Annotated in this window: 51 protein-coding genes, 2 tRNA genes and 1 riboswitch (1 of these 54 cut by a window edge); of the genes, 29 read left to right on the top strand and 24 right to left on the bottom strand. The window is 64.6% G+C overall.

All coding sequences use genetic code 11. The annotated features are described in order from the left end of the window. The 5 genes from ACLIIZ_RS10190 to ACLIIZ_RS10170 all read left to right on the top strand — a co-directional run. Positions 1-346: the 3' end of a DUF3348 domain-containing protein gene (locus tag ACLIIZ_RS10190; protein ID WP_416691994.1), read on the top strand. 425 nt of this gene lie to the left of the window's left edge; only the last 346 of its 771 coding nucleotides appear in the window; the start codon falls outside the window, past its left edge; it ends in the stop codon at positions 344-346. Further along, entirely contained in the window at positions 343-2,820 is a 2,478-nt protein-coding gene (locus ACLIIZ_RS10185; RefSeq protein ID WP_416691993.1) for a DUF802 domain-containing protein, read from the top strand. The genes ACLIIZ_RS10190 and ACLIIZ_RS10185 overlap by 4 nt, the downstream gene beginning before the upstream one ends. 2 nt (positions 2,821-2,822) lie before the next feature. Next, the gene (locus tag ACLIIZ_RS10180) at positions 2,823-3,467 is read left to right on the top strand and encodes an OmpA family protein (RefSeq protein ID WP_416691992.1); all 645 of its coding nucleotides are present in this window, start codon (positions 2,823-2,825) and stop codon (positions 3,465-3,467) included. Continuing rightward, the gene (locus ACLIIZ_RS10175; RefSeq protein WP_416691991.1) at positions 3,460-4,143 is read left to right on the top strand and encodes a DUF2894 domain-containing protein; all 684 of its coding nucleotides are present in this window, start codon (positions 3,460-3,462) and stop codon (positions 4,141-4,143) included. The genes ACLIIZ_RS10180 and ACLIIZ_RS10175 overlap by 8 nt, the downstream gene beginning before the upstream one ends. Positions 4,144-4,317: 174 nt before the next feature. Then, positions 4,318-5,151, top strand: a complete 834-nt coding sequence (locus ACLIIZ_RS10170; protein ID WP_416691990.1) for a DUF3800 domain-containing protein — start codon at positions 4,318-4,320, stop codon at positions 5,149-5,151. Between the two features lie 69 nt (positions 5,152-5,220). Here the strand turns inward: ACLIIZ_RS10170 and ACLIIZ_RS10165 are convergent, their stop codons facing one another. From ACLIIZ_RS10165 to ACLIIZ_RS10140, 6 genes are all read right to left on the bottom strand, one after another. Beyond that, a complete protein-coding gene (locus ACLIIZ_RS10165) occupies positions 5,221-7,431 on the bottom strand; it encodes an OsmC domain/YcaO domain-containing protein (protein WP_416691989.1) in 2,211 nt (736 codons plus the stop codon). 77 nt (positions 7,432-7,508) lie between these two features. Further along, positions 7,509-8,153, bottom strand: coding sequence for a PAQR family membrane homeostasis protein TrhA (trhA, locus tag ACLIIZ_RS10160; protein WP_416691988.1), 645 nt, complete (start codon positions 8,151-8,153; stop codon positions 7,509-7,511). Positions 8,154-8,234: 81 nt separating this feature from the next. Next, the gene (locus ACLIIZ_RS10155) at positions 8,235-9,668 is read right to left on the bottom strand and encodes a Y-family DNA polymerase (RefSeq protein ID WP_416691987.1); all 1,434 of its coding nucleotides are present in this window, start codon (positions 9,666-9,668) and stop codon (positions 8,235-8,237) included. Further along, positions 9,601-10,314, bottom strand: coding sequence for a translesion DNA synthesis-associated protein ImuA (gene imuA / locus ACLIIZ_RS10150; RefSeq protein ID WP_416691986.1), 714 nt, complete (start codon positions 10,312-10,314; stop codon positions 9,601-9,603). Before imuA ends, ACLIIZ_RS10155 begins: the two co-directional genes overlap by 68 nt. Then, the gene (lexA, locus tag ACLIIZ_RS10145; protein WP_416691985.1) at positions 10,311-10,916 is read right to left on the bottom strand and encodes a transcriptional repressor LexA; all 606 of its coding nucleotides are present in this window, start codon (positions 10,914-10,916) and stop codon (positions 10,311-10,313) included. Before lexA ends, imuA begins: the two co-directional genes overlap by 4 nt. A gap of 71 nt (positions 10,917-10,987) precedes the next feature. After that, positions 10,988-12,304 carry a methyl-accepting chemotaxis protein gene (locus ACLIIZ_RS10140; protein WP_416691984.1) on the bottom strand — a complete coding sequence of 439 codons (1,317 nt, stop codon included), beginning with the start codon at positions 12,302-12,304 and terminating at the stop codon, positions 10,988-10,990. Positions 12,305-12,403: 99 nt separating this feature from the next. Between ACLIIZ_RS10140 and ACLIIZ_RS10135 the strand changes: the two genes are divergently transcribed. Further along, the gene (locus ACLIIZ_RS10135) at positions 12,404-12,709 is read left to right on the top strand and encodes a hypothetical protein (protein ID WP_416691983.1); all 306 of its coding nucleotides are present in this window, start codon (positions 12,404-12,406) and stop codon (positions 12,707-12,709) included. On the opposite strand, the gene dgt is transcribed toward ACLIIZ_RS10135, so the two are convergent. Both dgt and ACLIIZ_RS10125 read right to left on the bottom strand, forming a co-directional pair. After that, on the bottom strand, positions 12,710-14,059 hold the full coding sequence (dgt, locus tag ACLIIZ_RS10130) for a dGTP triphosphohydrolase (protein ID WP_416691982.1): 1,350 nt from the start codon (positions 14,057-14,059) through the stop codon (positions 12,710-12,712). Positions 14,060-14,092: 33 nt separating this feature from the next. After that, on the bottom strand, positions 14,093-14,497 hold the full coding sequence (locus ACLIIZ_RS10125; protein ID WP_416691981.1) for an acyl-CoA thioesterase: 405 nt from the start codon (positions 14,495-14,497) through the stop codon (positions 14,093-14,095). Positions 14,498-14,584: 87 nt separating this feature from the next. On the opposite strand from ACLIIZ_RS10125, the gene ACLIIZ_RS10120 reads away from it, so the two are divergent. The 3 genes from ACLIIZ_RS10120 to ACLIIZ_RS10110 all read left to right on the top strand — a co-directional run bounded on the left by ACLIIZ_RS10120 (position 14,585) and on the right by ACLIIZ_RS10110 (position 18,895). Continuing rightward, positions 14,585-16,228, top strand: a complete 1,644-nt coding sequence (locus tag ACLIIZ_RS10120; RefSeq protein ID WP_416691980.1) for an electron transfer flavoprotein-ubiquinone oxidoreductase — start codon at positions 14,585-14,587, stop codon at positions 16,226-16,228. Positions 16,229-16,319: 91 nt separating this feature from the next. Beyond that, the gene (gene fabI / locus ACLIIZ_RS10115; protein ID WP_416691979.1) at positions 16,320-17,117 is read left to right on the top strand and encodes an enoyl-ACP reductase FabI; all 798 of its coding nucleotides are present in this window, start codon (positions 16,320-16,322) and stop codon (positions 17,115-17,117) included. A gap of 89 nt (positions 17,118-17,206) precedes the next feature. Beyond that, positions 17,207-18,895, top strand: a complete 1,689-nt coding sequence (locus tag ACLIIZ_RS10110; RefSeq protein WP_416691978.1) for a SulP family inorganic anion transporter — start codon at positions 17,207-17,209, stop codon at positions 18,893-18,895. A gap of 54 nt (positions 18,896-18,949) precedes the next feature. On the opposite strand, the gene ACLIIZ_RS10105 is transcribed toward ACLIIZ_RS10110, so the two are convergent. The 3 genes from ACLIIZ_RS10105 to ACLIIZ_RS10095 all read right to left on the bottom strand — a co-directional run bounded on the left by ACLIIZ_RS10105 (position 18,950) and on the right by ACLIIZ_RS10095 (position 22,352). Further along, entirely contained in the window at positions 18,950-20,827 is a 1,878-nt protein-coding gene (locus ACLIIZ_RS10105; RefSeq protein WP_416691977.1) for a SurA N-terminal domain-containing protein, read from the bottom strand. Positions 20,828-20,904: 77 nt separating this feature from the next. Then, on the bottom strand, positions 20,905-21,873 hold the full coding sequence (locus ACLIIZ_RS10100; RefSeq protein WP_416692056.1) for an aminotransferase-like domain-containing protein: 969 nt from the start codon (positions 21,871-21,873) through the stop codon (positions 20,905-20,907). Continuing rightward, positions 21,774-22,352 (bottom strand): GntR family transcriptional regulator, encoded by a 579-nt coding sequence (locus ACLIIZ_RS10095; RefSeq protein WP_416691976.1) that lies wholly within the window; start codon positions 22,350-22,352, stop codon positions 21,774-21,776. The genes ACLIIZ_RS10100 and ACLIIZ_RS10095 overlap by 100 nt, the downstream gene beginning before the upstream one ends. Positions 22,353-22,497: 145 nt before the next feature. Between ACLIIZ_RS10095 and ACLIIZ_RS10090 the strand changes: the two genes are divergently transcribed. After that, the gene (locus ACLIIZ_RS10090) at positions 22,498-22,830 is read left to right on the top strand and encodes a DUF2917 domain-containing protein (RefSeq protein WP_416691975.1); all 333 of its coding nucleotides are present in this window, start codon (positions 22,498-22,500) and stop codon (positions 22,828-22,830) included. Positions 22,831-22,838: 8 nt separating this feature from the next. Here the strand turns inward: ACLIIZ_RS10090 and ACLIIZ_RS10085 are convergent, their stop codons facing one another. Together ACLIIZ_RS10085 and ACLIIZ_RS10080 are read right to left on the bottom strand one after the other, a co-directional pair. Continuing rightward, complete coding sequence (locus tag ACLIIZ_RS10085) at positions 22,839-23,447, bottom strand: YitT family protein (RefSeq protein ID WP_416691974.1); 609 nt, start codon at positions 23,445-23,447, stop codon at positions 22,839-22,841. A gap of 5 nt (positions 23,448-23,452) precedes the next feature. Beyond that, complete coding sequence (locus ACLIIZ_RS10080) at positions 23,453-24,781, bottom strand: malonyl-CoA decarboxylase (protein ID WP_416691973.1); 1,329 nt, start codon at positions 24,779-24,781, stop codon at positions 23,453-23,455. Positions 24,782-24,952: 171 nt separating this feature from the next. Between ACLIIZ_RS10080 and ACLIIZ_RS10075 the strand changes: the two genes are divergently transcribed. The 9 genes from ACLIIZ_RS10075 (at position 24,953) to ACLIIZ_RS10035 (ending at position 31,142) form a co-directional block, all read left to right on the top strand. Next, a complete protein-coding gene (locus tag ACLIIZ_RS10075) occupies positions 24,953-25,414 on the top strand; it encodes a PaaI family thioesterase (RefSeq protein WP_416691972.1) in 462 nt (153 codons plus the stop codon). Positions 25,415-25,502: 88 nt separating this feature from the next. Further along, positions 25,503-26,435, top strand: coding sequence for a DUF533 domain-containing protein (locus tag ACLIIZ_RS10070; RefSeq protein ID WP_416691971.1), 933 nt, complete (start codon positions 25,503-25,505; stop codon positions 26,433-26,435). 4 nt (positions 26,436-26,439) lie between these two features. Next, complete coding sequence (locus ACLIIZ_RS10065) at positions 26,440-27,513, top strand: MBL fold metallo-hydrolase (RefSeq protein ID WP_416691970.1); 1,074 nt, start codon at positions 26,440-26,442, stop codon at positions 27,511-27,513. A 45-nt stretch (positions 27,514-27,558) separates the two neighbouring features. Beyond that, positions 27,559-27,718: riboswitch (FMN riboswitch) on the top strand. Positions 27,719-27,800: 82 nt separating this feature from the next. Next, positions 27,801-28,433 carry a 3,4-dihydroxy-2-butanone-4-phosphate synthase gene (gene ribB, locus ACLIIZ_RS10060; protein WP_416691969.1) on the top strand — a complete coding sequence of 211 codons (633 nt, stop codon included), beginning with the start codon at positions 27,801-27,803 and terminating at the stop codon, positions 28,431-28,433. A 126-nt stretch (positions 28,434-28,559) separates the two neighbouring features. After that, positions 28,560-28,644 (top strand) — tRNA-Leu (locus tag ACLIIZ_RS10055). A gap of 45 nt (positions 28,645-28,689) precedes the next feature. After that, positions 28,690-28,774 (top strand) — tRNA-Leu (locus ACLIIZ_RS10050). A gap of 43 nt (positions 28,775-28,817) precedes the next feature. Then, on the top strand, positions 28,818-29,450 hold the full coding sequence (locus ACLIIZ_RS10045) for a LysE family transporter (protein ID WP_416691968.1): 633 nt from the start codon (positions 28,818-28,820) through the stop codon (positions 29,448-29,450). Positions 29,451-29,590: 140 nt separating this feature from the next. Then, positions 29,591-30,778, top strand: a complete 1,188-nt coding sequence (locus ACLIIZ_RS10040) for a tetratricopeptide repeat protein (RefSeq protein WP_416691967.1) — start codon at positions 29,591-29,593, stop codon at positions 30,776-30,778. Between the two features lie 145 nt (positions 30,779-30,923). Next, positions 30,924-31,142 carry a Nif11-like leader peptide family RiPP precursor gene (locus tag ACLIIZ_RS10035; RefSeq protein WP_416691966.1) on the top strand — a complete coding sequence of 73 codons (219 nt, stop codon included), beginning with the start codon at positions 30,924-30,926 and terminating at the stop codon, positions 31,140-31,142. A gap of 58 nt (positions 31,143-31,200) precedes the next feature. Here the strand turns inward: ACLIIZ_RS10035 and ACLIIZ_RS10030 are convergent, their stop codons facing one another. Both ACLIIZ_RS10030 and ACLIIZ_RS10025 read right to left on the bottom strand, forming a co-directional pair. Continuing rightward, a complete protein-coding gene (locus ACLIIZ_RS10030; protein ID WP_416691965.1) occupies positions 31,201-31,578 on the bottom strand; it encodes an OsmC family protein in 378 nt (125 codons plus the stop codon). Positions 31,579-31,694: 116 nt separating this feature from the next. Continuing rightward, the gene (locus tag ACLIIZ_RS10025) at positions 31,695-32,612 is read right to left on the bottom strand and encodes a LysR family transcriptional regulator (RefSeq protein ID WP_416691964.1); all 918 of its coding nucleotides are present in this window, start codon (positions 32,610-32,612) and stop codon (positions 31,695-31,697) included. A 111-nt stretch (positions 32,613-32,723) separates the two neighbouring features. On the opposite strand from ACLIIZ_RS10025, the gene ACLIIZ_RS10020 reads away from it, so the two are divergent. The 3 genes from ACLIIZ_RS10020 to ACLIIZ_RS10010 all read left to right on the top strand — a co-directional run bounded on the left by ACLIIZ_RS10020 (position 32,724) and on the right by ACLIIZ_RS10010 (position 34,639). Further along, entirely contained in the window at positions 32,724-33,482 is a 759-nt protein-coding gene (locus ACLIIZ_RS10020; protein ID WP_416691963.1) for an SDR family NAD(P)-dependent oxidoreductase, read from the top strand. A 172-nt stretch (positions 33,483-33,654) separates the two neighbouring features. Next, entirely contained in the window at positions 33,655-34,245 is a 591-nt protein-coding gene (locus tag ACLIIZ_RS10015; protein ID WP_416691962.1) for a nucleotidyltransferase domain-containing protein, read from the top strand. Next, positions 34,223-34,639 carry a hypothetical protein gene (locus ACLIIZ_RS10010; protein ID WP_416691961.1) on the top strand — a complete coding sequence of 139 codons (417 nt, stop codon included), beginning with the start codon at positions 34,223-34,225 and terminating at the stop codon, positions 34,637-34,639. The genes ACLIIZ_RS10015 and ACLIIZ_RS10010 overlap by 23 nt, the downstream gene beginning before the upstream one ends. Here ACLIIZ_RS10010 and ACLIIZ_RS10005 read toward each other — a convergent pair. The 3 genes from ACLIIZ_RS10005 to ACLIIZ_RS09995 all read right to left on the bottom strand — a co-directional run bounded on the left by ACLIIZ_RS10005 (position 34,620) and on the right by ACLIIZ_RS09995 (position 38,252). Further along, on the bottom strand, positions 34,620-34,919 hold the full coding sequence (locus ACLIIZ_RS10005; protein ID WP_416691960.1) for a hypothetical protein: 300 nt from the start codon (positions 34,917-34,919) through the stop codon (positions 34,620-34,622). The two genes, ACLIIZ_RS10010 and ACLIIZ_RS10005, sit on opposite strands and share 20 nt — an antisense overlap. A 148-nt stretch (positions 34,920-35,067) precedes the next feature. Then, on the bottom strand, positions 35,068-37,443 hold the full coding sequence (gene ppsA, locus ACLIIZ_RS10000; protein ID WP_416691959.1) for a phosphoenolpyruvate synthase: 2,376 nt from the start codon (positions 37,441-37,443) through the stop codon (positions 35,068-35,070). A 41-nt stretch (positions 37,444-37,484) separates the two neighbouring features. Then, positions 37,485-38,252: an FCD domain-containing protein gene (locus tag ACLIIZ_RS09995; RefSeq protein WP_416691958.1), complete on the bottom strand. Its 768-nt coding sequence runs from the start codon at positions 38,250-38,252 to the stop codon at positions 37,485-37,487. Positions 38,253-38,438: 186 nt separating this feature from the next. Between ACLIIZ_RS09995 and ACLIIZ_RS09990 the strand changes: the two genes are divergently transcribed. The 7 genes from ACLIIZ_RS09990 to ppsR all read left to right on the top strand — a co-directional run bounded on the left by ACLIIZ_RS09990 (position 38,439) and on the right by ppsR (position 49,856). Further along, complete coding sequence (locus ACLIIZ_RS09990; protein WP_416691957.1) at positions 38,439-39,227, top strand: (Fe-S)-binding protein; 789 nt, start codon at positions 38,439-38,441, stop codon at positions 39,225-39,227. Further along, positions 39,224-39,892, top strand: coding sequence for a LutC/YkgG family protein (locus ACLIIZ_RS09985; RefSeq protein WP_416691956.1), 669 nt, complete (start codon positions 39,224-39,226; stop codon positions 39,890-39,892). The genes ACLIIZ_RS09990 and ACLIIZ_RS09985 overlap by 4 nt, the downstream gene beginning before the upstream one ends. Further along, positions 39,889-41,319 (top strand): LutB/LldF family L-lactate oxidation iron-sulfur protein, encoded by a 1,431-nt coding sequence (locus ACLIIZ_RS09980; RefSeq protein ID WP_416691955.1) that lies wholly within the window; start codon positions 39,889-39,891, stop codon positions 41,317-41,319. Before ACLIIZ_RS09985 ends, ACLIIZ_RS09980 begins: the two co-directional genes overlap by 4 nt. Before the next feature lie 99 nt (positions 41,320-41,418). Further along, a complete protein-coding gene (locus ACLIIZ_RS09975) occupies positions 41,419-44,202 on the top strand; it encodes an FAD-binding and (Fe-S)-binding domain-containing protein (protein WP_416691954.1) in 2,784 nt (927 codons plus the stop codon). Between the two features lie 132 nt (positions 44,203-44,334). Further along, on the top strand, positions 44,335-46,155 hold the full coding sequence (locus ACLIIZ_RS09970; protein WP_416691953.1) for an L-lactate permease: 1,821 nt from the start codon (positions 44,335-44,337) through the stop codon (positions 46,153-46,155). Between the two features lie 105 nt (positions 46,156-46,260). Further along, on the top strand, positions 46,261-49,023 hold the full coding sequence (gene ppc / locus ACLIIZ_RS09965) for a phosphoenolpyruvate carboxylase (RefSeq protein WP_416691952.1): 2,763 nt from the start codon (positions 46,261-46,263) through the stop codon (positions 49,021-49,023). A 14-nt stretch (positions 49,024-49,037) separates the two neighbouring features. Then, a complete protein-coding gene (gene ppsR, locus ACLIIZ_RS09960; protein ID WP_416691951.1) occupies positions 49,038-49,856 on the top strand; it encodes a posphoenolpyruvate synthetase regulatory kinase/phosphorylase PpsR in 819 nt (272 codons plus the stop codon). A gap of 75 nt (positions 49,857-49,931) precedes the next feature. On the opposite strand, the gene galE is transcribed toward ppsR, so the two are convergent. The 6 genes from galE to ACLIIZ_RS09930 all read right to left on the bottom strand — a co-directional run bounded on the left by galE (position 49,932) and on the right by ACLIIZ_RS09930 (position 56,086). After that, a complete protein-coding gene (gene galE, locus ACLIIZ_RS09955) occupies positions 49,932-50,936 on the bottom strand; it encodes a UDP-glucose 4-epimerase GalE (RefSeq protein ID WP_416691950.1) in 1,005 nt (334 codons plus the stop codon). Between the two features lie 118 nt (positions 50,937-51,054). After that, positions 51,055-53,028 (bottom strand): polysaccharide biosynthesis protein, encoded by a 1,974-nt coding sequence (locus ACLIIZ_RS09950; RefSeq protein WP_416691949.1) that lies wholly within the window; start codon positions 53,026-53,028, stop codon positions 51,055-51,057. 167 nt (positions 53,029-53,195) lie between these two features. Then, positions 53,196-54,371, bottom strand: a complete 1,176-nt coding sequence (locus tag ACLIIZ_RS09945; RefSeq protein ID WP_416691948.1) for a DegT/DnrJ/EryC1/StrS family aminotransferase — start codon at positions 54,369-54,371, stop codon at positions 53,196-53,198. Between the two features lie 3 nt (positions 54,372-54,374). Continuing rightward, positions 54,375-55,031 (bottom strand): NeuD/PglB/VioB family sugar acetyltransferase, encoded by a 657-nt coding sequence (locus ACLIIZ_RS09940; RefSeq protein ID WP_416691947.1) that lies wholly within the window; start codon positions 55,029-55,031, stop codon positions 54,375-54,377. 17 nt (positions 55,032-55,048) lie between these two features. Beyond that, positions 55,049-55,852, bottom strand: coding sequence for a GNAT family N-acetyltransferase (locus ACLIIZ_RS09935; protein WP_416691946.1), 804 nt, complete (start codon positions 55,850-55,852; stop codon positions 55,049-55,051). A 15-nt stretch (positions 55,853-55,867) separates the two neighbouring features. Continuing rightward, positions 55,868-56,086, bottom strand: a complete 219-nt coding sequence (locus ACLIIZ_RS09930) for a sugar transferase (RefSeq protein WP_416692055.1) — start codon at positions 56,084-56,086, stop codon at positions 55,868-55,870. Between the last annotated feature and the right edge of the window lie 228 nt (positions 56,087-56,314).

Raw genomic sequence — 56,314 nt, 5'->3', positions numbered from 1 at the left:
GGCGCTGGCCGCTCGGTCGGCGGCCGGTCGGCAGCTGGCCGAACTCGACGCCACCTTCGACCAGTCGCTGGCTGCCCGCGAGCGCACGCTGTTCGGCAACATCCCGATCCTGCTCAGCAAGCGCTTCCAGCAGCGTTACGCCGACCACCGCGCCACGCTCGGCGAGGGCGGCATCGACGATCCCGCCGCCTGGGCACAGCCGGGCAGCTGGCTCGAAGCCTTCTGCCAGGATGCCCAGACCGTGCTGCTGGCCGAGCTGGAACTGCGCCTGAAGCCCGTCGCCGGGCTGATCGCCGCCCTGGCTGCCCGGCCGGGCAGCGCCAACCACGAAACGAATCCCCGATGAACCGCAATCTCAGTCTCTTCGCCTTCATCCTCGGCCTGCTCGCCGTCGTCTGGGTCGCCATCGGCTACCTCGACGGCCACGCGCTGGCCTTCTCCGTCTCCTGCATCATCGCCGTGGTCTATGTCGCCGGTGCCCTGGAAATGCGGCGCTTCCACGCCAACACGGCGGCGCTGGCGGCAGCGCTGCGCAACATCCCGGACGACATCGGCCACCTCGGCGAATGGCTGCAACAGGTGCCGGTCGCCTTGCAGAACACCGTGCGCCTGCGCATCGAAGGCGAACGCGTCGCCCTGCCCGGCCCCGGCGTCACGCCCTACCTGGTCGGCCTGCTGGTACTGCTCGGCATGCTCGGCACCTTCCTCGGCATGGTGGTCACGCTGAACGGCGCCGTGCTGGCGCTGGAAAGCACCACCGACCTGCACACCATCCGCGCCGCGCTGGCCGCGCCGGTCAAGGGCCTGGGCGTCGCCTTCGGCACCTCGGTCGCCGGCGTCGCCACCTCGGCCATGCTCGGCCTGATCTCGGCGCTGTGCCGACGCGAACGCCTGCAAGTCGGCCAGTTGCTCGACAGCCGGATCGCCGGCGTGCTGCGCGACTTTTCGCTGACCTACCAGCGCCAGGAAACCTTCAAGGCCTTGCAGGCGCAGGCCCAGGCGCTGCCCGAGCTGGTCGGCAAGCTCGATGCAATGATGAGCCGCATGGCCGAACACCACCGCCAGCTCGGCGAGCAACTGTTGGCCGGCCAGCAGCGCTTCCACGACGAAGCCAAGGGGCTGTACGGCAACCTGGCGCAATCCGTCGACCAGTCGCTCAAAGCCAGCCTCAAGGACAGCGCAACGGTCGCGGCGCAGACCATTCAGCCGGTCGTCACCGCCACCATGACGAGCATTGCAAACGAGACGCGCGCCCTGCACGACAAGCTGTTCGGCACCGTCGAAACGCAACTGGCCGGCATTACCGGGCAATTTGCGCAAGTCGTCGGCGGCGTCAGCGAGACCTGGACGCAGGCCCTGACCCATCACGAACAGGCCACCGAGAGCCAGCACCAGCAACTGCAAGCCGCGCTCACCGCCTACGCCGAGACCTTCGATCAGCGTGCCACGACGCTGCTCGCCTCGGTCGAAACCACCCAGGCCAAATTGCAGGCCGATGCCGCCCAACGACACGCCGCATTGGCCGAAACCACCACCGCCAGCCAGCAACAACTGGCTGCCACGCTGGCCACCCAATTCGACGGCGTCACCACCCGCCTCGACCAGGCCGTCAGTCAAGTGGCCGACACCTGGCAAGCCGCGCTGGGCCAGCACACCCGCACCAGCGATGCGCTGAGCGAGAAACTGGACACGACGCTGAGCGTCTTCGCCGACACCTTCGGCCAACGCTCGCAAGCCTTGCTCGACTCGGTGGCCGGTACGCACGCCGCGCTGAAGGGCGAACTGGCCACCAGTCATGCCGCCTTCGCCCAGACCACGCAGGCCCAGCAGGCCGCAATCAGCGAGCAGGTCGCCGGCCAGCTCGACGGCATCGCCCGGCGCTTCGACGGCGTCGTGCAAACGGTGTCCGAAACCTGGACCGGCGCGCTGGCCAAACACGAACAGGCGAGCGACCGCCTGACGCAGGCGCTGGAACAAACCCAGACCAGCCTCGCCGACAGCTTCGCCCAGCGCAGCGCCGCCCTGCTCGCCGATATGCGCGCCACGCAGGCTGACTGGCAGCGCGATTGGGCGAGCGGCGAACAGGCCCGTCAGGCCGGTTTTGCCGACGCCCTCGCCGCCATGGCCGGCAAGCTCGAAGCGCAATGGCAGCAACACGGCGACGCCACACTGGCGCAGCAGGAACAGATCACCCGCACGCTCGGCGACACCGCCCGCGAGCTGGTCGCCGCGCACCAGCGCCAGGCCGAAACGACCATCGCCGAGGTCACCCGCCTCATGCACACCGCCGCCGAGGCGCCCAAGGCCGCGGCCGAGGTCATCGGCCAACTGCGCCACGAACTGTCGGCGAGCATGGCCCGTGACAACAACCTGCTCGAAGAGCGCAGCCGCATCATGGAAACCCTGGGCGCCCTGCTCGACGCCATCAACCACGCCTCGACCGAGCAGCGCAGCGCCATCGACGCGCTCGTCGCGTCGTCGGCCGAACTGCTCGAACGCGCCGGCAGCCAGTTCGCCGCCAGAGTCGAGAGCGAAGCCGGCAAGCTGGTCGAGGTCGGCAGCGGCATCGCCGGTGGTGCGCTCGAAGTGGCCAGCCTGGGCGAGGCCTTCGGCGCTGCGGTCAAGCTGTTCGCCGAATCGAACGACAAGATGATGGCCGCCCTGCAACGCATCGAAAACGGCCTGGCCAAGTCGCTGACGCGCAGCGACGAGCAGCTCGCCTACTACGTCGCCCAGGCGCGCGAAATCATCGACCTCAGCATCCTGTCGCAGAAGAAGATGGTCGACGACCTGCAGCGCGTCGCAGCGAGCGAGGCATAACGATGGAAAACATCGACGCCAGCGTCGACCACGGCACCCCTGTCTGGGCCGTCTTCGGCGACCTGATGGCCGGGCTGCTCGGCGCCTTCGTGCTGATCCTGGTCGGCGTGCTCGGTGTGCAGCTCGAACTGGTCAGCAGCCTCGAAGCCGAAATCCAGAAACGCCAGCAGGAAGAACAACGCCGCGAAGCGCTGGAAAAGGCGCTGGCCGGCCCGCTCGCCTCCGGCCGCGTGACGCTCGACAACGGCAAGATCGGCATCAGCGGCAACGTGCTCTTCGCGCTGAATTCCGACCAATTGCAGCCGGAAGGCAAGCAACTGTTGAAGAGCCTGTCCCAGCCCATCGCCGCCTACCTCGGCGCTAGCGAACAGATGCTGATGGTCAGCGGCTTCACCGACGACATGCCGGTGCGCGGCAGCAACAGCCGCTTCGCCGACAACTGGGAACTCTCGGCCCAGCGCGCGCTGACCGTCACCCGCACGCTGATCGAGGACGGCGTGCCTTCGTCGTCCATCTTCGCCGCCGCCTTCGGATCGCAGCAGCCGGTCGCCGACAACGCCGACGCCGAAGGCCGCGCCCGCAACCGCCGCGTCGAAATGGCGCCGGTGCCCAAGTCGCGGACCAATGCCAAGGACGCCAATGGCTGACCGGGGAGAGCTCCAGCGCCGACTCGATGCCCTACGCGCCAGCGGCGCCGCCGAGCGCGATCCCGTCCGCTTCGCCTACCTCGACGCCCTGGCCCGCCGCGCCGCGACGCAACCGGCCAGCATCCGCCAGGTGCTCGCCGACAAATTCGGCGCTGGCGCCGACGAACTGCTCAGCCGCCCGACACCGACGCCAACGGCGAGCGCGGCGAGCGACCGCGCCAGCCCGCTCGCCACGCTGCTCGCCTACATCGCCCAACAGGCCCACGCTCAGCCAGAATCCAACCCACTGGCCAACGCGCCTGCACGCCCGCCAGACGACCAGCGACCCAGCGCAAAGGATTCGGTTGGCGCCAGCCGCCCGCCAGCACCGGAACTCAAATCCGTCGCCTACTTCCGCGACGAGTGGTCCAAGCTCAGCACCGAGCAGCAACTGACGCAGACCCTGGCCCAGGCCCCGGAAAACGCCGGCCCGATGAATTCCCAGCACCTCGTGCTGCGCAGCCTGCAGCTCATGCGCGACATCGCGCCGGATTATCTGCACGGTTTCATGTCCTACATCGACGCGCTGATCTGGCTGGAACACGCGGCCCCGGTCAAGCCAGCGCCGGCGCGTGCCGCCGCCAGCGAGGGAGCACCGGCAAAGCGGGCGGCCAGGAGCAGCCCGAAGCGTCGCTGATCGAACCCGGCCCGGAGCCGCGCGCGAGTTTCTTCCCGAGCGTTGTCAAATCGCAGCGCTCCCACAGGCTTGGCTGGCTTTAGAATTCTTTCTTGTGGTTGCAGTAGATCGCAGCTAAAATCCAGCACGAGTCAAGAGCGCTGTCGATTACGGTGCGTTGGACGATTGTTCCACTTGGCTTACCAAATTTTAGCGGGTCGCGATTTTGCGACCCGTTTTCGTTTGCGGGGGGGATTTGCGTTGCACCTCTTATACTTAGACGAGTCTGGTCACACACATGACCCAAGCACTGCCTTTTTCGTCTTAGCAGGTTTTGCCGTGTTTGAGCGATCAACGCACTGGTTGGAATCGAGGATCAACCCCATCGCAGCACGATTCAGTCCTCATGATCCTTCGGCCATCGAATTCCATGGATCGCCGATGTACTCAGCTAAAGACGACTGGTCGGGCATTGCCCCTGCCGATCGCGTTCAGGCATTGGTTGATGTTCTGTCATTGCTTGGAAATCCCCAGCTCAAACTTAGGGTCTTTGCATCCGTCATTGAAAAGTCTTTGGTGCCGCTTGATCAGATTCTTCACCAATCATTTGAAGCTGTTGCACACCAGTTTGATCAGTTCTTGGCGGACATGTGGGTTCGTCGCCGCGATGGGCAAAGAGGACTGGTTGTATGCGACAAAGCGTCTTACGAGCAGAAGTTCCAGGCGCTTTCGTCTTTGTTTAAGCATCAAGGCCATAAGCTCGGACGCCTTCGGAACTTCGCTGAGGTTCCACTATTTCTGGATTCGAAAGCGTCACGCCTGATCCAGATGGCTGATCTAATTGCCTATTGGATATTCCGTTACTACCAGTCAAAAGATGATCGTGGCTTTCGACTAATTGAGCCGTACATCCTCCGGCACGCAACTCAACGGGTTGGTCTTGTAACTTCGGTGAGTCCTGCAACTGAAGTTGCACTTGCGGCCATCCAACCGCATAAATATCCATTCCCAAGCCCATCACCGATGTAATTGGGCACTACGTTCTACAGCTTTTGGTCTGCTTAGGGACGATAGCCGCCTTTTGCGGATTCTCAAGCCTCAATCTCCCAAGCTCACCCCCGCCGCCTTCGCCCGTGCCGCGTGCGCCTTGCGGTAGCTGTCGAGCAGGCGCTGGTGGCGGTCGAGGCCTTCCAGCTGCACGCTGGTCGGCGTCAGGCCGTGGAAGCGGATGCTGCCGTCGACTGAGCCGATGACCGCGTCCATGCGTTCGTTGCCGAACATGCGGCGGAAGTTGGGCTCGTAGTCTTCCAGTTCCAGTTCGTCGTCGAGCAGCACTTCCAGCACCACATTGACCGCCTGGTAGAACAGGCCGCGTTCGGCGGTGTTTTCGTTGTACTGCAGGTAGGCTTCGACCTGTTCCTTGGCCGCCTCGAAATCCTGCAGCGCGAGGTTGATGAGGAGCTTGAGTTCGAGGATAGTCAGCTGACCCCACTCGGTGTTCTCGTCGAATTCGACGCCGATCAGCGTGATGATGTCGTTGTAGTCGTCGAGTTCGCTCTCTTCCAGGCGCTCCAGCAGGGCTTCCAGCGCCGCGTCGTCAAGGCGGTGCAGGTTCAGGATGTCTTCGCGGAAGGCCAGCGCCTTGTTGGTGTTGTCCCAGATCAGGTCGTCGACCGGGTAGATTTCCGAGTAGCCGGGCACCAGGATGCGGCAGGCGTTGGCACCCAACTGGTCGTAGACGGCGACGTAAACCTCCTTGCCCATTTCGGCGAGGATGCCGAACAGCGTGGCGGCTTCATCGGCATTGGAATTCTCGCCCTGACCGGAGAAATCCCATTCGACGAAGTCGTAATCGGCCCGGGCGCTGAAGAAGCGCCAGGAGACAACGCCGCTGGAGTCGATGAAATGCTCGACGAAGTTGTTCGGCTCGGTGACGGCGTTGCTTTCGAAGGTTGGCCGCGGCAGGTCGTTGAGGCCTTCGAAGCTGCGCCCCTGCAGCAGTTCGGTGAGGCTGCGTTCGAGCGCCACTTCCAGGCTGGGATGCGCACCGAAGGAGGCGAAGACGCCGCCGGTGCGCGGGTTCATGAGCGTCACGCACATCACCGGGAACTGGCCGCCGAGCGAGGCGTCCTTGACCAGCACCGGGAAGCCCTGCTTTTCCAGTTCCTCAATGCCGGCGACGATGCCCGGGTATTTGGCCAGCACCTCGGCTGGCACGTCGGGCAGCGCGATTTCGCCTTCGAGAATCTCGCGTTTCACCGCCCGCTCGAAGATTTCCGACAGGCACTGCACCTGCGCTTCGGCCAGCGTGTTGCCGGCGCTCATGCCGTTGCTGAGGAAGAGGTTGTCGATCAGGTTTGTCGGGAAATACACCGTCTCGCCGTCCGACTGGCGCACGTAGGGCAGCGCGCAGACGCCGCGTTCGGTGTTGCCGGAGTTGGTGTCGAACAGGTGCGAGGCGCGCAGTTCGCCGTCCGGGTTGTAGATTTCCAGCGTGTAGTCGTCGAGCAGGCCCTTGGGCAGCGCATCCTTCTTGCCGGGCTTGAACCAGCGCTCGTTCGGGTAATGCACGAAGGGCGCGTTGGCGAATTCCTCGCCCCAGTACTGGTCGTTGTAGAAATGGTTGCAGCTCAGGCGTTCGATGTATTCGCCGAGCGCCGAAGCGAGCGCGCTTTCCTTGGTCGCGCCCTTGCCGTTGGTGAAGCACATCGGCGAATGCGCGTCGCGGATGTGCAGCGACCAGACATTGGGCACCAGATTGCGCCAGGAGGCGATCTCGATCTTGATGCCCAGCCCGGCGAGCAGGCCGGACATGTTGGCGATGGTCTGTTCGAGCGGCAGGTCCTTGCCGGCGATAAAGGTCTGCGTATCGGCGTCGGCGCTGACGGTCAGCAGCGCCTGCGCGTCGGCGTCGAGATTCTCGACTTCCTCGATGATGAACTCGGGGCCGGTCTGCACCACCTTCTTTACCGTGCAGCGGTCGATGGAGCGCAGGATGCCCAGCCGGTCCTTCTCGGAAATGTCCGGCGGCAGCTCGACCTGTATCTTGAAGGTCTGCTTGTAGCGGTTTTCCGGATCGACGATGTTGTTCTGCGACAGGCGGATGTGCTCGGTCGGGATGTTGCGCGTGTCGCAGTAGAGCTTGACGAAGTAGGCCGCGCACAAGGCCGACGAAGCCAGGAAGTAGTCGAACGGCCCAGGCGCCGAGCCGTCGCCTTTATAGCGGATCGACTGGTCGGCGATGACCGTGAAGTCGTCGAACTTGGCTTCCTGACGAAGCTTGTCGAGAAAATTGACCTTGATTTCCATGCGGCTGTCCCAGCGTTCTAAACGAATCGGTCGCCATTATCCGGGTTTCCCGGCGGCCGGGTACGAGGTGAAGCCGCTCAGGCCGCGTAATGCAGCACCGCGAAGAAGTGGCAGCCGGTACCCGTTGCAACGAAAGCGTGCCATACGGCATGGGCGTAGCGGACGCGGGAATCGAGCATGAAGAAGACGACACCGGCGGTGTAGGCGACACCACCGGCGACGAGCAGGATGACGCCGGGCAGCGAGACGTGCTCGACCAGCGGCACCGCCGCGATCAGCACCAGCCAGCCCATGGCCAGATACAAGCCGGTGGACAGCCAGGGATGGGAGAGCCGGTTGAATGCCTTCAGGGCGATGCCGGCGGCGGCCATCGACCAGACCAGACCGAACAGCGTCCATCCCCAGGAACCGGCCAGGGCGCCGAGTGCGAACGGGGTGTAGCTGCCGGCAATGAAGCAGTAGATGGCGCCGTGATCCAGCTTCTGGAACAGGCGTTTCAGCTTGCCCGCCGGGAAGGCGTGGTAGAGCGTCGAGGTCAGGTAAAGGAGAACCATCGTCGCCGCAAACACACTGGCCCCGACGACATTGGCCACGCCGAAATGGCTGGCCGAGGCGATCAGGAAAGGGACGCCGACAATCGCCGCCAGCAGCGCCACGCCGTGGCTGACGCTGTTGGCGATTTCTTCACCCAGGCTTTGTGGTCGTTCAGTCATGAGGTTCATCGTAGCACCTCAGGCATTTTTTCTCCGTGACCATCGGTAGCGATTTGCCCGGATCGTGTTATCCGGCCACGCTGCGGCGCCTCAGGCAAACACCCCGTGCAGATACCAGCCCTGCGCGTCGCGGAAAATCCACGCCCATTGTCCCTCGCCGTTGCGGGCGACGAAGTAGTCGCGACGGATGTCGCCAGTCGCAGCGCTTTCGCCGCTGTCCCACCAGCCGCTTTCCAGGCGCTCGCCGCGCGTGACGAGTTGCAGCGGGCCGTGCCAGTGCGGGCCGTCGGCGCGTTCGGTCAGCGGCTGCGGCACCGGCAGCAGCCAGAGCGGGCGCGGGAGAGCCCAACTTGCAGTGGATGCTGTCCCGGCCGCCAGAATGCCCGCCGGATCGGCGTTGCGCGAGGCGCATTCCGGGCGGTGGTCGGCGTGCGCCGCCAGGCTGCGCACGGCGTCGTCGCCAAGACGGGCGCGCAGGCGTTCGAGGCAGGCGGCGGCGCCCTCGCCGCTCGTCGCCTGCTCGAACAGGCCGGCGCTGGCGCCAGGCCGGGCGACGACCTCGTCGGCGTCGAGGTGCAGCGCCTCGACCGGCGCCGCCAGTTGCAGGCGGCCGAGGTGTTCGCGCAGCAGGCGCATGAAACGGCCCTCATCGGCGCAGGGCTCGCCGAAGCGCAACGGCAGCGTGCTGCTTGAGCCGTCGTCGTGAGTCAGGCGCAGTGTGCACGCGCGCAGCAGCGACTGGCGCACCTGCAGCCAGCCGGCCAGCGCGGCGAACAGGCGCTGCGCGGCGAAGGCCAGGCCTTCGGCGAAATCGACGCGCGACGGCAGCTCCAGCCCGGCGGCGAAGCGTTCGGGAAAGACGAAAGCGTGCTGCGGATCGGGCAGTTCGCCGCGGGCGCGCAGCAGGTCGTCGACCGGGCCGTTGCCGATGCGCCGACGCAGGCCGGCAGGCGCGCTCAGTTCGCCGAGACGGCGCAGACCGAAGGCTTCCAGACGGGCGACGACCTCGTTTGGCCAGCCGGGCACGGCGCACGGCAAATCGGCCAGCGCCGCCTGCAGCGCGGCCAGGCTCTCGTAGCTGGCCGCCGCGTCGGCGCGCGCCAGCCAGCGGGCGCCGAGCGGCGTCGGCGCGACCGCCCAGGCGACGCTCCAGCCCTGCGCCCGGCAGCCGTCGAGCGCTGCCGCGACGATGGCGGCGATACCGCCGAACAAGCGCCGGCAGGCGCCGATTTCCAGCAGCAGCGCATCCGGTGAGGCCAGGCTGACGGTCGGCGTGAAGCGCCCGGCCCAGCAGGCGAGATCGGCGAGCGCCCTGGCTTCGCGCGCCGGGTCGCGCTCGCTGGCGCGCAGCCCGGGCAGCAGGCCGAGCGCGGTCGACAGCTTGTGCCCGGGCAAGATGCCTGCGGCAACGGCAAGCGGATCGGCAGCCAGCACCCGACCACGGGCCGTGACGACGCTAGGCGACTGCCGCGACGGCAGGGCTTCCAGCGTCAGCAGCGGAAAATGCAGGGCCAGCCACAACACGTGCTTTCCTTCCCGGTCGGGGAATCTCGATCTGCAACAGGCGCGACGCCGGGCGGCCGCGTCGCTTCAGAATGCGCAACGCCAACCGGTCGGCACTGGCGCTCAGCGTCAGGCGCAGCGGAGCCGGCGACGGCGTCGCGGCGTCCACGGTCGACCGCCACAGAACCGCCAGAACCGCCTGCCCCTCGGCCGCCACCTGCAGGCGGCGCAGCGCCCGGGCGTCGATGCCGGCGTCCGGCCAGGCAAGCAGAGCGGCGAAACCGCCGCATCTGAGCAATTGCTCGACGCACCAGGCCGCCTGCTTGCCGGGACGGATCACCAGCAGGCGCTCCGGCGCCACCCCGGCCGCCGCCCAGGCCGGCGCATGCGGCAGCCAGGGCGGCGCGACCAGAGCCAGCCGCCCACCTTCGTCCGACAAACGGGCCAGCGCCGGCAGCAGCAGGCTGATTTCGCCGATGCCGCCACGGTCGCTCAGGATTTCGGTGAGATTGCCGCGCGGCCAGCCGCCGCCCGGCAGTTCGGCGTCGAGTTCGGTGTAGCCGCTGGCCACGGTGCCCGCCGGCAGGCCGGGCAAGGCGTCGCCGCGCCAGATGTCGCCACGCGCCAGGACCGCCGCCAAATCCACCGGCGACGGTTGGGCGCTCATGACAGCTTGGCGACGGCTCCGCGGATCAGGCCGACGGCGACGCCCTCAATGGCGAATTCGACTTCGCCGGGATTGATCACGATCGGTTCGAAATCCGGGTTCTCGGCGATCAGGCGGATCTGGTTCTTGCCGCGCTCCAGGCGCTTGACGGTGACTTCCTCGTCGATGCGGGCGACGACGATCTCGCCGTCGCGCGCCTGGTTGGTCTTGTGCACCGCCAGCAGGTCGCCATCGAGGATGCCGGCGTCGATCATCGACAGGCCGCGCACCTTCAACAGGAAATCGGCACGCGGGTTGAACAGGCCGGCATCGAAGTTGTAGCGCCCCTGCACGTTCTCGACGGCGAGGATGGGCGAGCCGGCGGCAACGCTGCCGATCAGCGGCAGACCGAGCTGTTCGACGAGGCGGATGCCGCGCGCCGAGCCGGGCTCGAGGTTGATCGCGCCCTTCTTGGCCAGCGCCTTGAGGTGATCCTCGGCGGCGTTCGGCGAGGCGAAGCCGAAGGCGGTGGCGATCTCGGCGCGGGTCGGCGGCGCCCCGAGGACTTCGACGGTGTTGCGGATGAAGTCGAGGATTTCCTGCTGACGCGGGGTGAGTTTCATGGCGGGGCTCCGGCAATTTCCGATGACTGTATTTTTGTACAGTTACCGGAAATTGGCAAGCCCGGCGTCGATCAATCCTGGATCGTGCTCGAAAAAGCCTGGACGACATCGACCACCCGAGTCGCCCCGTCGCGCATCTGTTTGATCGCCGCGCCGGCGCTGTTGGCCAGTTCAACGCCGGCGCGCACCTCGGCCAGGCCATTGTTCATGCTCGCCGTCACCGAACCGGTTTCCTTCTGGATGGTCTGGATCATGGCGGCGATTTCTCCGGTCGATTTGCCGGTGCGCTCGGCCAGTTTGCGCACCTCGTCGGCCACCACCGCGAAACCGCGCCCCGATTCGCCGGCGCGCGCCGCCTCGATTGCCGCGTTGAGCGCCAGCAGGTTGGTCTGGTCGGCGATCTCGCGGATGGTACCGACGATCGACGAGATGCGGGCCGTCTGTTCGCCAAGCACGGCGACCAGCGCCGCCGATTCGTCGACGATGCCGGCGATGTGCTGCATCTTGTCCACGGTGTCGAGGATGATGCCCTCGCCGGACTGGGAAATCTCCCGCGTTTCCAGCGCCACCTTGTAGGCGGTTTCCGCGCCTTCGCGCTCGGCCATGTGGCGACGGATGCGCTCGCTGATGTCGGTGGCGAACTTGACCACCTTGACAACCTGCCCGTCCGGCCCGAACACCGGGTTGTAGCTGGCCTCCAGCCAGACCTCGCGGCCCTGGCGGTCGAGCCGCAGGTACTGTCCGGAACAGAATTCGCCGCGCCCCAGGCGAGCCCAGAACTGCGCGTACTCCGGCCCGCGCACGAAATCTTCCGGACAGAAGATCCGGTGATGCTGGCCGGCCAGCTCGCGGGTCGAATAGCCCATGGCCCGGCAGAAATTGTCGTTGGCGCGCAGGATGCGGCCGTCGGTGGCGAATTCGATGACCGCCATCGAGCGCTCGATGGCATCGACCATGGCGCGCTGGCTGGCGGCCTCGATCACCTGCGGCGTGACGTCGGTGGCGAACTTGACCACCTTGACCACCCGGCCGTCCGCTCCGAGGACCGGGTTGTAGGTGGCTTCCAGCCAGACCTCCCGACCGTCGCGCTGACGGCGGCGCACGGGGCCGCGGAAGAACTCGCCGCGCCGCAGCGAGGCCCAGAAAGTGTCGTATTCCGGCGAGCCGGCATAGGCTGGATCGCACAGGCGGCGGTGATGCTGGCCCTTGAGTTCGGACAGCGTGTAGCCGAGGGTCCGGCAGAAATTGTCGTTAGCGTCGATCACCGTGCCGTCGGGCATCAGTTCGACGATCGCCATCGAGCGCTGGAGCGCCGCGTGCAGGGCGTGACAATCGGCAAGCGCCGCTTCGAGTTCGCCGACCTGCTGCCGGTACTTGTTGCCGAACATTCCATCTCCCTGTCTGGTTGAAGGCGCCGATGCTACCAAAACCCGCCCGGACGCGACACGCCTTGCTAATATCCGGCGCACCGCGCTACAGGACCCAGCATGAAACTCCAGCATCTCGCCATCGGCGACCGCTTCGAATACGAAGGAAAAATCTTCGTCAAGACCGGCCCGCTCACCGCCTCCTCGGACCAGGGCGGGCAGCAGATCATTCCCCGCTACGCGGTGCTCAAGCCGCTCGACCAGGCGCAGCCGGAAAGCCGGGCCGGCGGCCGCGAGCGCCTGAACAAGGCAGCGGTGCTGGCCGCCTTCGACCGTTTCTACCGGACCAGCGAACGCCTCTGCGACAGCACCGCGCACGCCGAACTGGCGCGGGCGCGCAGCGAATTCCTCGGCATCTTCGAGTGATCAGGTCGGCAGGTCGAAACCCTTGAGCTTGCGGTACATGTCGACGGCGTAGGAGTCGGTCATGCCGGCGACGAAGTCGGCCACCTGCAACAGGCGCACGTAAGGATCGGCATCGGGTTTGCCGCCGTGGCCGAGGAATTGCGGCGGCAGCAGACGGAGCAGCATTTCCTCGCGCTTGGTCATGCGCAGTTCAGGCACCGCCGCCGCCTCGACGGCGTGGGTAAACAGCCCGAGCAGCGCGCCAAGCACCTCGAAGCCGGCGGTTTCGATTTCCAGCGCCGGCCGCGCTGTGTAGATCGTCTCCTTGGCCACCTGCAGCACCGCTTGCAGCGGCACGCTGACCGGCGACTGCTCGAGCAGTTCGTCGTCGAAACTGCCATCAAGGATCGCCGCCTCGTTTTCCAGGAAAACCGCCGCCGCGCTTTCCAGCAGGCGGCCGATCGCCTTGGCGCGCAGGTATTCGAGACGCTCCTTCGGGTCGTACAGGCGGTCGAGCCGGCTGCCGTTGATCGTCGAACCGGCGAGGTCGGCGAGCAGGCATTCGGCGTCCTTGTAGGGCACGAAGCCGAGACGCGCCGCGTCTTCGAGATCGACGATCAGGTAGCAGGTATCGTCGGCCACTTCGACCAGGAAGGCCAGCGGATGACGGCGCCAGGCCTGCCCCGGAATTCGCTCGACCAGCCCGGTCGACTGGGCAACGCGGGCAAAATTGTCGGCGTCCTGCTGGAAGAAACCGAATTTCTTGCCGCTCTTGCCATCCAGCGGGCCGTCGAGCGCGGACGGCCGCGGGTACTTGGTGAAGGTCGCCAGCACCGCGCTGGTCAGCTGCAGGCCGCCAGGATTGGCCGGGCTCTGCAGCCTGGAGACGATGCGGAACCCCTGCGCGTTACCCTCGTACTTCTCGAAATCGGCGCGCTGGGCTGGCGTGAATTCATGGCGCTCGAGCAGGCCGGAATTGCGGAACCATTCGCGGATCGCGTCCTCGCCGGCATGACCGAACGGCGGGTTGCCGATGTCGTGCGCCAAGCAGGCGGCGGCGACGATCGCCCCGAAATCGCCCGATTCGACGTGGGGCAACCCGTGCCGGGCGATGATCTCGCGGCCGACGACAGCACCCAGCGAACGACCGACGCAACTGACTTCCAGGCTGTGCGTCAGGCGGGTGCGCACATAATCGCTCTTCGATAGCGGAAAGACCTGCGTCTTGTCCTTCATCCGGCGGAAGGCCGAGGTGAACACGATGCGGTCGTAATCCTGCTGGAAGGCAGTGCGCTCCGCCGTTCCCGGCGCCTTGCCGGCCCCCAGGCGTTCGCTGGAGAGCAGTTTTTCCCAGATTTTCCGCTTGCCCATGCCGATTCCGTCGTTATCCGATGGGCGCCGAGTTTACTCCGCTTCGAGCAAGGCCCGCACGTGATCCGGCAGCGGCACCGATTTTCCGGTCTGCGTGTTCATCCACACCACCTTGGCGGCGCCCTCGGCATACAGCTCGCCGTCGATCAGCATGTCGACGTGCGTCTGGCAGCTTGAGCGGCCGATCGCGCCGACGTAGGTGCGCACCTCGACGGTGCCCGGATAGGTCATCGGACGCAGGAAGGTACACGCGGCATTGACGATCACCGGACCGTCACCGCCCGGGCGGACCAGCACCTTCATGTCCTCGATCCACTCGACCCGCGCCTGCTCCATGTAGCGGAAATAAACCGTGTTGTTGACGTGCCCGTAGGCGTCCATGTCGCCCCAGCGGATGGGCAGGGTCGTGGTGTGAATGAGTTTTTTGCGATGGTCCATGAAACGATCGTTTGAAAATGGGTTGAAGAAAGCGTTTCCATACTGTAGCGTATTGAAAACAAGCCAACAATAATCGAGGAGACAAGCATGGAACGCGAAGCCATGGAATTCGACGCGGTCATCGTCGGCGGTGGTCCGGCCGGACTGGCGGCGGCAATCCGCCTGAAGCAGCTGGCCGGGGAAAACGGCGAGGACTTCTCGGTCTGCCTGATCGAGAAAGGCGCCGAGATCGGCGCCCACATCCTGTCCGGCGCGGTGATCGACCCGCGCGCCCTCGACGAACTGCTGCCCGACTGGAAGACGACCGGCGCGCCGCTCAACGCCCCGGTCAGCGAAGACCGCTTCCTGATCCTGTCGGAAACCGGCGCGACGCAAGTGCCGAACGCCTTTCTCCCCGGCTGCTTCCATAACGAAGGCAATTACGTGATCTCGCTCGGCAACCTCTGCCGCTGGCTGGGCGAACAGGCCGAAGCGCTCGGCGTCGAGATCTACCCCGGCTTTGCCGGTGCCGAAGTGCTGTTCGACGAGAACGGCGCGGTCAAGGGCGTGGCGACCGGCGACATGGGCCGGCTGCACGACGGTTCGGAAGGCCCGAACTTCCAGCCCGGCATGGAACTGCACGGCAGATACAGCTTCTTCGCCGAAGGTTGTCGCGGCCACCTCGGCAAGCAGTTGATCGCCCATTTCAAACTTGACCGCGACGCCGACCCGCAGACCTACGGCATCGGCCTCAAGGAACTCTGGGAAATCGCCCCGGAAAAGCACCAGAGCGGCCTGGTCATCCACAGCGGCGGCTGGCCGATGCAGCCCGACACCTACGGCGGCGGCTTCCTCTATCACCTGGAGAACAACCAGGTCGCCGTCGGTTTCGTCGTTGGCCTCGGCTACCAGAACCCGCACCTGTCGCCCTACGAGGAATTCCAGCGCTTCAAGACGCATCCGGCAATCCGCAAATTCCTCGCAGGCGGCAAGCGCATCGCCTACGGTGCGCGGGCGCTGGTCGCCGGCGGCCTGCAATCCTTGCCCGAAACCGTCTTTCCCGGCGGCGTCCTGGTTGGCGACGACGCCGGCTTCCTCAATGCCGCCCGCATCAAGGGCTCGCACTGCGCGATCAAGACCGGCGCGCTGGCCGCCGAAGCCTGCTTCGCGGCGCTCTGCGAAGGCCGCCAGCGCGATGTCCTGGCCGCCTATCCGGAAAGTTTCCGGCAAAGCTGGCTGTACGACGAGCTGCACCAGGCGCGCAACTTCAAGCCGTGGATGGCCAAGGGCCTGTGGCTCGGCTCGCTGATGTTCGGCATCGACCAGTTGTTGCTGCGCGGCAAGGCGCCGTGGACGCTGCATCACAGCGCCCCCGACCACGCCAAACTGAAACCGGCCGCCGACTGCCCAAAGATCGACTACCCGAAGCCGGACGGTGTAATCACTTTCGACCGCCTGTCCTCGGTCTTCCTCTCATCGACCAACCACGAGGAAGACCAGCCCTGCCATCTGACGCTGAAAGATGCATCGGTACCGATCGCCGTCAACCTGGCGACCTACGACGCGCCGGAGCAGCGTTACTGCCCGGCCGGCGTCTATGAAATCCTGCGCGACGAGGCCGGCAGCCCACGCCTGCAGATCAACGCGCAGAACTGCGTGCACTGCAAGACCTGCGACATCAAGGACCCGACGCAGAACATCGTCTGGGTCGTACCGCAGGGCGGCGAGGGACCGACCTACCCAAATATGTAGCCTGGGCGTCGACGAGCGCGTTCCGGGAAGCCGCGACACGCGGTTTCTCGGTTTATAATCTCGCGCCTGACCCCTAAGGGAGAACAAAGACATGGGCTTTCTTGCCGACAAGAAGATATTGATCACCGGACTTTTGTCCAAGCATTCCATCGCCTATGGCATCGCCAAGGCCTGCCACCGCGAAGGTGCGCAACTCGCCTTCACCTACCAGACTGAACGCTTCGAAGACCGCATCAAGAAATTCGCCGCCGAGTTCGGCAGCGACATCACGATTCCGCTCGACGTCACCAGCGACGAACAGATCGACAACGTTTTCGTCGAACTCGGCAAGCGCTGGGACGGCCTCGACGGACTCGTCCATTCGATCGCCTACGCGCCGACCGAAGCGATCGAAGGCGACTTCCTCGACGGCATCTCGCGCGAAGCCTTCCGCATCGCCCACGAAATTTCCGCTTACAGCTACCCGGCGCTGGTCAAGGCCGCCCGCCCGATGCTGCGCGGCCGCAAGAGTTCGACGCTGGCGCTGACCTACCTCGGCGCCGAACGGACGATGCCCAACTACAACACGATGGGCGTCGCCAAGGCCAGCCTCGAAGCCGCCACCCGCTACCTGGCCTTCTGCCTCGGCCCCGAAGGCATCCGCGCCAACGCCATCTCGGCCGGTCCGATCAAGACCCTGGCCGCTTCCGGTATCGGCAACTTCGGCAAGCTGCTCGCCTACAACTCGCACAACGCGCCACTGCGCCGCAACGTGACCATCGAGGAAGTCGGCAACGCCGCCGCCTTCATGCTCTCCGATCTGGCCAGCGGCATCACCGGCGAAATCATGTATGTCGATGGCGGCATGAACACCGTCGCCCTGGGCAACGCCGACCCGCTACCGGCCTGACCGGCCTTGCGGTCACCCCGCAAGATTCACACGCAACGCCGACCTGGCTCCGCCCGGTCGGCGTTTTTCATTGCCGCCAGGAGAAGCTGATGCGCCTGCTGCCCCGCTGGGCCAGTCCCTACCCCCGACAACACCTGGCCAGCGACCTGCTGGCCGGGGTCATCGTCACCATCCTGGTCATTCCGCAAAGCCTCGCCTACGCGCTGCTCGCCGGCCTGCCGCCGCAGGCCGGGCTGTACGTGGCGATCTTCCCGGTGATCGCCTACTCGCTGTTCGGCAGCAGCATGGTGCAGGCGGTCGGCCCGGTGGCGATCACCTCGATCATGACTTACTCGGTGCTGACGCCGATCGCCGCGCCCGGCTCGCCCGAATACATCGCGCTGGCGGCGACGCTGGCGCTCGCCTCGGGCCTGGTCCTGCTCGGCTGCGGCCTGCTGCGCCTCGGTTTCCTGGCCCGCCTGCTGAGCCGCCCGGTGATCGCCGGCTTCGTTTCCGGCTCGGCGGTGCTGATCGTCTTCAGCCAACTGAAATACCTGTTCAACGCCCATCCGGCGGCGAGCGACGCGCTGACCGTGCTCGCAGCGCTGTTTGCCGAAGCGCGCATCGACGCCAGCACCGCCATCGGCCTGACTGCCATCGTCGTGCTCGCCTTCGCCCGCAGCAGCCTCGCCGGCTTGCTCGGCAAGGTCGGCATCCAGCCGGGCGCCGCCGCCTTCGTCGTCCGCCTGGTGCCGCTGCTCGTCGTGCTGCTGGCAACCCTCGCCGTGGTCAGCTGGAATCTCGACCGGCAATACGGCGTCGCCGTCGTCGGCAGCATCGTCGAAGGCCTGCCGGCGCCGGTCTTCTTCCTGCCCGAGGCCGGCGAACTGAAACGGCTGGCGGTGCCGATCGCGCTGATGGCACTGATCGGTATGGTGCAGAACATTTCGATGGCGCAGGTGCTGGCCATCCGCCGCCGCGAACGCATCGACGCCAACGCCGAGCTGATCGGTCTCGGCGCCGCCAACGTAGTCGCCGCCTTCCACGGCGGCATGCCGGTCGGCGGCGGCGTCTCACGCTCGGCGGTCAATGTCGCGGCCGGCGCGCAGACGCCGCTGGCCGGCATCGTCGCCGCTTTCGCCATGCTCGCCGTGGTGATTGGCGCCGCGCCGTTATTCACCCGCCTGCCGCTGGCCGTGCTGGCGGCCAGCATCATCGTCGCCGCCGTCAGCATGATCGACCTGCGCGGCCTGCGTCAGGCCTGGCACTACGACCGCGCCGACGGCATCGCCGCGCTCGGCACCGGCGCCGGCGTCTTCGTGCTCGGCCTCGAAGCCGGCATCGGCCTCGGCATCCTGCTCTCGCTGGCGACCCTGCTCTACCGCGCCAGTACGCCGCACATCGCGGTGCTCGGGCGGATTCCCGACAGCGAACATTTCCGCAACGTCGAACGGCACGCCGTAGAGACCCTGCCCAGCGCCCTCTTCCTGCGCACCGATGAAAGCCTTTTCTTCGGCAACCTGGACGCCGTCGAGGCCCGACTGCTCGCCGAGATCGAGCGTAACGGCGGTCTGCGCGACGTGGTGCTGATCATGAGCGCGGTCAACCGCGTCGACGCGACGGCGATGGAAGTGCTGCACGACCTCGACCGCGAACTCGGCGCCCGCGGCATCCGCCTCAACTTCGCCGAGATCAAGGGTCCGGTGCACGACCGCCTGCGCGACACTGCGCTGCTGCAGGAACTCTCCGGCCGGGTTTTTCTTTCGGTCAACGACGCCTACGAAGCCCTGCAAGGCTGAGCCCAAAAGAAAAAGGCGGGTTTCCCCGCCTTTTCGTCCGTTCCCCGGTAGTGCTCAGCGATCGCTGCTGTTCAGGGCCTTCTCGTTGATTTCCACCTTGTAGCGGCTGCGCAGCGCACTGACGTACATCTGCATGTCTTCCTGTGCCGCCAGCGAACGCAACTGGCCGAGCAGGCCCTGGCGGCGGACGTCGTCGAGCTTCTCGCCGGCTTCGACCTTGTTCAGGCGGTAGAGCATGTAGCCGGTGCCGCGGATTTCGACGCCGGCGTAGGACGGCAGCTTGTCGGTGTTCATCCGGAACACGGCGGGGACAGCCGGCGGCGGCAGGCGGCTGGCGTCCATGCGCGAGACGCGCTTGGCGGCGCCCCAGGCCTGCTTGTCCTCGCCCTTCTTCAGCTCGGCCAGGCGAGACTGGCCGTCGGCGACGGCCAGCTTGAAGGCTTCCTCGTTGCGCAGCAACGTCTCGATCTCGGCCTTGACGCTGTCGAAAGGCTGCAGCGCCGCCGGCTTGTATTCGACGATGCGCGCGGCGGCCAGCGTGTTGGGGGCGATCTCGACGGCTTCGGTATTGCGCTTGTTCTTGATCGCGTCGTCCGAGAACAGCGCGGCCAGCAGCTTGGCGTTGGCCAGCGGGCCGTTCGCCGGATCGGCCTGACGACCAAGCCAGCCACTTTGCTGGACCTTCAGCTTGAATTGGTCGGCGGCCGGCTGCAGGCTGTCGGATTGCTCGTAGACCGCGTTGCTGAAAGCTTCGGCAGCCTCGGCAAACTTGCGGCTGGCAGCAGAGGCTTTCAGTTCCTTCTCGATCTCGCCGCGCACTTCGGCGAGCGGCTTTTCGCGGGCGGCGCGGACACCGGTCAGGCGGATGATGTGAAAGCCGAAATCGGATTCGACGATGCCGGAGGTCTCGCCTTCCTTGAGCGCGAAGACGGCGTCGTCGAAGGGTTTGACCATCATGCCGCGACCGAAGAAGCCGAGGTCGCCGCCCTGGCCGGCGGAACCCGGGTCGTCGGAGTTCTTCTTGGCGATCTCGGCGAAAGCGGCCGGCGTCGCCTGCACGTCCTTCAGCACCTGCTCGGCCTTGGCCCGGGCCTGCGCCTTGTCCTTGCCTTCGGTGGCGATCAGGACATGGCTGGCGCGCCGTTCCTCGGGCTGCTGGTAGCGGTCCTTGTGGCCGTCGTACCAGGCTTTGATCTCTTCGTCGCTGACCTTGACCTCAAGGCCGTCCTGGCTCAGGACGACGAATTCGGCGCGGGCCTGGTCGGGCGTCTCGAAGCGCTTGCCGTTCTCGTCGTAGAACTTGCGCGCCGCGTCGTCGGCCAGCTTCACCTTGCCCAGGTAAGCGTCGAGGCCGAGCAGGATTTCCTGCACGTCGCGCTGTTCGGTCTGCAGCGCGAGGACGCGTTCGCCAACGGTAGTCGACAACACGCCGGACTGGCCGATGCTGCCAGCCAGGCGCTGCAGCGTCATGTCCTGCCGGACCTGCGCCTCGAAGCCTTGCGGCGACATGCCCTGGCCGCGCAGCAGCGCCTCGTAGCGCTGGGTCGAAAACTTGCCGTTCTCGTGGAAGGCCTCGATCGAGGCGATCGCATTGCGCACCGCCTCATCACTGACGTACAGGCGACGCTTGCCGGCTTCGATCAGCAGCAGGCGGCGGTTGATCAGGTCGTCGAGAATCGCCTTGCGGAACGCCGGATTCTCGAACATCTTGGGATCAACCTGCCCGACCTGGCTGCGCACGCGATCCTGCTGTTCGCGCAGCGCCTGCTGGTACTCCTGCTGGCTGATCTGGACATCGCCAACCTTGGCGACACCGGCACCGGCGCCGCCGCCATTGAAATACGAATCGAGGCCGAAGAAGGCAAAGGGCAGCATGATCAGCACCAGGAAGCCCTGGACGATCCTCTTGTTGTTGCGGACTGCGTCGAACATGAGCAGAAAATCCTTCGAGTACGTTCACTGCAGCGGCACGTCAGCCGCCGCAAAAGGGGCAATGATACCGTAGTTGCTCAAGCCCTGCCCTCCTTCGCAGCGCTTTCGCCGCCTCCGAAAATGCGGCCGAGGCGACGGATGGCATCGTCGATTTCCGGCGTGTGCGGGTTGCCGCAATTGAGGCGCAGGCAGTTGCGGTACATGCCGCTGGCCGAAAACAGTTCGCCCGGCACGTAGGACAGGCGCTCGCGCAAGGCGCGCCCGTGCAACTGGGTGGTATCGATGCCTTCCGGCAATTCGACCCACAGCACGTAGCCGGCCTGCGGCTGGGCGATCCGCGTGCTTGCCGGAAAATAGCGCGATACCGCCGCCTGCATGCCCTCCACCTGGCGTCGGTAGGTCCGGCGCAGGCTGTGCAGATGCCGGTCGACGGCGCCCGATTCGAGGTATTCGGCAAGCACCATCTGCGTCAGCGGGTTGGTGCCGCCGCTGGTGATTGTCTTCTGCAACGCGACTGCCGGCTTGTGGCGGCCGGCGGCGATGAAGCCGATGCGCAAGGACGGCGACAGGCACTTGGAGAACGACGCGCAGAGCATGACGTTGCCGCTGTCGTCGAAGGCCTTGACCGGCCACGGCCGCTCATCGCCGAAATGCAGGTCGCCGTAGATGTCGTCCTCGATCACCGGAATGCCGCGCGCCGCCATGAGCGCCGCCAGGCGCCGCTTGCGCTCGTCGGGCATGACGCTGCCCAGCGGGTTGCTGCCGTTGGCGACGAGCAGGCAGGCGGCAACGCCGCCGTTGCGGGTGGCCAGTTCGAGCGCCTCGACCGACATCCCGGTGCGCGGGTCGCAGGGGATTTCCAGCGCCTTCAGACCGAGCGTCTCGAGCAGTTGCAGCATCAGGTAATAAGCCGGCGATTCGACGGCGACCGTGTCGCCCGGCCGGGTCACCGCGCGCAGGCAGAGGTTGAGCGCCTCGGTGCAGGAGTTGGTGATGACGAATTCCTCGGCCGCCAGCGGCCCACCCCAGGCCAGCGAGCGGCGCACCAGCTGGCGGACCAGCGGCGGCAGGTCCATATGGACGTGGCTGCCGGTTTCGAGCAGGTGCGGATGGCGCCGCGCGACGCCAGCGTAAAGGCGATGCAGGGCGGCGATCGGCAGCAGCTCGAAACCGGCAGCGCGGCGGAGAGCGGCGCCACGCCGGGCTTGGCGCCGGCCTGCAGGACATGCACCAGACGCTGCGAGATATCGACCGGCATCGGCCCGTCCGGCGTCGCCCGCACTTCCGGCTCGCGCCGCGCCATCGCCGGCGGCCGGACGAAATACCCGGATTGCGGCCGGGCCTCGACCAGCCCACGCTCCTCGAGCTGGCGCATGGCCTGCACCACGGTGGACACCGACAACCGGCGCTCCTGCGACAGGCGGCGCACCGAAGGCAGGCGGTCGCCGTGCTTGAGGATGCCGTCACCGATCATGCCGGCCAGCTCGCCGGCGAGTTTCTCGTAACGAAGGGGTTCTACGGCCATGGCACACCATCACAGTTGTCATTGAAAACAACCAGCACAGTTGCCTGAACAAACAACTGTCACGGTCACAATTTTGTTTCCGTGTGACTGTATCATTGATTCGTCCGCACCTAAACTGTGCCTGCATTCAGAAAGGAGATGCGAGATGAAGATCAAGTTTGGCGAAGGCGAAGTTTATTTACGGGAGCACTGCCCCCTGCGACTGTCCGAGGCACGCGGCATGGTCGTCCGCTGCACCCGCGGCGTACTGTGGATGACGGTCACCGGCGAAGCCGGCGACATCGTGCTGGCCGCCGGCGAAAGCCACCGCATCAGGGTGGCCGGCCGCGTCGTCATCGAGAGTCTGGGCAACGACGCCCGCGTCCGCTTCGAACCCAGCACCGGCGAGCGTATCGCCCGCGCCGCCAGCGCCATGCTCGGCAGCATGCGTCGCCGTATCGCCGGCATGCACAGCGCCGCCAAACAGCTGACTGCCTGAGCGCCAGCTCAGGTCCCGAGATAGCGGCCAGCCTTGTGGTTGGCCGCCAGCACCAGGTTGAGCGCCAGCGCGCCGACAATCGACAACCCCACCGTCAGCGGATCGCGGATCACCAGACCGGCGAGCAGGATCGCCGCATCGGCCGCCATCTGCACCTTGCCCGCCGACCAGCCGCGACGCTGCTGCAGGTACAGCGCCAACACGCCGAGGCCGCCGAGGCTGGCCCGGTGGCGGACGATCATCAAGAGGCCGACGCCGATCAGGAAACCGCCCATCACCGCGGCGAACAGCCGATCGACCCAGGCTACCGAGACGACCAGCGGCAGCAGCGCGGTATACAGCGAAAGCAGACCGACACAGAAGAAGGTCTTGAGCGTGAACACGATGCCCATCGCCCGCCAGGCAAAGAGGTAGAACGGCAGGTTGGCGACGAACAACACCCAGGCCATCGGCCAGCCGGACAGGTAATGGACCAGGAAGGCGACGCCGACCGTGCCGCCGGTGAGCAAGCCGGCCTGCTGCAACAGCATCACCGCGAAGGCGACGAACATCGGCGCCACCAGCAGCGCCTGGGCGTCCTCGAACAGGCTGTGGCGGGTCGGCGTTTCCGGCCGCATGCCGCTCAGTCGGGGCGCGCCAGGCGGCGGATCGACGACGACATGGCAATTCGTCCGCTACCGGTGAAGGCTTCCAGGTTGCCCTCGATGTCGTCGAGTTCGTAGCGGTAATTGACCATCATCCCGAACGACTGGGCGAAGCCCTTGGGCGCCGTGTCGGCCAGGTAGTTGAGGCGCTCGATGCGGGCGCCGTTACCGAGGTGGAAGCGCGACACCGGGTCGTAGGGCGGTGCGTTGTCGCCATCGCCGCGCTTGGCCGTCGCCAGGTAGCGGGCGGCCAGGCGCTGCAGCGGCTCGCGCAACTGGCGGGCGATTTCCTTGTCCTCGGCCCAGGCGCCGGCCGCCAGTTGTTCAAGGCTGAAGTCGATACCGACCTCGCCGAGCACCTGCGGATTGTGCCGCACCCAACTGGCGAGCGCCGGAATCGGCGACAGCGTGGCGAACTTGTCGAGCTTGGGGAAATCCCGTTTGAGGTCGTCGATCACGCGCTTGAGCAGGAAATTGCCGAAGGAGACGCCGCGCAGGCCGACCTGGGTGCTGGAGATCGAATAGAAGATCGCCGTGTCCGCCTTGCGGTTGTCGAACACCGGCGCATGGACGTCGAGCAGTTCCTGGACGTTGCCGGCCAGGTGGTCGGTCAGCGCGACCTCGACGAAGATCAGCGGCTCGGCCGGCATGCGCGGATGGAAGAAGGCGTAGAGCCGGCGGTCGGCGTCGAGGCGGTTCTTCAGGTCGTCCCAGGATTTGATCTCGTGCACCGCCTCGTACTCGATCAATTTTTCGAGCAGCGCCGCCGGCGAACTCCAGGTCAGGCGCTGCAATTCGAGGAAGCCGACGTCGAACCAGGCGTTGAAGCGCGACTCCAGTTCGCGGTCGAGCACCGCCAGCTCACGGTCGTCGTGCAGGTAGCGCAGCAGGTCGGCGCGCAGGTCGACAAGGAACTTGACCCCCTGCGGGATCGCGTTGAACTGCGTCATGATGCGGATGCGCGACGAGCGCATCGCCGCGCGCAACGCCGCCTCCGCCCGCCACTGGCCGGGCGTGCCGACCGCCGCCTGGTAGGCGGTGTGGGCGGCGGCAACCTTGTCCGGCGCCGGACCGAATTCGAGGGCGATCATTTTCAGGAACTGCTGGCGGCCGCCATCGTCAAGGTTCAGATAGGTTTCCGCCAGCTTCGCCGCGCGCGTCCGCGCCGACACCTCGCCGCCCTGCCCGGCGGCACATTCGCCCAGTTGTGCGCGCAGCCGTTCGAGCCCTTTTGCGGTCAGCGAACTGCGGCGCTGCCCGGGAACGATCAGTGAGCGCAAGCGATCAACGATGCTGTCATTAGCCATGGTGCTTTCCTCCTTCCCGGCATTTTGCCCGAGAAGCCCCGCCCCGTCAGCGTCTTCAGGAGCCGCCGCGGCTCTGGCGGAATTTGCATGCAAGCTGTCCGGCCATGCAATCGCCTTGCCCATGCCGCGGCACTATCATCGTTTCCTGATCAACCCCACGCGGAGATACACATGCTCGCCTTCCAGGACTACTACCCCGAAAACGTCGCCCACTGCTACGGTTGCGGCAAGCTGAACGAACACGGCCATCAGATCAAGACCTACTGGGACGGCGACGAAACCGTCACCCGCTACACGCCGCGCCCGGAACACACGGCGATCCCCGGTTACGTCTATGGCGGCCTGCTCGCTTCGCTGATCGACTGCCACGGCACCGGCACCGCCGCCGCCGCGATGTACCGCCAGGAAAATCGGGCGATGGACAGCGAACCGCCGTTCCGCTTCGTCACCGCCTCGCTGCACGTCGACTACCTGAAGCCGACGCCGCTCGGACCGGAACTGGAAATCCGCGGCAAGGTCAAGGAAATCCGCGGCCGCAAGGTGATCGTCGAAGCCACCGTCTACGCCGACGGCGTCGCCACCGCGCGCGGCGAAATCGTCGCCGCCCAGATGCCGCCCAGCTTCACCGCCTGATCTGCGGCAACACACCGTTACAGACGGCCACTGAAAAAATCCGGGGCCGTAGGCAAAATGCGTCGTTCCGCAACGACGAGACTGTGCCATGCCCCCGGAAAACGCCATCCTGACGATCAGCCTGTTCGCCGCTTTCGCCGACGGCAGCAATGACGACCGCGAACGCGAACACATCCGCCGCTTCGCCGAATCGATGGGCGACACCGCCCCCGAACTGCCCCGGCTCTACCAGGACGTGCTGTTCAAGCGGGTAACGCTGGACGGCGCCGTGCAGGCGCTGGGCGAACTCGGTCAGCGCCAGTTCGCCTACGAAATGGCGGTCTGCGTCTGCGATGCCGACGGCGTGCAGACGGCTGCCGAACAGGCCTTCCTCGGCAATCTGAAAACCCGCCTCGGTCTCGACGGCAACGCCGAGGCCAATGCCTTTGCCGCCCAGGCCGACACACTGGCGGCGGCCGCTGCCGTCCCGCCGCCCGCTTCCACACCGGCCGCAACGGTCAACGACGCCGAACTCGACAAAACCATCCTCAACTACTCGATCCTCAACGGCGCCCTCGAACTGTTGCCGCAATCCTGGGCCTCGGTGGCGATCATCCCGCTGCAGGTGAAGATGGTTTACCGCATCGGCAAAGCCTACGGCGTCGAACTCGATCAGGGCCACATCAAGGAGTTCCTCGCCACCGTCGGCGTCGGCCTGACCTCGCAATACCTCGAACAATTCGGCCGCAAGCTGCTCGGCGGCCTGCTCGGCAAGATGGCCGGCAAGACCGCGGGCAGGATCGGTCGCGCGGCAACCGGCATGGCCTTCTCGTTCGCCAGCACCTACGCCCTCGGCCAGGTCGCCAAGCGTTATTACGCGGGCGGCCGGCAGATGAGCACGCAGTTGCTGCAGGAAAGCTTCCAGGGCCTGCTCGGCCCGGCCAAACAATTGCAGAGCCAGTACCTGCCGCAGATCGAGCAGCGGGCGCAGACACTCGACGCCGGGCAGGTCATGAACCTGGTGCGCGGCGGCGGTCTCTGACGCGATGCGCCGCCTCGGCGCCTTCCTCCTGCTGCTCACCCTCCTCACCGGGTACTGCGCCGCCAACCCTTACTACGACGCGGGAAAGGCGCATCACCGGCCGGACGGCTTCGTCAACAGCGACCCGGCGGCCCGCATCGACGGCGCCCCCTGGTACGAAGTGCTGGGCCGACGCTGGCGCGGCGATTTCCAGCCGGCCGCCGAACCCGCTGGCGGCTACGCGGCCTTCGCCGCGCGCTGGGTGGTACAGCCTGACCGCGCCCAGCTCGACGATCCCGGCGGCCTGCCCCGCCTCACCTGGCTTGGTCACGCAACGCTGCTGGTGCAGGCCGGCGGCCGCAACATCCTGATCGACCCCAACCTCGGCGACTACGCCGGCCCCACGCCTTGGCTCGCGGCCCGGCGCCTGGTGGCGCCACCGCTACGCGTCGCCGGACTGCCGCGCATCGACCTCGTTCTGATCTCACACAACCACTACGATCACCTCGACCTGAGCACCGTGCAGGAACTGCTCGCCCGTGGTGACCGCCCGCTGTTCATCGTCCCGCTCGGCGTCAAGGCCTGGCTCGAAGATCTCGAGGTCGAGCGCGTGCGCGAACTCGACTGGTGGGACCGCGTCGATTTCGACGACCTGACGATCTATTTCACGCCCGCCCAGCACTGGAGCAAACGCGGCCTGTTCGACGCCAACACCACGCTCTGGGGCGGCTTCTGGCTCGACATCCTGTCCGGCCCGGCACGGACGACCTTCCTGTATACCGGCGACACCGGCTATTCCCAGGACTTCCGCAAAATCCGCCGCCGCCTCGGCGCCCCCGACCTGCTGGCGGTACCGATCGGCGCCTACGAGCCGCGCGAATTCATGCGCCGCCAGCACGCCAACCCGGACGACGCCCTGCAGATCGCCGAAGACCTCGGCGCCAGGCATGTCGTCGGCGTGCACTGGGGTAGCTTCGCGCTGTCGCAGGAAAGTTTCGACCAACCGCCACGCGACCTCGCCGCCGCGCTGCAGCGCCGACATCTGCCGGAAACGCTGGTGTGGTGGCTGCGCCAGGGCGAGACGCGACGCCTGCCCTGAGCCGTCTCCCCGGTTTGCCTGATCCGGCGAATCGGCCTATCCTGCGCCTGTCTTCAGGGCGGGGTGGAACTCCCCACCGGCGGTAAGTGCGCGTGCGAACGCGTGCCAGCCCGCGAGCGCCGCGGCTTTCGCAAGAAGCCGCGGGTCAGCAGATTCGGTGCGATGCCGAAGCCGACGGTCACAGTCCGGATGAAAGAAGGCAGCCATGTCCGCAGCATCCCGCGAGGGATCGTTGCGGCTTTCTGCATCCCTGAAACGCCTCTTTTCCATCTTCACAGGAGCGTTTCATGAATACCACGCAATCCCTTTCCCCGCACCTCGACGCCTCGCTGGCCGCGGCCGTCGCCGCCATCCGGTCCGGCCGCCCGGTGATCCTGCTCGACGACGATGACCGCGAGAACGAGGCCGACCTCGTGATGGCGGCGCAGCACGTCACCGCCTCGTGGATGACCCGCTTCATCCACGACTGCAGCGGCATCGTCTGCCTCTGCCTGGACAACACGATCGCCGACCGCCTCGATCTGCCGCCGATGGTGGCCGACAACACCAGCCGCCACGCGACGCCGTTCACCGTCTCGATCGAAGCCCGCCACGGCATCACCACCGGCGTTTCCGCTGCCGACCGCACGGTCACCGTGCTGATGGCGGTGGCCGAGCATGCCAGCGCCGCCGACCTCGTCCGGCCCGGCCACATCTTCCCGCTGCGCGCCAACGACCGCCGCGTCGCTGGCCGCCGCGGCCACACCGAAGGCTCGGTGCTGCTCGCCGAACTGGCCGGCCTGCGCCCGGCGGCCATCCTGTGCGAACTGATGAACCCGGACGGCACGATGATGCGCGGCCAGCAGCTGCGCGACTACGCCGCCCGTCACGACCTGCCGATCACCTCGATCGCTGCGCTGGCCGCCAGCGCCGCCGCCTGAAAACGCGCGGACGGGATGCCGTGCGCATCCCGTCCGCGCCACCCGCACCAGGATTCTGAAAAAATCTTCGCTGCCCCCTTGGCAAGCGGCGTTTCATGGCTTACTATTCGCCCCCTTTCGACGCCTGCCCAGGTGGCGGAATTGGTAGACGCACTAGTTTCAGGTACTAGCGGGTAACTCCGTGGGGGTTCGAGTCCCTTCCTGGGCACCAACGAAAGATCGGGCGCATCGCGTCCTGTCCGGCAAAACCGGCGAAGCTCTGGTGGTGAAATTGGTAGACACGCTATCTTGAGGGGGTAGTGCCGCAAGGCATGCGAGTTCGAGTCTCGCCCAGAGCACCAGGAACAGCTATCCTCAGGCTTTCCGCAAAAAATCTCACCGAACATGTCGCTACACACCTGGTTTGCCTTCTTCGTCGCCTGCTGGGTGATCAGCCTGTCGCCCGGCGCCGGGGCCATCGCCTCGATGTCGTCCGGGCTCAGCTTCGGCTTCCGCCGCGGTTTCTGGAACGCGATCGGCCTGCAACTGGCGCTGCTGCTGCAGATTGCCATCGTCGCCGCCGGCGTCGGCGCGCTGCTCGCCGCTTCCGAACTCGCCTTCTCGCTGATCAAGTGGTTCGGCGTCGCCTACCTGCTCTACCTCGGCTGGAAACAATGGGTAGCACCGGCCGGCGATCTTGCCACCGAAACCGTCGACGCCCGCCGCGGTCGGCCGCTGGCGCTGGTGCTGCGCGGCTTCATCGTCAATGCCAGCAACCCGAAGGCGATCGTCTTCATCCTCGCCGTCCTGCCGCAATTCCTCGAATCGACCCGCCCGCTGCTGCCGCAGTACCTGACCATGGCGACCACCATGGTCGCCGTCGATCTGGTGGTGATGGCCGGCTACACCGGGCTCGCCGCGCGCGTCCTGCGCCTGTTGCGCCAGCCGGGGCAGCAACGCCTGCTCAACCGCATCTTCGGTGGCCTCTTCGGCGCCGCCGCCGCACTGCTCGCCAGCGTGCGTCAGGCGACGCACTGAATCGACACAACGGACCGGCAAGGCATTCCACAGCCGCCGGCTGATCGCCAGCGAACGACTGCGATGCCGCTCAATGAAGTCGCAACGTCAGCCGCGAATCCGCGATAATCCGGTCATTGTCCTTTCCCGGAAATGCAGCCATGCCGCGCCTTCCCCCGCAATGGAACACGGTCGCCCAGACGGCCTGGGAAGACAACCGACGCAACGACGCGATCCAGACGCTGGTCGGCGAAATCAACGCCAGCGGCCCGGAGAAGCCGGAAGCGGCAGTCCTGCAACTCGCCTACTACCTCTTCCTGATCGGCGACTACCGCTCGGCGGCGACCGTTCTCGAAACCCGCCTCACCAGCACGACCAATCCCGCCATCACGCTCAACCTGGCGGTCTGCTACCTGCGCCTGCGCCGCTTTGCGGACGCGGTCGCCATGGCGCAACGGACGCTGGCTCGCCAGCCCGACAACATCGTCGCCCACGACACCCTGGCCAGCGCCTGCTTCGGCCTCGGCGACCTCGCCGCCGCCCGCCAGGCCGGCACCCGGGCGCTGCAACTGAAAGCGGCCGCCGCCCGGCCGGCGGCCAGCGACTGGCGATTGCCGGCCGGCAGCCCGGCGGCCTGGGCCGACCTGCCGGGCAAGTCGCCGGTGATCGCCTTCTCGCTCTGGGGCAGCCAGCCGCGCTACCTGCGCGGCGGCCTGCGCAACCTGCTGCTTGCCGCCGACCTCTACCCCGGCTGGCGCCTGCGCTTCTACCACGACGCCACGGTACCGGCCGAGTTCATCGCGCTGATCCATGAACTCGACGGCGAAACGATTCAGCAGCCGGACGGCCAGAGTCTGCGCCAGAAGCTGTGCTGGCGCTTCCAGGTCGCCAACGACCCGACGGTTGGGCGCTTCCTGGTCCGCGACGTCGATTCGGTGTTCAGCCTGCGCGAAGCCAACGCCGTCGCCGAATGGCAGGCTTCGGAGCGCTGGTTCCACGTCATCCGCGACTGGTGGACGCATACCGACCTGATCCTCGCCGGCCTCTGGGGCGGCATCGCCGGCGTCCTGCCCGAACTGTCCGCCATGCTCGCCGAGTACGATTCGCAACGCATGGAAACCCCGAACGTCGACCAATGGTTTCTCGGCGAACGGGTCTGGGGCTATCTCCAGCACAGTTGCCTGATCCACGACCGCTGCTTCGACCAGCCAGGCAGCCGCCGCCTGCCAACGCCCGGCGACGACCGCCACATCGGCCAGAACGAAGCCGTGCTCGCCCTCCAGGAGCGCCTGCTGCGCCCGTGGATCGAACGCCACCCCTGCCTTGGCGAACTGCCACCGGCAAGCTGAGCGCCAGCAGCCCCCGCCGAACGGCGCGGAAATTGCTTACAGGGTTTTCCGATCGCTCAATGCTGCCTTTTCTGTCGACAACCCGACACAAGACGGCCGAGCGACACCCTCGTTCACCACTACAACCGCACAGGAGAAAACCCCGATGTCCGTTGCCAACATCAAGGCATTTTCCGATAAAGCCAGGGCCGATGCCGCCCTCGGCGCAGCCCTCAAGGCCTGCCAGAAACTCAAGGAACTGCGTAGCCTCGCCCGCGAGCACGGCTTCGAATTCGACGAAGACTCGCTCTACCCGCCGAACGAACCGCAATTCACCCACGACCAGCTTTCCGAACGCCTGGTCAAGAACCTGCTGCCGAGCTGATCGGCCAACAAAAAAGCCGGGAAAATCCCGGCTTTTTTCACGGCAAGAACAGGAAGGTTCAGGCTTCGCTGACGACAAAATCGATATCGCCACCGAGCTGGACGATTTTCTTCACTGCACACTGACCGATCGATTCAAGCACAGCGGCCCGCTGCTCGGCCGAAAAATGCCCGGGGAAACGAACCTCCGTCTTGAATTTGGCCAGCGACATCGGCCCCTTGCTCCCGGCAAAAGGCTTGCAATCGATCTCGATGCCCGCTGCCGGCACCCCCATTTCCATACAGGCCTTCTTGGCATAGACCGCCGCGCAACCGGCCAGCGTGGCGTAAAAACCTTCGAGCGGATTCATCTCCGACCCGTTCATCGCGAAACGGACTTCATGGCGACTGCCGGCAACCGTGATCACCGGCGTATCGTCGACGTGTATGGCAAACATGCTTTTTTCTCCGAGGGAAATGGCCGCCGCGTCCAGGCAGCCTTGTAAATCAGGAAATTCTTATACACCGAAGTTTAAATCAGCCGCCTGCTGCAGTGCAACATCACGGCGCGAGATCAGGGCAACTCGCTCAGCGACGGTCGCAACACCTCGGCCAGCCAGTTCATGAACAAGCGCACGCGTTTGGCCAGATGGCGCCGGTTGCCGTAGAGCAGCGTCACCGGCAGTGCCGGCGCCCGGTATCCGGGCAGGATTTCGACCAACCACCCGGCATCAAGTAAGGACTGCATGCCATGCACCGGCGCCTGGATGATGCCGAGCCCGGCCAGGCAGGCGGCGCGGTAGGCGTCGGAATTGTTCACCACCAGGCTGGCCGGCAGGCGCTGCTCGCGCAATTCGCTGCTGGCCGGATCGATGAACTCGAAGCCGGCGGGCTTGTCGCCCAGCGTACTGCTGTAATGGACGATCCGGTGGCCGGCCAGCAGCGCCTCGGGCGAGGCCGGCACGCCGTGACGTTCCAGATAGGCCGGGCTGGCGCAGTTGCTCTGGCGGAAATAGCCAAGATGGCGGGCGACCAATGACGAGTCGGCGAGCGGCCCGACGCGTAGCACGCAATCGAAGCCCTCGCCGATCAGGTCGACGCGGCGGTCCGTACTGCCCAGCTCAAGGGCAATCCCCGGATGCCGGGCGAGAAACTCCGGCAACTGCGGCATCACCAGATCGCGCGCCACCGCCAGCGGCAGATCGACGCGCAAGCGTCCGTGCACGCCCGTCTCGTCGTCGCGGAACATCTGATCGAGTTCGTCCATGTCGGCCAGCAGATCCAGGCAGCGCGCGAGATAAGCCTGGCCGTCCGGCGTCAATTGGACGCGCCGCGTCGTCCGCTGCAACAGCCGCGCGCCAAGCCGGCTCTCCAGTTGCTGCACGGCCAGCGAGACCGAGGCCTTGGGCAGGCCAAGGCTGTCGGCGGCGCGGGTGAAGCTGGCCATCTCGGCCACCCGGACAAAAACCTGCATCGCATCGAGCGGATTCATCGCTCACCTTTATCCAGAATGAGCGAACAGTCTAAACAAGATTTACCGGTTTATTCGACAAGATGCCAGCAATAGACTGCAGCCATCGTTCAACCACCCCAGGAGTGCACCATGACCCGCAAAATCGCCCTGATCACCGGCGGCAGCCGCGGCCTCGGCCGCAATGCCGCAGTCAAGCTCGCCGCCCACGGCGTCGATGTCGTCATCACCTACCGCCAGCGCGCCGACGAAGCCGCCGATGCCGTCGCCGCCATCGAGGCGCTCGGCGCGCATGCCCTGGCGCTGCCGCTCGACGTCGGCCACTGCGCGAGTTTTGCCGACTTCGCCGAGCGCCTGCAGGCCGCTCTGCAAGACCATTGGCAACAGCGCAGCTTCGACTTCCTGGTGAACAACGCCGGCATCGGCATCCACGCCGCCTTCGCCGAGACCAGCGAAGCCCAGTTCGACGAACTGATGAACATCCACCTCAAGGGCAGTTTCTTCCTGACCCAGCGCCTGCTGCCGCTGCTCGCCGACGGCGGCGCCATCCTCAACATCTCCACCGGCCTGACCCGCTTCACCCAACCCGGCTTCGCCGCCTACGCGACGATGAAAGGCGGCATCGAGGTACTCACCCGCTACCTCGCCAAGGAACTCGGCCCGCGCGGCATCCGCGTCAACGTGCTCGCCCCCGGCGCCATCGAAACCGATTTCGGCGGCGGCCAGGTCCGCGACAACCCGCAAATGAACGCCTACCTGGCCAGCCAGACCGCCCTCGGCCGAGTCGGCCGCCCGGACGACATCGGCGACGCCATCGCCCTGCTCCTCGCCGATGAAAGCGGCTGGATCAACGCCCAGCGCATCGAGGTTTCGGGCGGAATGTTCGTTTGATCCCGGGGGCGCGTCGCCACGAATACACGGGACCACTCGCGGGCCGTTGTGCCGTATTTTTGCGGCCCGCCACAAAATCTCAGGTCTATCACAATCAAATATTCGACGCGCACCCAGGCGAGCAATAAGGAAAACACGCTACGTTCTGGCACGATCATGCTAAAGTTTGGCAATGTCTATTGCCACCGCCCTCTTTTCCGAAAGCCAGACCCGTGTTTTCCGCTGGCTGTTCGGCCAACCGGAACGCAGTTACCACCTCAGCGAACTGCGCCGTCTGACACTGCTCGGCAGCGCCTCGCTGCAGCGCGAACTGAATCGACTGGTCGACGCCGGACTGGTGCTTTCGGAACACGTCGGCAACCAGCGCCGCTTTCAGGCCAATCCTGACAGCCCGGTCTACGGCGAACTGCTCGCCCTGACCCGCAAAACGCTCGGCATTGGCCCGCTGATCGCCGAAGCCCTGCAGCCCCTCGCGGCACGCCTGGCCGTCGCGTTCATTTACGGTTCCGTCGCCAAGGAAACCGACACTGCGCAAAGCGACATCGACCTGCTACTGGTCGGCGAGCAACTCTCGCTGAACGAAGTCCTCACCCTGCTCCTGCCGCTGGAAGGGCAACTGGGGCGGAAGATCAACCCTAGCTGCTATACTCAATCCGAATACGCAAAACGCTTGGCCGAGCCGGATTCCTTCATCAATCGCATCCTCGCCCAGCCGACCCTGCCCCTAATCGGAGGAAACCTTGCCGCAAGCGGCGCTGGATAATCTGGTTCGCATCGGCCAACTAAAGGCCGAAGCACGCAACGACCTCGAAGTCGCCCGTCTGCTGAACATGGCACGGACTCGCTTCGACGACGCGCAAGTCGCCAGCATCTCCGCCGAAGGCCGCTTCACCTCGATCTACAACGCCGCCCACGCCGCCGCCCTGGCCGCGCTGCGCTGGCACGGCTACCGCAGCGAAAACCGCTATACCGTCTTCCAGTGCCTGCCCCACACGCTGGGCTGGTCGGCCGTGCAATGGCGCATTCTGGACAGTGCGCATCAGAAACGGAATCTGGCCGAGTACGAGGGATTTCTTGAGATTGAGGAATCGACCATCGCCGAATTGTGCGAACTGGTTGAAGCGCTGATCGCGGCTGTCAGCCGCCTGACTGGATAGCAATAAATGAACTTTCGCCCAACTGTCTTGAATTCCGAGCCGCTCGAAGCGCTCTGATCACCACGTCCCAGTTTTCATCCATTTTGTCGTGACAAGATACTTGGAGGCTCATCAACCACCGCTCAGAGGAGCACGTATGAGCTTCAGCAACTATCGCAGATGTCCCGTCGAGGGCTGCCAAGTCATCGTTTTCGATATCGAGCACGGTATCTCTGGAATCGGCAACGACATGCCAGACGTTGAGACCGAGGTCGGATCCGATAACGGTTTTGAGTGCCAAGACTGCGAGCATCCCAAGTGCTTATGCCGCCTCTTTGATCTCGAAATCTGAAACAGAACCACCTGTTGTTCAACGTAAAATCGGACTGAACAACAAAAGGCCGGGATCGCTCCCGGCCTTTCTTTTCCATCAAGGCTGATCGCGCAGATCAGTCCTTCTTGTGCGTCGCCAACCGCGTCCAGGTATCGACGACGGTGTCCGGGTTCAGCGAGATCGAGTTGATCCCCTGGTCCATCAGCCATTCGGCGAGGTCCGGGTGGTCGGACGGACCCTGGCCGCAGATGCCGATGTACTTGCCGGCCTTGTTCGCCGAAGCGATGGCCATGGCCAGCAGCTTCTTGACGGCCGGGTCGCGTTCGTCGAACAGGTTGGCGACCAGGCCGGAGTCACGGTCGAGGCCGAGCGTCAGCTGGGTCAGGTCGTTGGAGCCGATCGAGAAGCCGTCGAAGATCTGCAGGAATTCGTCGGCGAGCAGCGCGTTGGACGGGATTTCGCACATCATGATCAGCTTCAGGTCGTGTTCGCCCTGCTTCAGGCCGTGTTCGGCGAGCAGGTCGACGACGGCCTGGCCTTCGCCGACGGTACGGACAAACGGCACCATCAGTTGCACGTTGGTCAGGCCCATTTCCTCGCGCACCTTCTTCATGGCGCGGCATTCCATCTCGAAGCAGTCCTCGAAGGTCTTGGCGATGTAGCGCGAGGCGCCGCGGAAGCCGAGCATCGGGTTTTCTTCTTCCGGCTCGTAGAGCTCGCCGCCCAGAAGCTTGCGGTACTCGTTCGACTTGAAGTCGGAGAGGCGGACGATCACCGGGTTCGGCCAGAAGGCGGCGGCGATGGTGGAGACACCCTCGACCAGCTTCTCGACGAAGAATTCCTTCGGGTTGGCGTAGCCGCGGGCGCGGCGCTTGATTTCCTCGCGCTTGGAAGCCGGCAGGCGTTCGACGTCGAGGATCGCCTTCGGGTGGATGCCGATGACGTTGTTGATGATGAACTCGACGCGGGCCAGACCGACGCCGGCGTTCGGCAACTGGGCGAATTCGAAAGCCAGTTCCGGGTTGCCGACGTTCATCATGACCTTGACCGGGACATCCGGCATGGCGGAGATGTCGCGGGTGGTGACTTCGAAGTCGAGACGGCCGCGATAGACGTGGCCGGTGTCGCCTTCCGTGCAGGAGACGGTGACGACTTCGCCTTCGGTCAACGTCTCGGTGGCGTCACCGCAACCGACGATGGCCGGAATGCCCAGTTCGCGGGCGATGATCGCAGCGTGGCAGGTGCGGCCGCCGCGGTTGGTGACGATGGCGGAAGCGCGCTTCATCACCGGTTCCCAGTTCGGGTCGGTCATGTCGGCGACGAGCACGTCGCCCGGCTTGACCTGGTCCATTTCCTTCGGATCCTTGACCACGCGCACCGGGCCGACGCCGATCTTCTGACCGATGGCGCGGCCGGAGGCGAGCACCTTGGAGAAGGACTTCAGCTTGAACTTCTGCTGCTTGCCGGCGTGCGCCTGCGACTGCACGGTTTCCGGACGGGCCTGCAGGATGTAGAGCTTGCCGTCGACGCCGTCCTTGCCCCACTCGATGTCCATCGGACGACCGTAGTGCTTTTCGATGATCTGGGCGTAGCGGGCCAGTTCCATGACTTCTTCGTCGTTGATCGAGAACTGGTGGCGCAGGCTTTCTTCAACTTCTTCGGTGATCGTCGACTTGCCGGCGACCTTCTCGGCGGCGAAGGTCATCTTGATCATCTTCGAGCCGAGGTTGCGGCGGATCACGGCCTTCTTGCCCAGTTCGAGCATCGGCTTATGCACGTAGAACTCGTCCGGATTGACGGCGCCCTGTACCACCGTTTCACCGAGGCCGTAGCTGGAGGTGACGAAGACGGCGTCGCGGAAACCGGATTCGGTGTCGAGCGTGAACATCACGCCGGCGGCGCCCTTGTCCGAGCGGACCATGCGCTGGATGCCGGCCGACAGCGCGACGTCGGCGTGCACGAAGCCCTTGTGCACGCGGTAGGAGATGGCGCGGTCGTTGTACAGCGAGGCGAAGACTTCCTTGATCGCGTGCATGATGTTTTCCAGGCCGACGATGTTCAGGAAGGTTTCCTGCTGACCGGCGAAGGAGGCATCCGGCAGGTCTTCGGCGGTGGCCGAGGAGCGCACGGCGAAGGACATGTCGGCGTTGGATTCGGCGACCAGGCGCTGGTACTGCTCGGTGATGGCGATGGTCAGGTCCATCGGGAACGGCGTTTCGAGAATCCACTGGCGGATTTCGGCGCCGGTCTTGACCAGGGCATTGACGTCATCGACATCAAGCGCGTCGAGGGTGTCGTTGATCTTCTTGTCGAGGCCGGACTGCGCCAGGAACTCGCGGTAGGCGTGCGCCGTCGTGGCGAAGCCGCCCGGCACGCGGACGCCGGTGTCGGCGAGTTGCGAAATCATTTCGCCAAGCGACGAGTTCTTGCCGCCGACCTGGTCGACGTCGGTCATGCGCAGTTTTTCGAAGGGGATGACAAGGGCTTCCATCAGGGGGTCCTTTCGGTGGGGTCGAAGTTGTAAAAAGAAAATCAGGAGGTAGAGAAATCGGTGTTCAGTCGCCGTTCGGCGGTTTCGCGGCGGGCGACCGAGCGCAGCGAGTGGGCCAGCGTCTCGCGCACGAAATCGATGTGTGTCTCGGCGGCGGCGCGCGCCGCCTGCGGCTTGCTGTCGCGGATGGCGCGGTAGATCGCCTCGTGCTGGGTGAGCAGCAGCCGGCTGGCGGCCGGCACGCTCTTCAGTTCGCCGAGGTTGAGACGAATGTTGTCGTGCATCAGGCGCAGCAGCGCTGCCGACAGATGGCCGATCAGCACGTTGTGCGAGGCGTCGCCGATCGCCTGGTGGAAGGCGATGTCGACCGCCGAGCGCTTGTCGGTGTCGTCGCTCTGGAAGGCCGTCTGCAAGGCGCCGAAGGCCTGGTCGAGGCGCAGCAGGTCGGCTTCGGTGGCGCGTTCGGCGGCCCATTCGGCGGCCTGGCCCTCGATCATGCGGCGGAATTCGAGCATGTCCTCGCGCAGGTTCGGGTAGGAACCCATCATTTCCTGCCAGGGATCGAAGAAACTTTTCTCCAGCGCCGCCGTGACGTAGGTGCCGCCGCCCTGGCGGCTTTGCAACATGCCCTTCGACGCCAGCTTCTGGATCGCCTCGCGCAGGCTCGGCCGCGACACGCCGAGTTCGAGCGCCAGTTCGCGTTCCGCCGGCAGGCGGTCACCCGGCTTCAGCGAGCCTTCGAGAATGCGGCGTTCCAGCGTCGAAGCGACGGCATCGGAAATCCGCTGAACCTGCACCTTGTTCGGCATTGGTAAGACCACCATGATTGGTAAGACCGGGCAATTCTAACCAGCCGAAAAACAAAGCGCAAGCTTAGGGATTTCCCTTGACCATCTCCTTGATGCATTGACCAAGTTACGGTTTTGCCTTAAATTTCCATTCCGCGACACAAGTGGTCTTACCATTTATCCATCAAATAAAAACGCGGAGCGAGGATGACAAACCCAACAACCCAGACCAGCCGGCCAAGCGACGTCTATTTCTTTGCGACCTGCGTCGTCGACCAGTTCTTTCCCGGCGCCGGCCTCGACGCCATCACCCTGCTCGAACGCCAGGGCATCCGCGTGCACTTTCCGGAAGACCAGACCTGCTGCGGCCAGCCGGCCTACAGCAGCGGCTTCGAAGAAGAAGCGCGGCGCGTTGCCGCCCACCAACTGACGCTGTTTCCCAACGACTGGCCGATCGTCGTTCCGTCCGGCTCCTGCGCCGGCATGATGAAACACCACTACCCCAAGCTGTTCGCCGCCGACCCGACCCGCAAGGCGGTTGCCGAGCGCCTGTCGGCGCGGGTCTACGAGCTGACGCAGTTCCTGGTCGAGGTCCTCGATTTCCAGCCGCAGGATTGCGGCGGTGATTGCAAGGTCGTCCTGCACACCTCGTGCTCGGCGCGCCGCGAGATGGGCGTCCATCTCACTGGTCGCAAGCTGCTGGCCGGACTGGAGAAGGTCAGCGTCGTCCAGCAGGATCACGAAAGCGAATGCTGCGGTTTCGGCGGTACCTTCTCGGTCAAGCAGCCGGAAATCTCCGGCGCCATGGTCGAGGACAAGGTCAAGGCGCTCAAGGCCACCGGTGCCGAACGCGTCGTCAGCGCCGACTGCGGCTGCCTGATGAACATCCTCGGCCACGCCGCCTGGAAGGACCAGCAGGCCGGCCGCAGCGAGCCCAGTCTGCCCGGCGAACACATCGCCAGCTTCCTGCTGCGCCGTACCGGAGGTGGAAAATGAGCGCCCGCGACCGCATCCTCGGCAAGCTGCGCCAGCACGCGCCGCAAACGGCCAAACCGCTGCCCGACGTCGGTAGCTGGTACGCCATGCATCGCCCGCTCGAAGCGGCCGCGGAAAAAGCCCGGCGCTTCCGTCATTTCATCGAACTGGCGCACGCCGAAGTGCATGCGGTGACCGCCGCCAACTGGACGGAGACGCTGCACGCCGTACTCAAGGCGCGCGCCATCGACAAGCTGCTGGTCGCCGAAGGCACGCCGCACGGCGATGCGGCGCTCGACGCCCTGCCGCCGCGCGGCATCGAATGCAGCGTCTACGACATGGCGATCGAGGCCTGGAAGTCGGAAATGTTCAACGCCACGCCGGCCGGCCTGACCGCCGCCCGCGCCGCGATCGCCGAGACCGGCACACTGATCCTCTGGCCGAACGCGCTGGAGCCGCGGCTGATGTCGCTGGTACCGCCGGTGCACATCGTGCTGCTCGACGCGTCGAAAATCTACAACACCTTCTTCGAGGCGATGTCCACGGAAGGCTGGAAGAACGGCCTGCCAACCAATTCGCTGCTCATTTCCGGCCCGTCGAAGACCGCAGACATCCAGCAGACGCTGGCCTACGGCGCGCACGGCCCGAAGGAACTGATCGTCCTGCTGCTGGAGGGCGAGGCATGAGCGAACATACCTTGCACTTCAAGCCGGCCGAAGGCTTCCGCGCCCGCTCCAAGGCGGTCGTCGACAATCCCTTCCTGCGCCAGAGCTTCCGCGGCGCGATGGATTTCCTGATGAGCAAGCGCGCCGCCCAGTTCCCCGACCCCGAGGAACTGGAAAGCCTGCGCAGCCTGGGCGAAGCGATCCGTCAGTACAACCTGGCCAAGCTGCCCGACCTGCTCGTGCAACTCGAAGCCAACCTGACCCGCAACGGCGTCAAGGTGCATTGGGCGGAGACGCCTGACGAGGCGAACGCGATCATCCTCGGCATCATCCAGGGCCACGGCGCGACGAAGATGGTCAAGGGCAAGTCGATGGTCAGCGAGGAAATCGAACTGAACCACGCTGCCGAAGCGGCCGGTATCGAGGCGCTGGAGTCGGACATGGGCGAGTACATCGTCCAGTTGGCCGGTGAAAAGCCCTCGCACATCATCATGCCGGCGATCCACAAGACGAAGGAGGAAATCGCCCGCCTCTTCGCCGAAAAGGTCCCCGGCGTCGATTACACCGACAACGTCGATGCGCTGATCCAGATCGGCCGCAACGTGCTGCGCCGCAAGTTCCAGGAAGCCGAAATCGGCCTGTCCGGCGTCAATTTCGCCGTCGCCGAGACCGGCACGCTGTGCCTGGTCGAAAACGAGGGCAACGGCCGCATGTGTACCACGGCGCCGGCCATCCACATCGCCATCACCGGCATCGAGAAAATCGTCGAAAAGCTCGAGCACATCCCGCCGCTCTACTCGCTGCTCACCCGCTCGGCGACCGGCCAGAACATCTCGACCTACTTCAACATGATTTCCTCGCCGCGCCAGCCCGGCGAGAAGGACGGCCCCGAGGAAGTTCACCTGGTGCTGCTCGACAACGGCCGCAGCCAAGCCTACGCCGACGAGCAGTTGCGCAAGACGCTGCAGTGCATCCGCTGCGGCGCCTGCATGAACCACTGCCCGGTCTACACCCGCATCGGCGGCCACGCCTACGGCACGACCTACCCCGGCCCGATCGGCAAGATCATCTCGCCGCACATGCTCGGGCTCGACGCCACCGCCGGCCTGACCACGGCGTCGTCCTTGTGCGGCGCCTGCGGCGAGGTCTGCCCGGTGAAGATTCCGATTCCCGAACTGCTGGTCCGCCTGCGCAACGAGGCCTTTTCGGCACCGCATGCCAATCCCGCGATGCGCGGCCAGGGCGCCGGCCATTCGGCGCTGCAGTCGGCGATCTGGCGCGGCTGGGCGGCGGTCTATGGCTCGCCGGCGCTGTACCGCGCCGTTTCCTGGCTGGGCAGCCGCCTGCGTTTCCTGGTGCCGCGCCGCCAGGGCGGCTGGACCTCGGTCCGCACGCCGCTGCAGCCCGCCCCCAAGCGCCTGCGCGACCTGCTCAAGGACCGCAACTGATCCCTCTTGCCCGGCCCGCCGATTGATTCGGTGGCCGGGCTTTTTTTTGCCCGGAACGCCCGAATTCGCCCCGTCCAGTCCTCTATAAGACAGAAGAGAATGAACGCCCTGATCCAGACCCTCGCCGCCAGCCTGCCGTCCCACCAGGTCATCACCGACGAACTGCGCCGCCTCGCCTACGGCACCGACGCCAGCTTCTACCGGCTGATACCGCAGGTGATCGCCATCGTCGAATCGGAAGACGAAGTCCGCGCCGTGCTCGCCGCCGCCCATCGCCACGCCACACCGGTCACCTTCCGCGCCGCCGGCACCAGCCTCTCCGGCCAGGCCATCACGGACGGCGTGCTGGCGCTGATCGGCGAGGGTTTCGCCAGCTTCGAACTGAGCGACGACGCCGGCCAGGTCCGCGTCGGCCCCGGCATGATCGGCGGCGAGGTCAATCGGCGGCTGGCGCCGCTGGGCAGGAAGATCGGCCCCGACCCGGCGTCGATCGGCGCCGCCAAGATCGGCGGCATCGCCGCCAACAACTCTTCCGGCATGTGCTGCGGCACGGCGCAGAACAGCTACCAGACGCTGGCCGGCCTGCGCGTCGTGTTCGCCGACGGCAGCCTGCTCGACACCGAAGACCCGGCCAGCATCGCCGCTTTCCGCAGCACGCACGGCGCGCTGCTCGGCGAACTCGACCGCCTCGGCCGCGAGACGCGCGCCGATATCGCGCTCGCCGAGCGCATCCGGCGCAAGTTCAAGATCAAGAACACCACCGGCTACAGCCTCAACGCGCTGGTCGATTACAGCGACCCGATCGACATCCTGGCCCACCTGATGATCGGCTCCGAAGGCACGCTCGGCTTCATTTCCCGGGTCACCTATCAGACCGTCGCCGAAGACCCGTACAAGGCCTCGGCGCTGGTTTTCTTCCCGGACATCCGCAGCGCCTGCGAAGCGGTGATCCGCCTCAAGCCGCAGCCGGTCGCCGCCGTCGAGCTGCTCGACCGCCCGGCGCTGCGCTCGGTCGAGGACAAGCCGGGCCTGCCGCCGGTGATGCGCACGCTGGGCGACGGCGCCGCGGCGCTGCTGATCGAGGTCCGCGCCGCCGACGCCGACCTGCTGCAGCAACGCATCGCCGCCGTCGGCGCGGCACTCGCCGACATTGCCACGGTCGAGCCGCTCGCCTTCTCTACCGACCCGGCAACCTGCGAGATGTACTGGAAGGTGCGCAAGGGCACCTTCCCGGCAGTGGGCGCGGTGCGCCGGCCGGGCACCACGGTGCTGATCGAGGACGTCGCCTTCCCGGTGCCGATGCTGGCCGACGCCACACTCGACCTGCAGGCGCTGCTCGGCAAGCACGGTTACCACGAGGCGATCATCTTCGGCCACGCGCTGGAGGGCAACCTGCACTTCGTGTTCACCCAGGATTTCGGCGACCCGGCCGAGATCGAGCGCTACGCCCGCTTCATGGACGATGTCTGCGCCCTGGTGGTGCACAAGTACGACGGCTCGCTCAAGGCCGAGCACGGCACCGGCCGCAACATGGCGCCCTTCGTCGAGATGGAATGGGGCAAGCAGGCGACCGAGCTGATGCGCCGGATCAAGACCCTGTTCGACCCGGAAAACCGCCTCAACCCGGGCGTCATCATCAACGACGACCCGCGCGCCCACCTCGCCAACCTGAAGCCGATGCCGGCCGCCGAAGACCTCGTCGACCGCTGCATCGAGTGCGGTTTCTGCGAACCGCTGTGCCCGTCGCACCGGCTGACGCTGAGCCCGCGCCAGCGCATCGTCGGCGTCCGCGAACTGGCGCGCCGCGCCGCTGCCGGCGAAGCGCCGGGCGAACTGGCCGCCGACTATCCCTACATGGGGCTCGACACCTGCGCCGGCTGCGGCCTCTGTTCGACCGCCTGCCCGGTCGGCATCAATACCGGCGACCTCACCCGCCGCCTGCGTGGTCGCCAGCTTGGCGGCCTCGGCCGCGCGGCCGCCGCCTGGAGCGGCGAGCACTTCGGCGCCTTCAGCAGCCTCGCCCGGCTCGGCCTCAAGGCCGGCCACGCGGCGGCGGCCGTCCTCGGGGAAAACACCGTCGCCCGCCTCGCCGGGCCGGCCTGGCGCGTGCCGATGCCGCGCGCCGGCCGGGCGCCGGCGGTGCGCCACGGCGCAGGCGATCCGGTGGTCTATTTCCCGACTTGCGGCGCCCGCCTGTTCGGGCCGACCGCCGCCGGCGAAGCGCAACTCGGCGATGTCGTCCAGCAACTCCTGCTGCGCGCCGGCTACGCGCCGATCCTGCCGCAAGGTTTCGACCGCCTGTGCTGCGGCCAGATGCTGGCGAGCAAGGGGATGGCCGCCGAGGCCGACGCCATGGCCGACCAGCTCAGCGCCGCGCTGCTGCAAGCCTCGGACAACGGCCGCCTGCCGGTGGTGATGGACGCCAGCGCCTGCTCGGCGCGGATGCGCACGCACCTGGCCGGCAAGCTGCAGGTCCATGATTTCCACGAATTCGCCCACGACGCGCTGCTGCCGCGTCTGGTCATCCGCAAGCAAAGCGCACCGGTCGCCCTGCACGTCAATTGCAGCGTCAAACGCACCGGCGCCGACGGCAAGCTGCGCGCCCTGCTCGCCGCCTGCGCCGAACAGGTGATCGAACCGTCGGAAATCACCTGCTGCGGTTTCGGCGGCGACCGCGGTTTCGTCGTGCCGGAACTCAATCGCCACGCCTTGCGCCACCTGCACGACACCGCCAACGAAGCCGCCCTGGCCAGCTGTGCCTGCGGCGTATCCACCAATCGCACCTGCGAGATCGGCCTCTCCGCCGAAACCGGTATCACCTACCGCTCGGTCGCCTACCTGCTCGAAGCGTGCTCGCGCAAGGAGGACATCATGGGTTGCTGAGGGGGAAAAGACACGCCGGAAGCGAGGTACCAGCTCGCGCCCGGCGCCGAGACAATGCCCGAATTGACAGCGCCGTGAATGACAACTCAAGCGGCGGCTGCCTGACTACTTTTTGTTATAAGGAATAATTGTATGACCTGGCAAATGAATGTCGATCCTTTCGACAACATCGGCCTGTCCGCGCTGGTCGCGGCCCTGCCCATCGCCTTCCTGTTCTGGGCGCTCGCCATCAAACGCATGAAGGGCCATTTTGCGGCCCTCGGCGGCACCGGCATCGCCTTCCTGATCGCCGTCTTCGTCTATGGCATGCCGCTCGACCTGGCCGCCTTGTCCACGCTGTACGGTGGCGCCTTCGGTCTTTTCCCGGTGTGCTGGATCGTCGTCACCGCGTTGTTCATCTACAACATGTCGGTGAAGACCGGCCAGTTCGAAGTGATCAAGAACTCGCTCGCCTCGATCTCCGACGACCGTCGCCTGCAGGCGCTGCTGATCGCCTTCTCCTTCGGCGCCTTCATCGAGGGCGCGGCCGGGTTCGGCACGCCGGTGGCAATTACTGCGGCGATGCTCGCCGGCCTCGGCTTCAACCCGCTGTACGCGGCGTCGATCTGTCTGATCGCCAATACGGCGCCGGTCGCCTGGGGCGCCATCGGCATTCCCATCGTCGTCGGCGGTCAGGTGGCCGGCATCCCCGATCTGGCGCTCAGCCAGATGGTCGGCCGTACCCTGCCCTTCCTCAGCTTCCTGGTGCCGCTCTACCTGGTCATCCTGATGGCCGGCTGGAAAAAGGGCCTGGAAGTCTGGCCGGCCTGCCTGGTCAGCGGCGGTTCCTTCGCCATCGCCCAGTATTTCTCGGCCAACTCGCCGCTCACCGCGCCGCTGCTGCCCGACCTGATCGCCTCGATCACGTCGATCATCTGCACGGTCACCTTCCTCAAGGTCTGGCATCCGAAGGAAAGCTGGCACTTCGCCGACGAGCCGAAGCGCGAAGGCAAGGCCAAGCTGCTGTACACCGGCGGCCAGATCTTCCGTGCCTGGGCACCGTTCATCATCCTCTCGCTGTTCGTCTGCGCCTGGGGTATCAAGCCGGTCAATCAGGCGCTCGACCAGATCACCAAGACGGTGTTCAACTTCGCCTTCCCGATCGCCGGTCTCGACCAGATGGTGATCGACCAGGCCGGCAAGGCGAAGGCCGCGGTGTACAAGTTCAACGTGCTGTCGGCTGCCGGCACCGCGATCCTCTTCGCCTGGTTCTTCTCCATCGTCGTCATGGGCGCCTCGCTGAAGACCGCCGGCTGCGTCGCCCGCGACACGCTGGTCACGCTGAAGTGGCCGATCGTCACCATCGCCACCATCCTCGGCTTCGCCTACATCATGAACTTCTCCGGCATGGCGATCACGCTCGGCTACGCCGTCGCCAGGACCGGTGCCGCCTTCCCGTTCTTTGCCGCCATCCTCGGCTGGCTGGGCGTCTTCATGACTGGTTCCGACACTTCGACCAACGCGCTGTTCGGCAAGCTGCAGGCAGTCACCGCCGAGAAGATCGGCATCGACCCGGTGATCACGATGTCGGCCAACACCTGCGGCGGCGTCTGCGGCAAGATGATCTCGCCGCAGTCGATCTCGGTCGCCACCGGCGCCACCGGCATGGTCGGCCGTGAATCGGAAATCTTCCGCTTCACCTTCAAGCACTCGATCGGCATGGCCGTCGTCGTCGGTGGCATGCACATGCTGTGGGCCTACGTCTTCCCGGGCATGGTGCCGACCTACGTCAAGCCGGTCGCGGCGGCCGCCGCTGCTGCCGCCGGCGCCGTGCAGGCGGCGGTCAACCCGGTCGGCCTGATGTGGCTGGGGATCTTCGTCGCCATCATCACCTGCGTCACCTTCCTGGCCCGCCGCCTCGGCGCCGACCTCGAAGCGCCCACCGCCGGCCACGACGAAGTACATTTCCACTAAGCAAGACCGCCGCCGGGGCCCGCCCCGGCGGCATTGTCCGCCCATGAGCGGCGGACAACTGGCTACAATCGCCGCTGTTTCGTTTTCTTCTCCCCGGGAATTTCCATGTCTGACTCCGCGTCCGATCCGCGCAAGGACGAACCCCTGCGCACCGATATCCGCCTGCTCGGCCGCCTGCTCGGCGACACCGTGCGCGACCAGGAAGGCGACAGCGTCTTCGAAACCGTCGAAAAAGTCCGCCAGACCGCCATCCGCTTCGCCCGCGACGGCGACCCGGCGAGCCGCGCCGAACTCGCCGCGCTGCTCGATCCGCTGCCGCGCGACACCACCCAGGCCGTCGTCCGCGCCTTCAGCTACTTCCTGCAACTGGCCAACATCGCCGAGGACGAGCACCACATCCGCCGCCGCCGCGCCCACGACCTGGTCGCCGCGCCGCCGCGCGAAGGCAGTCTGCTGTTCGCGCTCGACGCGCTGGCCGAATCCCGGGTTTCACCCGCAGCCATCGCCGATTTCTTCGCCCACGCGCTGGTCGCCCCGGTGCTCACCGCGCACCCGACCGAAGTCCAGCGCCAGAGCCTGCTGCGCAATCACCGCGACATCGCCCGCCTGCTCGACCAACGCGAACGCCTGCAACTGACGCCGGAAGAGGAAGCCGACAACGAACTGGCGCTGGCCAACGCCATCCTCACCCTGTGGCAGTCGCGCATGCTGCGCCCGACCCGGCTCAAGGTGATCGACGAGGTCAAGAACGGCATCAGCTATTTCAAGGAAACCTTCTTCAGCGAACTGCCGCGCCTCTACATCCAGGCCACCGAACAACTGCAGAAACGCTACCCGGAAACGCGCTGGGCGCTGCCGCCCTTTTTCCGCGTCGGCTCGTGGATCGGCGGCGACCGCGACGGCAACCCCTTCGTCACCGCCGACATCCTGCGCGAGGCGCTGCGCCTGCAATCGGCCGCCGTCATCAACCACTACCTCGACGAAGTCCATGAGCTGGGTGGCGAGCTGCCGCTGTCCGAACTGCTGGTCGACATCACGCCGGAACTGCGGGCGCTCGCTGAACGATCGCCCGACCGCTCGCCGCAACGCATCGACGAACCCTATCGCCGCGCGCTGTCCGGCATCTACGCCCGCCTCGCCGCCACCGCCCGCGCCCTCGACCATGTCGAGCCGGTGCGCCACGAGATCGGCCAGGCCGAGCCCTACGCCAACCCGGGCGAATTGCGCCACGAACTGAAGGTACTCGCCAGCTCGCTCAAGCTCAACGGCGGCGCCCGCCTCGCCGGCGGCCGCCTGCGCCGGCTGCTGCGCGCCGTGCAGGTTTTCGGCTTCCATCTGGCGCCGATCGACCTGCGCCAGAATTCCGAAGTGCACGCCCGCACCGTCGCCGCGCTGCTCGCCGCCGCCGGCCGCTGCCCGGACTACGAGGCACTTTCCGAAAACGAGCGGATCGACCTGCTGTGCGCCGAGATCGCCTCGCCGCGCCCACTCTATTCGCCCTGGCTGAACTACGACGAGGAAAGCCGCGGCGAACTGGCGATCTTCTTCGCCGCCCGCGAACTGCGCGAGAAATACGGCGACGCGGCCCTCCCCAACAGCATCATCTCAAAGACCGACGGCGTCTCCGACCTGCTCGAACTGGCGCTGCTGCTCAAGGAGGCCGGGCTGCTGCGGCCGGGCCCGGAACCGGCGCTCGACGTCAATATCATCCCGCTCTTCGAAACCATCGAGGACTTGCAGAAGAGCGCCGCCATCATGGACTGGCTGTTCGCGCTGCCCGCCTACCGCCGTCTGGTCAGCGCCCGCGGCGACGAACACGAGGTCATGCTCGGCTACTCGGACAGCAACAAGGACGGCGGTTTCCTGACCTCGGGCTGGGAGCTTTACAAGGCCGAAATCCAGCTCGCCGAAACCTTTGCCGAACACGGCATCCGCCTGCGCCTGTTCCATGGCCGCGGCGGCTCGGTCGGCCGCGGCGGCGGTCCGTCCTACCACGCCATCCTGGCCCAGCCGGCCGGCGCCGTCTCCGGCCAGATCCGCCTGACCGAACAGGGCGAAGTCATCTCGACCAAGTACGGTAACCCCGACACCGGCCGCCGCAACCTCGAAGTGCTGCTCGCCGCCACCCTGGAAGCCAGCCTCACCGACCACGAAAACCGCGTCGAGCCGGCCAGCCAGTTCCACGGCGTGATGGACGAACTGTCGCAGCGCGCCTTCCGCGCCTACCGTGGCCTGGTCTATGAAACCCCGGGCTTCACCACCTACTTCCGGCAATCGACGGTGGTTTCCGAAATCGCCTCGCTCAACATCGGCAGTCGCCCGGCATCGCGCAAGGCTTCCGAGCGCATCGAGGACCTGCGGGCGATTCCCTGGGTCTTCTCGTGGGCGCAATGCCGGCTCATGCTGCCCGGCTGGTACGGCTTCGGCAGCGCCGTCGACGGCTGGCTGGCGGAAAACCCCGACGGTCTGGCGACGCTGCGCCGCATGCTCAAGTCCTGGCCCTTCTTCCAGAGCCTGCTCTCGAACATGGACATGGTGCTGGCCAAGACCGACCTCGCCATCGCCTCGCGCTATGCCGAACTGGTCGCCGACAATGAGCTGCGCGAACGCATCTTCGGCCGCATCGTCGCCGAATGGCAACTGACCCGCCGCCACCTGCTGGCCATCCTGAAACAGGACGATTTCCTCGCCGACAACCCGATGCTCAAGCGCTCGCTGCAACTGCGCGCGCCCTACATGGACCCGCTCAATCACCTGCAGGTCGAACTGCTCAAGCGCCACCGTGCCGGCGACGGCGACGAGCGCGTCGCCCGCGGCATCCACATCACCATCAACGGCATCGCCGCCGGCCTGCGCAACAGCGGCTAAAATCCCCCGCCATCATGCCCAATCCGATCAAACGCACCGTATTCTTCATCTCCGACGGCACCGGCCTCACCGCCGAAGCCCTCGGCCACAGCCTGCTGACCCAGTTCGAGGACGTCGAATTCCGGCAGATCCGCGTCCCCTTCCTGGACAGCATCGACAAAGCCCAGGAAACGCTGCAGCGCATCAACGCGCAAGGCGAAGCCGACGGCATGCGGCCGATCGTCTTCACCACGCTGGTCAACCAGGACCTGGCGACGATCATCCACCAGGCCGACGCCTTCTGCCTGTCCTACTTCGAAACTTTCCTCGCCCCGCTGGAAGTCGAACTCGGCCGCAAATCGAGCCACACCGTCGGCCGCTCGCACGGCACGGCGGAAAGTTCGGAATACAAGAAGCGGATCGAAGCGATCAACTACACCCTGGCCCACGACGACGGCATCACCGACCGCGACCTCGAGGAGGCCGACGTCATCCTGGTCGCCGTCTCGCGCTGCGGCAAGACGCCGACCTCGCTCTACCTGGCCATGCAGTTCGGCCTGAAAGCCGCCAACTTCCCGTTGATCCCGGAAGACTTCGACCGCGGCCGCCTGCCCGGCACGCTGGAAAGGCACCGCAGCAAGCTGTTTGGCCTCACCATCCAGCCCGAACGCCTGCACCAGATCCGCGAAGAACGCCGCGCCGGCAGCAAATACGCCGCGCTACCGAACTGCCGCTACGAGATCGCCGAGGCCGAAAAGATGATGCGCCGCGAAGGCATCCGCTGGCTGGATTCCTCGACCAAGTCGATCGAGGAAATCTCGGCCACCATCCTGCAGGAACTAAATCTGCGCTAAAAATTTCCTAGTATCAGACCCCGGACACTTGGCGCAACTGAAACCAATCGGATCAGCTTGGCGCTTACTACTCCCTTACAAACCCGTAGGGTTTGCCTCCTGCCAACGCCAAGCGTCCATGCACATAATGTCTATATCTCTTTCCGCACTCCAGTTCAAAGCTTGCGCCGCAAGTTCCGGATCTGCATAGCAACTGGCAACGTCACCCGGACGACGATCCACCACACGATAGGGGACCTTCCTGCCAGAGGCCTTCTCGAAGGCCGCAACCATTTCTAGCACACTATAGCCGCGCCCTGTACCAAGATTCACGGTGATTTCACCAGGCTTTCGATTTAGCACATCAAGCGCAGCAAGATGACCAAGCGCAAGATCGACGACGTGAATGTAGTCACGGACACCGGTGCCGTCAGGCGTTGGATAATCATTTCCGAAAATGGACAGTTCGCTTCGACGACCGACGGCTACCTGTGCAACGAAAGGCATCAGGTTATTCGGAATACCATTCGGATTTTCACCGATCAAACCGCTTGGATGCGCGCCAACGGGATTGAAATACCGCAATATGGCCACCCGCCAATCCTGATTAGCTTTGATTTGATCACGCAGTATTTCTTCGATAAACAGCTTCGTCCGTCCATAGGGATTAGTCGCTTTTAGCGGAAAATCCTCACGAATTGGGACTGAGCGTGGATCACCGTAAACAGTCGCCGACGAACTGAAGACAAGCTTACGCACCCCCGCTTGCTGCATAGCTTGAAGCAGACTTAGCGTGCCAACGACATTGTTTTCGTAATAGTGAAGTGGTAGCGATACAGACTCTCCAACCGCCTTCAGACCGGCAAAATGGACAACAGCATCAATGTCGTTCGCTGCAAAGAGTTGTGTCAAAGAAGCGCAGTCGCGAATATCACCCTCAATAAACAAAGGAGCTCTGCCTGCTATTCGCTCAATCCGTTCAAGAACCCGAAGGCTACTGTTACTCAAATTATCCAGAATCAGAACTGATTCGCCACGCCCTAAAAGTTCGACGACAGTGTGAGAGCCAATATATCCAAGCCCCCCAGTAACCAAAATCATCAGAAATTTCCTTTATTGATTCAATCAGCGATTGTGCAACCGCCTGATTTTCTCAATTGCCATGTACAGTAGCGTTAGTCAGACGTGATACGACTTAGCGTCAATGACAACCATCGGCTCAAGCCACCTTGGGCAGCGCCTGGCGCTCGGCGTAGATCAGGTCACAGATGCGGGCTTCCGGACGATAACCGGTCACCAGTTCCTGGATGCGCGCCCGGACACCGGGATAATCGTCGCTCTTGATCGCATCAATGGTCGATTGCAACTTCTGCTTCAACTCGTCCCAGGAAATGTAAGCCTCCTGGGCGCGCATGATCATCTGGTGCTGTGTCGGCAGAACATCATCACCGATCAACAACTCCTCGTAGAGCTTTTCACCGGGACGCAGGCCGGTGAACACAATCTCGATATCGCCGTTGGGATTCTCGGCGTTGCGCACAGTAAAACCGGAGAGGCGAATCTTCTTTTCCGCCAGTTCGACGATCTTCACCGGTTCGCCCATGTCGAGAACAAACACGTCGCCGCCCTCGCCCATTGAGCCCGCCTGAATCACCAATTGCGCCGCTTCGGGAATGGTCATGAAGTAGCGCGTGATCTCCGGATGGGTCACCGTCAGCGGCCCGCCGTTTTTCAATTGCTCGCGGAAAACCGGGATGACGGAACCGGAAGAACCCAGCACGTTGCCGAAACGCACCATCGTAAACCGCGTCTGATTACGCACCCTGACCTGACCGTAATCGCGGAACAGCGCCGGCTGCGGCTCACGCGCCAACGCCTGCAGCACCAGTTCCGCCATGCGCTTGGTACAACCCATGATGTTCGTCGGGCGCACCGCCTTGTCGGTGGAAACCAGGACAAAATTCTGCACGCCGGCCACCATGGCCGCCTGCGCCGTGTGCAAGGTGCCCATCGTGTTGTTGAAGAAGCCCTCAGCCACGTTGTACTCGACCATCGGCACGTGCTTGTAAGCCGCGGCGTGGTAAACCGTATTGACCTGCCAGGTCTGCATCACGTCCAGCAAGCGCCCGAAATTGCCGACCGAGCCCAGGATGGGGATCAAGCGCGTATCCAGGGAACGCTCCCGGATCAAATTCTCCAACTCGCCATGAATGGCATACAGCGAATACTCCGAATGCTCGAAGAGAATCAGAATTCGCGGCGCGCTGGTCATCACCTGGCGGCAGAGTTCGGAACCGATCGAACCGCCGGCACCGGTGACCAGCACCACCTGCTCGCGGATGCAATGCTCGAACAGGGCGGTATCCGGCGCCACCGGCTCCCTTCCCAGCAAATCGCAAATATCGACTTCCTGAAAATCATTGACCTTCACGCGGCCGCTGGCCAGATCCATGAACCCCGGCACCGTGCGTACATGCAGGGGAAATTTACCGAGTTCGTTGAGAATTTCCCGGCGCCGGTTACGGCTGACTGAAGGCAGGGCCAGCAACACTTCCTTGACCCCGCTGCGCTTGATCATCTCGCCAATCTGCTGGCCAGAAAACACCGGGGTCCCGTCAACGGCGCGCCCAACCAGATCGCCATCGTCGTCGAGGAAAGCCACCGGCTGCATCTCCCGGCCGATGCGCAGTGAAGTCAAAAGCTGCTGCCCCGCACTGCCGGCGCCGTAGATGGCAACACGCGGCAACTCGGAGACATGATTGGCCTCGACACGCGTGGAAACGGTCTGGCTCAAAAGAACACGCATCACAACCCGGACACCACCGATCATCAGGAGCGCGAATGCGCCATACAGAATGGGCAATGAAGGCGGCACCACCCAAGCCGGAGATTGCCCCCGCCAGAGAATCACCAGCGCCAATATGGCAGCGGAAAGAAAGACAGACTTGAACACCGTGAGCAAGGCCCGGGCGCCAAAATAGCGAACGACTGCGCGATACATCCCGGCAACTACGAAAATCGGGATCGTAAACAGTGGGACCGAGATGAACAGCCAAGCATGACGCCCCAGGGGATCAATGGGAAAGGCCGTGTCGAAACGAACAAAAAGTCCGAGCCACAAAGCCACCCAGATCAGTACCACATCAACCGCAACCTGCAGAGCGCGCTTCTGCCCCCAGGAAAGCTTCAGCAAAGGATGACAAAACCCACCACACCTACTTACCTGGTCACCTTCTATTTTTGCGTTTGTGTCCAAAGCCGAGCTCATGAATTACGTTCGGGCTAGCATTCTAGCATGCAGACGCAAATGTAAAGAACTGTCAAACCATCGCTCAGCAGAAACCACACCAATGCTCGAAATCAGCAAGAGGCACGAGCCATGACATCGCGCAACACCTCTCCGGCTTTACCAATCTCTGCATCGCTCAGGGTGGGATGAACCAGCATCATCAATGCCGTCTCGCCAAGCTCATGTGCCACCGCCAAACCCGGCTCGGGCCGCCAACCGGTTCCATCAAAGGCTCTTTCCAGATAGACCTCGGAGCACGAACCGGAGTAACACGGAACTCCAGCCGCAACGATTTCCGCCATGATGCGATCACGGGACCAGCCCACCCCCAGCATCTCGGGACGAACGAACATATAGAACTTGTACCATGCATGTTCCACCTCGGCAGCCGGCAACGGCACCCGCAACGCCGGACAAGCCTCAGCCGCATCAGCCAATCGTAGTGCATTTGCTTTGCGGGCTGCATGCCACTCAGGCATCCGCGCCAGTTGTATGCGACCAATCACCCCCTGCAACTCCGTCATCCGCCAGTTGGTGCCGAACGACTCGTGCACCCAGCGAAAGCCCGGCGGATGTTCACGCTCGTACACGGCATCCCAGGATTTGCCATGGTCCTTGTATGACCAGGCTTTTTTCCACCAATCGCGCCGATTCATCGTCAACATGCCACCCTCGCCACCTGTGGTCATGATCTTGTCCTGACAGAAGGACCATGCCCCGAAGTGGCCTATCGAGCCAACCGCCCGCCCCTTGTAGCGCGCGCCATGCGCCTGGGCGCAATCCTCGATGACGTACAACCCCTTTTCCTCAGCCAGCGCCATGATCTCATCCATCTCGCACGGCCAACCGGCCAAATGCACACAGATGATCGCCCGCGTACGCGGAGTCAGAACCGCCAGAACGGTATCAGCCGTAATGTTCTGGGAATCGCGATCCACATCGGCGAAAACCGGTACAGCCCCGGCCGTCACGATGCTGGAGGCCGAAGCCAGGAAAGTACGCGAGGTCACCACCACTTCGTCGCCATGACCGATGTCCAGGACTTTCAAGGCTAGATCAAGTGCCAACGTACCGTTTGCCAGAGCAATTGCGTACTCGCTACCGCACCAGGTCGCAAACTCCTTCTCGAATTCGCGGCATTCCTGGCCGGTCCAGTAATTGACCTTGTTCGAAAGTAGTACACGCGAAACGGCTTCAGCCTCTTCCTGCGTGAAGCTCGGCCAAGGGGAAAACGGGGTATTCAACATTTCTCAATCCTTGATCAACGGCCGGGCTGGATTACCGACCACAGTAACACCCGGCGGAACATCCTTGGTCACCACCGCACCCATACCAACAACTGCACCACGCCCAATTACCAGGGGCTTGCCGGGAATCCCCTGTCGAATTATTGCGCCAGATCCGATGTAAGCGTGATCATGAATATGCACATTACCGTTGCACTTGACGCCTGGAGCAAAAGTAACAAAATCGCCGATCACGCAATCGTGCTCGACGTAGCTGTAGAGATTCGCCTGGAAATGAACGCCAATCCGAATGTTGGAAGTCAAGGTCACGAAGGGACTCAAAATAGCCCCATCGCCAAGCGCTACCTCATCCATCTCGACGACATTGGCCGCACGAACATTCCAGAAATGGACACCTGCTCCAATGCAACGCCCCGCCAGCATCTCGCGTATACGACTGTTGGCAATTGCTAATGAGGCATATCGCTCCACACAATCCTCAGCGAGGAACTGCTCGAAAGTCAGCACGCGGTGGCCGTTAACCTCCAGAGCCGGCGGGTTGTCATCAACGAACACTAACTGATCCGCCGGAATACCTGCCTGCGCAAGCTGTGCCCGGGCCAGCGGAATAATGCCGCGACCACAACCGTTAGCACCATAAATAGCGAACAAATTAGCCATCAGATTAAAAACCGAGATTAGAAAACATCCGACATGACAAATTCACGCCGAAAGTCGGCCCCATGATAGCCAGCGTCAAATAAACGGAATCCAAACTGATATTTAAACAGGTTGGGTGTTAGGAAATTTTCAGCCGAAAACTTCCCATCAAGCAAAACTCTGTAATTCTGATGTCGCTCTATCGAGTTCAACCCATTTCGATCGATATGCAGAACATTCCAGACACCTTGATACTCTTTGGCAACGAGTCCCGGCATCCTGTTTATTTTTGCTCCCGGCATGGAAAATCGCCAGTTGGCCTGTGCCTCATCAAGCGAATCCCATTCGATTTCAGCTGGCTTCAACAACGCCCTCTGCAAATCCTGACTGTCCAGAATTTCACCTCCGGAGAAATCAAAAACCCCATCCGGAATCAGAAGTGTCCAGCCGAGATTTTTTATAAAACCAGGCGCCGAATTCGCGTTCGGAAAACCATAAACCATCGACGCCCCATCAGCTTCGAGCATCGAATAAACCCGCTTGGCCAACTCGGTGAATAACCCCTTCCCTCTACCATCCGGATGAACCATGGTCGTCATCGAACGATAGGCAATGAAAGAGTTCCCACGAAAACTCAAGCGAGTGGGAAGAACTGCATAATGCCCGAGCAATTTCCCATTTTCATAAAAGAGTGAAACGTATGGATCACCTACTGGATTATCGATATAAAACCAACGCCACTCATCGCGGGATAGTGGTTTTCCGAACGAGTCCAGGAAAAGCTGACTAATTTCCTCTTCCTTGTCGAGAAGTGTATTTTTATCCTTGATATCGAAATACATCAAATAGTCTCCAAATCAGTTTTTTTTATTGGCATGCTGATCGTAACGGGTCGCCGTCGCCTGCCCGGGCATAGAAATCCCTTCTCGCCCCAGGACGACGGGAATTGTCTTCAGAAAAATTTCGAGATCCATCCTGAAACCGAAGCGCCGGACATATTCGACATCAAGAGAAAATTTCTGATCCCAATCCAGGGAGTTCCTCCCCCGAATCGCAGGGCCTTTGCACTCGAACATCATAGCGAGTGGAATATGCCGTTGAAGTCACATGACCGAGAGAATCGTTAACTTTCATTGGCTTATGCATGTGTATTGTAAACGCCTGAAGAATCCGGTCTACTTTCGTCTTTTGGACGGACGAAATGCGCCATGGAAGCTTCAGTCTGATGGATTGCCTTGATGAGCTTGAAGACCCGCGAGAAACCAGTAATGGAACGCTCTACGATTTCCGGGAGCTGCTGGTGA

Origin of the sequence: Azonexus caeni (assembly GCF_048146105.1) — a bacterium.
GTDB lineage: Bacteria > Pseudomonadota > Gammaproteobacteria > Burkholderiales > Rhodocyclaceae > Azonexus > Azonexus aromaticus_B.
The sequence above is the reverse complement of the archived record's forward strand: the minus strand, read 5'-3'. Positions and strand labels throughout refer to the sequence as shown.

Excerpts from the sequence above, each read along its gene's own strand:
- ACLIIZ_RS09995 (WP_416691958.1), bottom strand. The coding sequence starts at position 38,252 with ATGCCGAACAAGGTGCAGGTTCAGCGGATTTCCGATGCCGTCGCTTCG.
- ppsA (WP_416691959.1), bottom strand. The coding sequence starts at position 37,443 with ATGGAAGCCCTTGTCATCCCCTTCGAAAAACTGCGCATGACCGACGTC.
- ACLIIZ_RS10165 (WP_416691989.1), bottom strand. The coding sequence starts at position 7,431 with ATGGAAATCAAGGTCAATTTTCTCGACAAGCTTCGTCAGGAAGCCAAG.
- ACLIIZ_RS10110 (WP_416691978.1), top strand. The coding sequence starts at position 17,207 with ATGCGCCTGCTGCCCCGCTGGGCCAGTCCCTACCCCCGACAACACCTG.
- ACLIIZ_RS10095 (WP_416691976.1), bottom strand. The coding sequence starts at position 22,352 with ATGGCCGTAGAACCCCTTCGTTACGAGAAACTCGCCGGCGAGCTGGCC.
- ACLIIZ_RS10120 (WP_416691980.1), top strand. The coding sequence starts at position 14,585 with ATGGAACGCGAAGCCATGGAATTCGACGCGGTCATCGTCGGCGGTGGT.
- ACLIIZ_RS10045 (WP_416691968.1), top strand. The coding sequence starts at position 28,818 with ATGTCGCTACACACCTGGTTTGCCTTCTTCGTCGCCTGCTGGGTGATC.
- fabI (WP_416691979.1), top strand. The coding sequence starts at position 16,320 with ATGGGCTTTCTTGCCGACAAGAAGATATTGATCACCGGACTTTTGTCC.
- ACLIIZ_RS10070 (WP_416691971.1), top strand. The coding sequence starts at position 25,503 with ATGCCCCCGGAAAACGCCATCCTGACGATCAGCCTGTTCGCCGCTTTC.
- ACLIIZ_RS09945 (WP_416691948.1), bottom strand. The coding sequence starts at position 54,371 with ATGTTGAATACCCCGTTTTCCCCTTGGCCGAGCTTCACGCAGGAAGAG.
- ppc (WP_416691952.1), top strand. The coding sequence starts at position 46,261 with ATGTCTGACTCCGCGTCCGATCCGCGCAAGGACGAACCCCTGCGCACC.
- ACLIIZ_RS09985 (WP_416691956.1), top strand. The coding sequence starts at position 39,224 with ATGAGCGCCCGCGACCGCATCCTCGGCAAGCTGCGCCAGCACGCGCCG.
- ACLIIZ_RS09970 (WP_416691953.1), top strand. The coding sequence starts at position 44,335 with ATGACCTGGCAAATGAATGTCGATCCTTTCGACAACATCGGCCTGTCC.
- ACLIIZ_RS10020 (WP_416691963.1), top strand. The coding sequence starts at position 32,724 with ATGACCCGCAAAATCGCCCTGATCACCGGCGGCAGCCGCGGCCTCGGC.
- ACLIIZ_RS09930 (WP_416692055.1), bottom strand. The coding sequence starts at position 56,086 with ATGTTCGAGTGCAAAGGCCCTGCGATTCGGGGGAGGAACTCCCTGGAT.
- ACLIIZ_RS10085 (WP_416691974.1), bottom strand. The coding sequence starts at position 23,447 with ATGCGGCCGGAAACGCCGACCCGCCACAGCCTGTTCGAGGACGCCCAG.
- ACLIIZ_RS10125 (WP_416691981.1), bottom strand. The coding sequence starts at position 14,497 with ATGGACCATCGCAAAAAACTCATTCACACCACGACCCTGCCCATCCGC.
- imuA (WP_416691986.1), bottom strand. The coding sequence starts at position 10,314 with ATGAGCGCCCAACCGTCGCCGGTGGATTTGGCGGCGGTCCTGGCGCGT.
- ACLIIZ_RS10175 (WP_416691991.1), top strand. The coding sequence starts at position 3,460 with ATGGCTGACCGGGGAGAGCTCCAGCGCCGACTCGATGCCCTACGCGCC.
- ACLIIZ_RS10065 (WP_416691970.1), top strand. The coding sequence starts at position 26,440 with ATGCGCCGCCTCGGCGCCTTCCTCCTGCTGCTCACCCTCCTCACCGGG.
- lexA (WP_416691985.1), bottom strand. The coding sequence starts at position 10,916 with ATGAAACTCACCCCGCGTCAGCAGGAAATCCTCGACTTCATCCGCAAC.
- ACLIIZ_RS10135 (WP_416691983.1), top strand. The coding sequence starts at position 12,404 with ATGAAACTCCAGCATCTCGCCATCGGCGACCGCTTCGAATACGAAGGA.
- ACLIIZ_RS10040 (WP_416691967.1), top strand. The coding sequence starts at position 29,591 with ATGCCGCGCCTTCCCCCGCAATGGAACACGGTCGCCCAGACGGCCTGG.
- ACLIIZ_RS10015 (WP_416691962.1), top strand. The coding sequence starts at position 33,655 with ATGTCTATTGCCACCGCCCTCTTTTCCGAAAGCCAGACCCGTGTTTTC.
- ppsR (WP_416691951.1), top strand. The coding sequence starts at position 49,038 with ATGCCCAATCCGATCAAACGCACCGTATTCTTCATCTCCGACGGCACC.
- ACLIIZ_RS09990 (WP_416691957.1), top strand. The coding sequence starts at position 38,439 with ATGACAAACCCAACAACCCAGACCAGCCGGCCAAGCGACGTCTATTTC.
- ACLIIZ_RS10105 (WP_416691977.1), bottom strand. The coding sequence starts at position 20,827 with ATGTTCGACGCAGTCCGCAACAACAAGAGGATCGTCCAGGGCTTCCTG.
- ACLIIZ_RS09980 (WP_416691955.1), top strand. The coding sequence starts at position 39,889 with ATGAGCGAACATACCTTGCACTTCAAGCCGGCCGAAGGCTTCCGCGCC.
- ACLIIZ_RS10025 (WP_416691964.1), bottom strand. The coding sequence starts at position 32,612 with ATGAATCCGCTCGATGCGATGCAGGTTTTTGTCCGGGTGGCCGAGATG.
- galE (WP_416691950.1), bottom strand. The coding sequence starts at position 50,936 with ATGATTTTGGTTACTGGGGGGCTTGGATATATTGGCTCTCACACTGTC.
- ACLIIZ_RS10140 (WP_416691984.1), bottom strand. The coding sequence starts at position 12,304 with ATGTTCGGCAACAAGTACCGGCAGCAGGTCGGCGAACTCGAAGCGGCG.
- ACLIIZ_RS10075 (WP_416691972.1), top strand. The coding sequence starts at position 24,953 with ATGCTCGCCTTCCAGGACTACTACCCCGAAAACGTCGCCCACTGCTAC.
- ACLIIZ_RS09940 (WP_416691947.1), bottom strand. The coding sequence starts at position 55,031 with ATGGCTAATTTGTTCGCTATTTATGGTGCTAACGGTTGTGGTCGCGGC.
- ACLIIZ_RS10080 (WP_416691973.1), bottom strand. The coding sequence starts at position 24,781 with ATGGCTAATGACAGCATCGTTGATCGCTTGCGCTCACTGATCGTTCCC.
- ACLIIZ_RS09935 (WP_416691946.1), bottom strand. The coding sequence starts at position 55,852 with ATGTATTTCGATATCAAGGATAAAAATACACTTCTCGACAAGGAAGAG.
- ACLIIZ_RS10185 (WP_416691993.1), top strand. The coding sequence starts at position 343 with ATGAACCGCAATCTCAGTCTCTTCGCCTTCATCCTCGGCCTGCTCGCC.
- ribB (WP_416691969.1), top strand. The coding sequence starts at position 27,801 with ATGAATACCACGCAATCCCTTTCCCCGCACCTCGACGCCTCGCTGGCC.
- ACLIIZ_RS10090 (WP_416691975.1), top strand. The coding sequence starts at position 22,498 with ATGAAGATCAAGTTTGGCGAAGGCGAAGTTTATTTACGGGAGCACTGC.
- ACLIIZ_RS10035 (WP_416691966.1), top strand. The coding sequence starts at position 30,924 with ATGTCCGTTGCCAACATCAAGGCATTTTCCGATAAAGCCAGGGCCGAT.
- ACLIIZ_RS10030 (WP_416691965.1), bottom strand. The coding sequence starts at position 31,578 with ATGTTTGCCATACACGTCGACGATACGCCGGTGATCACGGTTGCCGGC.
- ACLIIZ_RS09975 (WP_416691954.1), top strand. The coding sequence starts at position 41,419 with ATGAACGCCCTGATCCAGACCCTCGCCGCCAGCCTGCCGTCCCACCAG.
- dgt (WP_416691982.1), bottom strand. The coding sequence starts at position 14,059 with ATGGGCAAGCGGAAAATCTGGGAAAAACTGCTCTCCAGCGAACGCCTG.
- ACLIIZ_RS10180 (WP_416691992.1), top strand. The coding sequence starts at position 2,823 with ATGGAAAACATCGACGCCAGCGTCGACCACGGCACCCCTGTCTGGGCC.
- trhA (WP_416691988.1), bottom strand. The coding sequence starts at position 8,153 with ATGAACCTCATGACTGAACGACCACAAAGCCTGGGTGAAGAAATCGCC.